At 37.0% G+C, this 56,109-nt stretch carries 65 protein-coding genes, 3 pseudogenes and 1 other annotated feature (1 of these 69 running past the window's edge); of the genes and pseudogenes, 48 read left to right on the forward strand and 20 right to left on the reverse strand.

From position 1 onward, the window contains the following. Positions 1 to 636: 636 nt before the first annotated feature. Positions 637 to 1,152, forward strand: a complete 516-nt coding sequence (locus V7124_RS10810) for a hypothetical protein (RefSeq protein WP_335488856.1) — start codon at positions 637 to 639, stop codon at positions 1,150 to 1,152. Between the two features lie 170 nt (positions 1,153 to 1,322). After that, positions 1,323 to 1,460, forward strand: a complete 138-nt coding sequence (locus V7124_RS10815; protein WP_335488859.1) for a hypothetical protein — start codon at positions 1,323 to 1,325, stop codon at positions 1,458 to 1,460. A gap of 185 nt (positions 1,461 to 1,645) precedes the next feature. On the opposite strand, the gene V7124_RS10820 is transcribed toward V7124_RS10815, so the two are convergent. Then, positions 1,646 to 2,512, reverse strand: a complete 867-nt coding sequence (locus V7124_RS10820; protein ID WP_335488862.1) for an RNA polymerase sigma-70 factor — start codon at positions 2,510 to 2,512, stop codon at positions 1,646 to 1,648. A gap of 15 nt (positions 2,513 to 2,527) precedes the next feature. Next, a complete protein-coding gene (locus V7124_RS10825) occupies positions 2,528 to 3,799 on the reverse strand; it encodes a phytoene desaturase family protein (RefSeq protein ID WP_335488865.1) in 1,272 nt (423 codons plus the stop codon). Positions 3,800 to 4,132: 333 nt separating this feature from the next. Here V7124_RS10825 and V7124_RS10830 point away from each other — a divergent pair, with 333 nt between their 5' ends. From V7124_RS10830 to V7124_RS10870, 9 genes and pseudogenes are all read left to right on the forward strand, one after another. Further along, a complete protein-coding gene (locus V7124_RS10830; protein WP_335488867.1) occupies positions 4,133 to 4,579 on the forward strand; it encodes a GyrI-like domain-containing protein in 447 nt (148 codons plus the stop codon). A gap of 219 nt (positions 4,580 to 4,798) precedes the next feature. Further along, entirely contained in the window at positions 4,799 to 5,152 is a 354-nt protein-coding gene (locus tag V7124_RS10835; protein WP_335488870.1) for a VOC family protein, read from the forward strand. 145 nt (positions 5,153 to 5,297) lie between these two features. Then, positions 5,298 to 5,831, forward strand: a complete 534-nt coding sequence (locus tag V7124_RS10840) for a sigma-70 family RNA polymerase sigma factor (protein ID WP_335410092.1) — start codon at positions 5,298 to 5,300, stop codon at positions 5,829 to 5,831. Position 5,832: 1 nt separating this feature from the next. Next, a complete protein-coding gene (locus V7124_RS10845) occupies positions 5,833 to 6,825 on the forward strand; it encodes a hypothetical protein (protein ID WP_335488873.1) in 993 nt (330 codons plus the stop codon). A gap of 49 nt (positions 6,826 to 6,874) precedes the next feature. Further along, a pseudogene (locus V7124_RS10850) lies at positions 6,875 to 7,006 on the forward strand (undecaprenyl-diphosphate phosphatase); the annotation flags it as partial. 387 nt (positions 7,007 to 7,393) lie between these two features. After that, a complete protein-coding gene (locus V7124_RS10855; RefSeq protein WP_335488876.1) occupies positions 7,394 to 7,807 on the forward strand; it encodes a VOC family protein in 414 nt (137 codons plus the stop codon). A 2-nt stretch (positions 7,808 to 7,809) separates the two neighbouring features. Next, positions 7,810 to 8,331: pseudogene (locus V7124_RS10860) on the forward strand (GyrI-like domain-containing protein); the annotation flags it as partial. 150 nt (positions 8,332 to 8,481) lie between these two features. Continuing rightward, positions 8,482 to 10,092 (forward strand): DcuS/MalK family sensor histidine kinase, encoded by a 1,611-nt coding sequence (dcuS, locus tag V7124_RS10865; RefSeq protein WP_335488879.1) that lies wholly within the window; start codon positions 8,482 to 8,484, stop codon positions 10,090 to 10,092. Beyond that, a complete protein-coding gene (locus tag V7124_RS10870; protein WP_335488882.1) occupies positions 10,085 to 10,798 on the forward strand; it encodes a response regulator in 714 nt (237 codons plus the stop codon). Before dcuS ends, V7124_RS10870 begins: the two co-directional genes overlap by 8 nt. A 41-nt stretch (positions 10,799 to 10,839) precedes the next feature. Here the strand turns inward: V7124_RS10870 and V7124_RS10875 are convergent, their stop codons facing one another. The 4 genes from V7124_RS10875 to V7124_RS10890 all read right to left on the reverse strand — a co-directional run bounded on the left by V7124_RS10875 (position 10,840) and on the right by V7124_RS10890 (position 13,905). Beyond that, positions 10,840 to 11,382, reverse strand: a complete 543-nt coding sequence (locus tag V7124_RS10875; RefSeq protein WP_335488886.1) for a chromate transporter — start codon at positions 11,380 to 11,382, stop codon at positions 10,840 to 10,842. A gap of 20 nt (positions 11,383 to 11,402) precedes the next feature. After that, positions 11,403 to 12,032, reverse strand: a complete 630-nt coding sequence (locus V7124_RS10880) for a chromate transporter (RefSeq protein ID WP_335412576.1) — start codon at positions 12,030 to 12,032, stop codon at positions 11,403 to 11,405. Between the two features lie 285 nt (positions 12,033 to 12,317). Then, the gene (locus V7124_RS10885) at positions 12,318 to 13,571 is read right to left on the reverse strand and encodes a dicarboxylate/amino acid:cation symporter (protein ID WP_335488888.1); all 1,254 of its coding nucleotides are present in this window, start codon (positions 13,569 to 13,571) and stop codon (positions 12,318 to 12,320) included. Positions 13,572 to 13,761: 190 nt separating this feature from the next. After that, on the reverse strand, positions 13,762 to 13,905 hold the full coding sequence (locus V7124_RS10890) for a hypothetical protein (protein ID WP_335488891.1): 144 nt from the start codon (positions 13,903 to 13,905) through the stop codon (positions 13,762 to 13,764). A 76-nt stretch (positions 13,906 to 13,981) separates the two neighbouring features. Here V7124_RS10890 and V7124_RS10895 point away from each other — a divergent pair, with 76 nt between their 5' ends. Next, on the forward strand, positions 13,982 to 14,389 hold the full coding sequence (locus V7124_RS10895; protein ID WP_335488894.1) for an NUDIX hydrolase: 408 nt from the start codon (positions 13,982 to 13,984) through the stop codon (positions 14,387 to 14,389). Positions 14,390 to 14,473: 84 nt separating this feature from the next. On the opposite strand, the gene V7124_RS10900 is transcribed toward V7124_RS10895, so the two are convergent. Then, positions 14,474 to 14,677, reverse strand: coding sequence for a zinc ribbon domain-containing protein (locus tag V7124_RS10900; RefSeq protein ID WP_335488897.1), 204 nt, complete (start codon positions 14,675 to 14,677; stop codon positions 14,474 to 14,476). Positions 14,678 to 14,808: 131 nt separating this feature from the next. On the opposite strand from V7124_RS10900, the gene V7124_RS10905 reads away from it, so the two are divergent. The 4 genes from V7124_RS10905 (at position 14,809) to V7124_RS10920 (ending at position 17,126) form a co-directional block, all read left to right on the forward strand. Beyond that, complete coding sequence (locus V7124_RS10905) at positions 14,809 to 15,003, forward strand: hypothetical protein (protein ID WP_335488901.1); 195 nt, start codon at positions 14,809 to 14,811, stop codon at positions 15,001 to 15,003. A 256-nt stretch (positions 15,004 to 15,259) separates the two neighbouring features. After that, on the forward strand, positions 15,260 to 15,874 hold the full coding sequence (locus tag V7124_RS10910) for a GNAT family N-acetyltransferase (RefSeq protein ID WP_335488903.1): 615 nt from the start codon (positions 15,260 to 15,262) through the stop codon (positions 15,872 to 15,874). A gap of 123 nt (positions 15,875 to 15,997) precedes the next feature. After that, positions 15,998 to 16,198: a hypothetical protein gene (locus V7124_RS10915; protein WP_335488906.1), complete on the forward strand. Its 201-nt coding sequence runs from the start codon at positions 15,998 to 16,000 to the stop codon at positions 16,196 to 16,198. A gap of 106 nt (positions 16,199 to 16,304) precedes the next feature. Continuing rightward, positions 16,305 to 17,126 carry an HAD family hydrolase gene (locus V7124_RS10920; RefSeq protein ID WP_335488909.1) on the forward strand — a complete coding sequence of 274 codons (822 nt, stop codon included), beginning with the start codon at positions 16,305 to 16,307 and terminating at the stop codon, positions 17,124 to 17,126. 291 nt (positions 17,127 to 17,417) lie between these two features. On the opposite strand, the gene V7124_RS10925 is transcribed toward V7124_RS10920, so the two are convergent. The 4 genes from V7124_RS10925 to V7124_RS10940 all read right to left on the reverse strand — a co-directional run bounded on the left by V7124_RS10925 (position 17,418) and on the right by V7124_RS10940 (position 21,497). Beyond that, a complete protein-coding gene (locus tag V7124_RS10925; RefSeq protein WP_335489141.1) occupies positions 17,418 to 19,289 on the reverse strand; it encodes a PTS fructose transporter subunit IIABC in 1,872 nt (623 codons plus the stop codon). A gap of 2 nt (positions 19,290 to 19,291) precedes the next feature. Next, positions 19,292 to 20,218, reverse strand: a complete 927-nt coding sequence (pfkB, locus tag V7124_RS10930) for a 1-phosphofructokinase (protein ID WP_335488912.1) — start codon at positions 20,216 to 20,218, stop codon at positions 19,292 to 19,294. Next, positions 20,215 to 20,964, reverse strand: a complete 750-nt coding sequence (locus V7124_RS10935) for a DeoR/GlpR family DNA-binding transcription regulator (RefSeq protein ID WP_335488917.1) — start codon at positions 20,962 to 20,964, stop codon at positions 20,215 to 20,217. The genes pfkB and V7124_RS10935 overlap by 4 nt, the downstream gene beginning before the upstream one ends. 167 nt (positions 20,965 to 21,131) lie before the next feature. Further along, the gene (locus V7124_RS10940) at positions 21,132 to 21,497 is read right to left on the reverse strand and encodes an SCP2 sterol-binding domain-containing protein (protein ID WP_335488919.1); all 366 of its coding nucleotides are present in this window, start codon (positions 21,495 to 21,497) and stop codon (positions 21,132 to 21,134) included. A gap of 231 nt (positions 21,498 to 21,728) precedes the next feature. On the opposite strand from V7124_RS10940, the gene V7124_RS10945 reads away from it, so the two are divergent. The 12 genes and pseudogenes from V7124_RS10945 (at position 21,729) to V7124_RS11000 (ending at position 30,462) form a co-directional block, all read left to right on the forward strand. Continuing rightward, the gene (locus V7124_RS10945) at positions 21,729 to 22,013 is read left to right on the forward strand and encodes a YggT family protein (protein WP_335412549.1); all 285 of its coding nucleotides are present in this window, start codon (positions 21,729 to 21,731) and stop codon (positions 22,011 to 22,013) included. 157 nt (positions 22,014 to 22,170) lie between these two features. Further along, complete coding sequence (locus V7124_RS10950; protein ID WP_335412547.1) at positions 22,171 to 23,040, forward strand: NAD-dependent epimerase/dehydratase family protein; 870 nt, start codon at positions 22,171 to 22,173, stop codon at positions 23,038 to 23,040. 12 nt (positions 23,041 to 23,052) lie between these two features. Beyond that, positions 23,053 to 23,490: a GNAT family N-acetyltransferase gene (locus V7124_RS10955; protein ID WP_335488923.1), complete on the forward strand. Its 438-nt coding sequence runs from the start codon at positions 23,053 to 23,055 to the stop codon at positions 23,488 to 23,490. Between the two features lie 41 nt (positions 23,491 to 23,531). Further along, positions 23,532 to 23,669, forward strand: a complete 138-nt coding sequence (locus V7124_RS10960; RefSeq protein ID WP_335412594.1) for a hypothetical protein — start codon at positions 23,532 to 23,534, stop codon at positions 23,667 to 23,669. 49 nt (positions 23,670 to 23,718) lie between these two features. Continuing rightward, positions 23,719 to 23,965: pseudogene (locus V7124_RS10965) on the forward strand (IS1595 family transposase); the annotation flags it as partial. Between the two features lie 100 nt (positions 23,966 to 24,065). After that, positions 24,066 to 24,437, forward strand: a complete 372-nt coding sequence (locus tag V7124_RS10970) for a VOC family protein (protein ID WP_335488926.1) — start codon at positions 24,066 to 24,068, stop codon at positions 24,435 to 24,437. 214 nt (positions 24,438 to 24,651) lie between these two features. Continuing rightward, the gene (locus tag V7124_RS10975) at positions 24,652 to 25,158 is read left to right on the forward strand and encodes a sigma-70 family RNA polymerase sigma factor (protein WP_335488929.1); all 507 of its coding nucleotides are present in this window, start codon (positions 24,652 to 24,654) and stop codon (positions 25,156 to 25,158) included. Further along, positions 25,155 to 26,120: a hypothetical protein gene (locus V7124_RS10980; protein ID WP_335488932.1), complete on the forward strand. Its 966-nt coding sequence runs from the start codon at positions 25,155 to 25,157 to the stop codon at positions 26,118 to 26,120. Before V7124_RS10975 ends, V7124_RS10980 begins: the two co-directional genes overlap by 4 nt. A 55-nt stretch (positions 26,121 to 26,175) precedes the next feature. Beyond that, positions 26,176 to 26,450, forward strand: a binding site (T-box leader). A 246-nt stretch (positions 26,451 to 26,696) separates the two neighbouring features. Further along, positions 26,697 to 28,331, forward strand: coding sequence for a methionine--tRNA ligase (gene metG, locus V7124_RS10985; RefSeq protein WP_335488934.1), 1,635 nt, complete (start codon positions 26,697 to 26,699; stop codon positions 28,329 to 28,331). Positions 28,332 to 28,406: 75 nt separating this feature from the next. Then, positions 28,407 to 28,913 (forward strand): GNAT family N-acetyltransferase, encoded by a 507-nt coding sequence (locus tag V7124_RS10990; RefSeq protein ID WP_335488936.1) that lies wholly within the window; start codon positions 28,407 to 28,409, stop codon positions 28,911 to 28,913. Positions 28,914 to 28,944: 31 nt separating this feature from the next. After that, entirely contained in the window at positions 28,945 to 29,952 is a 1,008-nt protein-coding gene (locus V7124_RS10995; protein WP_335488939.1) for a glutathione S-transferase family protein, read from the forward strand. Between the two features lie 3 nt (positions 29,953 to 29,955). Beyond that, positions 29,956 to 30,462, forward strand: coding sequence for a GNAT family N-acetyltransferase (locus V7124_RS11000; protein WP_335488943.1), 507 nt, complete (start codon positions 29,956 to 29,958; stop codon positions 30,460 to 30,462). 141 nt (positions 30,463 to 30,603) lie between these two features. On the opposite strand, the gene V7124_RS11005 is transcribed toward V7124_RS11000, so the two are convergent. After that, the gene (locus tag V7124_RS11005) at positions 30,604 to 30,978 is read right to left on the reverse strand and encodes a YbaN family protein (protein WP_335488946.1); all 375 of its coding nucleotides are present in this window, start codon (positions 30,976 to 30,978) and stop codon (positions 30,604 to 30,606) included. A 153-nt stretch (positions 30,979 to 31,131) separates the two neighbouring features. On the opposite strand from V7124_RS11005, the gene V7124_RS11010 reads away from it, so the two are divergent. Then, positions 31,132 to 31,584, forward strand: a complete 453-nt coding sequence (locus V7124_RS11010) for a DUF2269 family protein (protein ID WP_335412532.1) — start codon at positions 31,132 to 31,134, stop codon at positions 31,582 to 31,584. A 264-nt stretch (positions 31,585 to 31,848) separates the two neighbouring features. On the opposite strand, the gene V7124_RS11015 is transcribed toward V7124_RS11010, so the two are convergent. After that, the gene (locus V7124_RS11015; RefSeq protein WP_335412531.1) at positions 31,849 to 32,019 is read right to left on the reverse strand and encodes a hypothetical protein; all 171 of its coding nucleotides are present in this window, start codon (positions 32,017 to 32,019) and stop codon (positions 31,849 to 31,851) included. A 185-nt stretch (positions 32,020 to 32,204) separates the two neighbouring features. Here V7124_RS11015 and V7124_RS11020 point away from each other — a divergent pair, with 185 nt between their 5' ends. The 3 genes from V7124_RS11020 (at position 32,205) to V7124_RS11030 (ending at position 33,821) form a co-directional block, all read left to right on the forward strand. Continuing rightward, positions 32,205 to 32,750 (forward strand): HD domain-containing protein, encoded by a 546-nt coding sequence (locus V7124_RS11020; RefSeq protein WP_335488949.1) that lies wholly within the window; start codon positions 32,205 to 32,207, stop codon positions 32,748 to 32,750. A gap of 1 nt (position 32,751) precedes the next feature. Next, positions 32,752 to 33,429, forward strand: coding sequence for an AlkZ-related protein (locus V7124_RS11025; RefSeq protein ID WP_335488952.1), 678 nt, complete (start codon positions 32,752 to 32,754; stop codon positions 33,427 to 33,429). 101 nt (positions 33,430 to 33,530) lie between these two features. Beyond that, positions 33,531 to 33,821 carry a phospholipase gene (locus V7124_RS11030; RefSeq protein ID WP_335412526.1) on the forward strand — a complete coding sequence of 97 codons (291 nt, stop codon included), beginning with the start codon at positions 33,531 to 33,533 and terminating at the stop codon, positions 33,819 to 33,821. Between the two features lie 83 nt (positions 33,822 to 33,904). Here the strand turns inward: V7124_RS11030 and V7124_RS11035 are convergent, their stop codons facing one another. Further along, entirely contained in the window at positions 33,905 to 34,315 is a 411-nt protein-coding gene (locus tag V7124_RS11035) for a CBO0543 family protein (protein ID WP_335488955.1), read from the reverse strand. 289 nt (positions 34,316 to 34,604) lie between these two features. On the opposite strand from V7124_RS11035, the gene V7124_RS11040 reads away from it, so the two are divergent. Further along, positions 34,605 to 35,270: a glycosyltransferase gene (locus V7124_RS11040; RefSeq protein ID WP_335488958.1), complete on the forward strand. Its 666-nt coding sequence runs from the start codon at positions 34,605 to 34,607 to the stop codon at positions 35,268 to 35,270. Between the two features lie 39 nt (positions 35,271 to 35,309). Here the strand turns inward: V7124_RS11040 and V7124_RS11045 are convergent, their stop codons facing one another. Then, entirely contained in the window at positions 35,310 to 36,611 is a 1,302-nt protein-coding gene (locus V7124_RS11045; protein WP_335412523.1) for an NCS2 family permease, read from the reverse strand. Positions 36,612 to 36,898: 287 nt separating this feature from the next. On the opposite strand from V7124_RS11045, the gene V7124_RS11050 reads away from it, so the two are divergent. Further along, positions 36,899 to 37,126, forward strand: a complete 228-nt coding sequence (locus V7124_RS11050) for a hypothetical protein (protein WP_335412521.1) — start codon at positions 36,899 to 36,901, stop codon at positions 37,124 to 37,126. Positions 37,127 to 37,169: 43 nt separating this feature from the next. On the opposite strand, the gene V7124_RS11055 is transcribed toward V7124_RS11050, so the two are convergent. Beyond that, positions 37,170 to 37,682, reverse strand: a complete 513-nt coding sequence (locus V7124_RS11055) for a DoxX family protein (protein ID WP_335412519.1) — start codon at positions 37,680 to 37,682, stop codon at positions 37,170 to 37,172. A gap of 291 nt (positions 37,683 to 37,973) precedes the next feature. Between V7124_RS11055 and V7124_RS11060 the strand changes: the two genes are divergently transcribed. The 4 genes from V7124_RS11060 (at position 37,974) to V7124_RS11075 (ending at position 40,851) form a co-directional block, all read left to right on the forward strand. Next, on the forward strand, positions 37,974 to 38,681 hold the full coding sequence (locus V7124_RS11060; protein WP_335412517.1) for an MBL fold metallo-hydrolase: 708 nt from the start codon (positions 37,974 to 37,976) through the stop codon (positions 38,679 to 38,681). Positions 38,682 to 38,696: 15 nt separating this feature from the next. After that, positions 38,697 to 39,266, forward strand: a complete 570-nt coding sequence (locus V7124_RS11065) for a TetR/AcrR family transcriptional regulator (RefSeq protein WP_335488961.1) — start codon at positions 38,697 to 38,699, stop codon at positions 39,264 to 39,266. 64 nt (positions 39,267 to 39,330) lie between these two features. Beyond that, complete coding sequence (locus V7124_RS11070) at positions 39,331 to 39,942, forward strand: exonuclease domain-containing protein (protein WP_335412513.1); 612 nt, start codon at positions 39,331 to 39,333, stop codon at positions 39,940 to 39,942. Positions 39,943 to 40,092: 150 nt separating this feature from the next. Next, positions 40,093 to 40,851: a CPBP family intramembrane glutamic endopeptidase gene (locus V7124_RS11075; RefSeq protein ID WP_335488965.1), complete on the forward strand. Its 759-nt coding sequence runs from the start codon at positions 40,093 to 40,095 to the stop codon at positions 40,849 to 40,851. 58 nt (positions 40,852 to 40,909) lie between these two features. Here the strand turns inward: V7124_RS11075 and V7124_RS11080 are convergent, their stop codons facing one another. Then, positions 40,910 to 42,316 carry a PLP-dependent aminotransferase family protein gene (locus V7124_RS11080; protein WP_335488968.1) on the reverse strand — a complete coding sequence of 469 codons (1,407 nt, stop codon included), beginning with the start codon at positions 42,314 to 42,316 and terminating at the stop codon, positions 40,910 to 40,912. Positions 42,317 to 42,424: 108 nt separating this feature from the next. On the opposite strand from V7124_RS11080, the gene V7124_RS11085 reads away from it, so the two are divergent. Both V7124_RS11085 and V7124_RS11090 read left to right on the forward strand, forming a co-directional pair. Next, positions 42,425 to 42,877, forward strand: a complete 453-nt coding sequence (locus tag V7124_RS11085) for a GNAT family N-acetyltransferase (protein WP_335412508.1) — start codon at positions 42,425 to 42,427, stop codon at positions 42,875 to 42,877. A 32-nt stretch (positions 42,878 to 42,909) separates the two neighbouring features. After that, positions 42,910 to 43,467, forward strand: a complete 558-nt coding sequence (locus V7124_RS11090) for a cysteine hydrolase family protein (protein WP_335489144.1) — start codon at positions 42,910 to 42,912, stop codon at positions 43,465 to 43,467. Between the two features lie 382 nt (positions 43,468 to 43,849). Here the strand turns inward: V7124_RS11090 and V7124_RS11095 are convergent, their stop codons facing one another. Next, complete coding sequence (locus tag V7124_RS11095) at positions 43,850 to 44,362, reverse strand: DinB family protein (protein ID WP_335488970.1); 513 nt, start codon at positions 44,360 to 44,362, stop codon at positions 43,850 to 43,852. 371 nt (positions 44,363 to 44,733) lie between these two features. On the opposite strand from V7124_RS11095, the gene V7124_RS11100 reads away from it, so the two are divergent. Next, a complete protein-coding gene (locus tag V7124_RS11100) occupies positions 44,734 to 46,140 on the forward strand; it encodes an MFS transporter (protein WP_335412504.1) in 1,407 nt (468 codons plus the stop codon). An 88-nt stretch (positions 46,141 to 46,228) separates the two neighbouring features. Here the strand turns inward: V7124_RS11100 and V7124_RS11105 are convergent, their stop codons facing one another. Beyond that, positions 46,229 to 47,395 carry an ROK family transcriptional regulator gene (locus tag V7124_RS11105; RefSeq protein WP_335412502.1) on the reverse strand — a complete coding sequence of 389 codons (1,167 nt, stop codon included), beginning with the start codon at positions 47,393 to 47,395 and terminating at the stop codon, positions 46,229 to 46,231. A 252-nt stretch (positions 47,396 to 47,647) separates the two neighbouring features. Here V7124_RS11105 and uxaC point away from each other — a divergent pair, with 252 nt between their 5' ends. The 3 genes from uxaC (at position 47,648) to V7124_RS11120 (ending at position 51,235) form a co-directional block, all read left to right on the forward strand. Continuing rightward, positions 47,648 to 49,051: a glucuronate isomerase gene (gene uxaC, locus V7124_RS11110; protein WP_335412500.1), complete on the forward strand. Its 1,404-nt coding sequence runs from the start codon at positions 47,648 to 47,650 to the stop codon at positions 49,049 to 49,051. A 237-nt stretch (positions 49,052 to 49,288) separates the two neighbouring features. Beyond that, positions 49,289 to 50,701, forward strand: a complete 1,413-nt coding sequence (gene gndA, locus V7124_RS11115) for an NADP-dependent phosphogluconate dehydrogenase (RefSeq protein ID WP_335412499.1) — start codon at positions 49,289 to 49,291, stop codon at positions 50,699 to 50,701. Between the two features lie 411 nt (positions 50,702 to 51,112). Continuing rightward, positions 51,113 to 51,235, forward strand: a complete 123-nt coding sequence (locus tag V7124_RS11120; RefSeq protein WP_335488972.1) for a hypothetical protein — start codon at positions 51,113 to 51,115, stop codon at positions 51,233 to 51,235. On the opposite strand, the gene V7124_RS11125 is transcribed toward V7124_RS11120, so the two are convergent. Continuing rightward, entirely contained in the window at positions 51,232 to 52,416 is a 1,185-nt protein-coding gene (locus tag V7124_RS11125) for an ROK family transcriptional regulator (RefSeq protein ID WP_335412498.1), read from the reverse strand. The two genes, V7124_RS11120 and V7124_RS11125, sit on opposite strands and share 4 nt — an antisense overlap. Before the next feature lie 261 nt (positions 52,417 to 52,677). Here V7124_RS11125 and V7124_RS11130 point away from each other — a divergent pair, with 261 nt between their 5' ends. The 4 genes from V7124_RS11130 to V7124_RS11145 all read left to right on the forward strand — a co-directional run. Beyond that, entirely contained in the window at positions 52,678 to 53,946 is a 1,269-nt protein-coding gene (locus V7124_RS11130; RefSeq protein ID WP_335488975.1) for a lactate racemase domain-containing protein, read from the forward strand. Between the two features lie 18 nt (positions 53,947 to 53,964). Then, positions 53,965 to 54,735 (forward strand): SDR family oxidoreductase, encoded by a 771-nt coding sequence (locus tag V7124_RS11135; protein ID WP_335412493.1) that lies wholly within the window; start codon positions 53,965 to 53,967, stop codon positions 54,733 to 54,735. 79 nt (positions 54,736 to 54,814) lie between these two features. Continuing rightward, the gene (gene larE / locus V7124_RS11140; RefSeq protein WP_335412492.1) at positions 54,815 to 55,615 is read left to right on the forward strand and encodes an ATP-dependent sacrificial sulfur transferase LarE; all 801 of its coding nucleotides are present in this window, start codon (positions 54,815 to 54,817) and stop codon (positions 55,613 to 55,615) included. Between the two features lie 81 nt (positions 55,616 to 55,696). Further along, positions 55,697 to 56,109: the 5' portion of a gluconokinase gene (locus V7124_RS11145; protein WP_335488978.1), read on the forward strand. Its footprint extends 1,060 nt past the window's final position; only the first 413 of its 1,473 coding nucleotides appear in the window; its start codon is at positions 55,697 to 55,699; its stop codon lies beyond the right edge, outside the window.

Consider the following 56,109-nt stretch of genomic DNA (forward strand, 5'->3'; position numbering starts at 1 on the left):
ATATTATCATTCGTGGATATAAATTGCTTTCAAAATGAATTCCTTCCAACTATCGGGGGCTTTAATGTACAGAAGGGGGTGCTGTGGCAGTGCTTTTCTCGTGTCGTACTAACGGTTTGTTCAATAATTATTGATTATTTATAGTAAAAATATTATTATGTCTATATACATAGAATTTCTATATACATAAAATAACTAAGTATAAAAAAAGGTTAAATTAATTTAATCTGTAATTGAAATGGGGGAGAGTTATGAAAGGGTTAGCTTGGGCTTTGATGCTATTTTATTTACTCGTTACCGTATTTTGGATAGCAAATTCACCGTATTTATTTTCCATGCGGGGCATAGTTATATGGTTAATATCGATTGTTTTGGGGTTTATCGTTTATAAACAAATAAAAGAAAAAAACATTATAAGGAAACTTATGTTGTATTCGACTTCCTTTATGTTGTTTTTGCTTATAGTAACAGGTTTGATACATTGGACTATAACTTCTATGCCATAATGTCATCTTTAATTAACGGGTGCCAGAGTTAAACAAATGGTTGTTGGTAACTCCTTGTTCCTATGAGACTATTTAATTAAGGAAAATTATGGTTAACCAATTTACGAATAATCTTAAAAAGGGGTTCTATATGGGACGGAATTTAATTATTTTTATAACTGTAATTGGAACTATGCTTATAGTATTTGCTTTTTCATTAAACCATACCTTCCCTCGCTCATTTCATCACACATTTACAGAAACAACAGATTTAAGTAATGAAAACATTGAGGGACTGTTTTTAAATAATGAGTTTTATAGCGAAGAAATGTCACAAAAGTATGGGAAGAAAACAGAAAAAAGTAGAGATGTAACAGATTATGATTATTTTGAACTAAAGAAAGGCATTGAAGTAGCGGTAAATAAAACAGGTCAAATTACGAGATTTATTGTAACCGATGGTGATTTGGGAACTGCAAAGGGAATAAAAATTGGTAATGAAAAGAAGGATATTATAAAAGTTTATAGGGATAAATATTATTTTCGCTCGGAACAAGGAGCAGATATTATTGGTTATGTAGATAAGAAAAGAGAAACATCCTTAGAATTCTGGTTGTTTGAGGACAAAGTTAAATTTTATAAACTTGATAATACATCAATGAAGTAAAAGCTATTTATTTAGATTTCAATTTTCCCTTTTAGTTGTATTGAGTGTAATAATTTTACTTAAAGTAACGGGCAGCCTTGAATAACGATTTGAGATTAAAATGATTTGAAACCTTCTTAAATCAAAAACGTAATTTATTATAGAAGAAGATTTGAAAAGGGAGTAAACTAATGAGCTATTTTGAAAGAGTTAAAGAAATTCACCAACTTCAATGGGAGCTATTTATTGATTACTGGTATGTACATTTTGGTATTATTCTATTAGGTTTAGGGATAGTTTTAGTTTGGATATTAAAGAAAAAGACATAAGGGAATTTTTCAAGCTAATTCGGAATTTAATACTAGAAGGAATAAAGCGCCTTTATAAAAAGGGAGAAAAAATGATTATTTCGATAAAGAGCAAAAAAGCAGCTGGCTTAGATAGATGAGCCAGCTGTTTTTTGTGTCTGATTGATAGAAAGAGAACTGCGATTTTAGTGCTTGTATGGAGTATTCTATTGCAAATGTCGTAGTTTTTCGGGATTGGCAACCGAGTAGATCGTCTGAATTCGATTGCCGTTAAAGGCAAAGGAGTAAACATATTGTAGGGAATCATCGGTTGTTAATATCAGTCCTGGAAGCCCGTTGACTGTACCAAATGTGAGGGTGAACTTTCCTGCATACATTTTCAATAAGTTTTGAAGCAATTGAATTACTTTGGAAGCGCCGAAAATAGGCATTTGTGCGGCTTTTACTTTGCCGCCGCCATCCGAGTACATTGCGACATCTTCGCTGACCAGGTCCAATAATTGATTTACGTTTCCAGTTAAGAGGGATTGGACAAACTCTTTTACTTTAGATTCCGCCATTGTAATCGAAGGTTGTTTCTTAGGGGCATATACCATGCTTTTCTTCGCACGGTGAAAAATTTGCCGGCAGTTTGCATTGCTTTTTCCAAGAATTTCAGCTATTTCATCATAAGAGTATTGGAAGACTTCGCGAAGCAAAAAGACAGCTCGTTCTATCGCATTAAGTTGTTGTAATAATAGCAAGTATGCGGTTGAAATGGACTCTTGTAGCACAAAGGCTTGCGATGGATCGTTCGGTGAATTCTGTGCTTCAAGCAGTGGTTCTGGAAGCCAAGGTCCGACATATATCTCACGTTTTTTTGCGGATGATTGTATTAAATCCAGACAGCGATTGGTAACGATCTTACATAGATACGCTTTTTTGTTTTCAATATGTTCGAGGTTGGGGAGCTGATTGAAGGTTATAAACGCTTCTTGCACAATATCCTCTGAATCCATCACGCTGCCCAACATACGGTAGGCTAAGGAAAAAAGCAGTGGTTGATAGGTTTGATATAATCCTTCCATACTCATAATTTGATTTCCTCTCTAGTATTTATTAACTTGTGAAACGGCACGTTTAGCGCTAGCCACGGAGGCATCAACGAGTAGCTCCCCGTGTGAGACCCAGTCACCAGCAACATAGAGTCCCTCAATCTCAGGAACAGCAGGGCCTGGCTCCTCCATTCTTTTCATATGAGGAAAATCGTGGACAACCGTCATTTTCGGCAGGAACTGTCTAATAACCAATTCATTCCGCCAGCCCGGTTGAACCACATCTAACACTCGCTCCAACTCACCCTCATCCTTCTCAGCATCAGTTTGTGGACCCTGATATTTAAAAAGCGATATCACTTGTGTCCCATCATCACTCATGATAGCTGGTCTTGGTTTTCCCTCCCGTGTTTGGTGGGTAAAGAAAATTGGTTGATCCAATCCATAGATAAATTGGTGCTCATGTATGGGCAGCTGGCGCAATCCAACATCTAGACAAGCAACCGTAACAGGAATCGCTTGCTTGTTCCACGTGTCGAGTGCTGTTTGATCGGCATGTGGAACTAGTTTGTGAGAAATAGCAGGTGGTGTAGTTAGTATAACATTCGATGCTTCTATTCTAGCGCCACCCTCACATAAAATCGAGTGTACTTTTTTATCTTGATGTTCGACTGCAGCCACTTTACAACCGGTGACTAGCTCCACTCCTTGTTGGACAGCAAGTTCACGCAGCTGTTCTACGATTGTCCCCCAGCCTTTATCGAGATACAAGACTCCTTTTAGTGCACGCTGCATCTGCTTTAAGGCAGGACCGGCAGCGTGTAATTCAGGTGCAAGCACATAAGTGGATGTTCGGAGCAGTGCATAGAACACGTTGCGCAGCATGGGGTCATGCAATTGAGTTTCAATCCAATCACGGATACTGATCTGGTTCCAAACACTTGTGTCCATTTTTACAAATTTAATGAACCATTTTGCAAACTCGAGCTTTCCTCCCCAACTTAGGAGCGGCGTTTGAAGGAAGGAGGATGCATTCGTTGGGAAGGGCAAGAGTTGTTTTTTCCACATCCCGTAAGCATCAATAGACGGTGTGCTTCCCTCAAGACGTAATCCGAGTTCGCGGAATGCTTCAAACGCTTCCCCTTTATACAGTGCATGCGCACCCAAATTAAAATATACCCCCTGCTTTTTGTTGGTGATGGCTCTGCCTCCCAATTGTTTTTGTTGTTCTAATACAATGGTTCGTTTCCCTGCTTTGGCTGCATAGATCGCTGCTGTTAAACCTGCAATTCCCCCGCCTACAATAGCCACTTCATATTTTGTCATCGTCATCATCCTTTTCGATTAGTTACTAATATAACGGAGGAGTGAATGATTTTGTGACAAAAAGGAGGTGAAAGTTTTTTTGATGGAGTGGATTGCTAGGATAATACGAACTGATTCAAGAAGCATATTTACGCACCGCACCAAAGCGTTAGGTAAAAGAATGGAATGATGCATAAGAAGTGAGTTTTTAATAGCAACGGGGAAAAGAGACCTTGATTGGTAGTTGCTTAGATCAGTATGAAATCCACACTTCAATGCAGGAAGTAAGGATTTTTTGTTGAATAAATAAAATTAAAATATAAATGGAATTTTTATGTGACTGGAGAGGTTAAAATGCCGTTTATGATGGTTAAAAAAGAATTTAAGCTTGTTGGATTAAAAGGTAGTGGGGAGTTTGTTAACTATGGTCATGAAGTACCCTTGCTTGCAAAGAATCTATTAAGTCGCTCAAACGAAATCCTAGATCCAACAGAGACCGAAATTGCATTATTTGAGCCTAAAAAGGATGAGGAGCATAGGATAGGTCATTATTATGTAGGGCTAGTTGTGAGTGAGAAATTAAATGAAGTACCAACAGGAATGGAATATATTGAAACAAATAAAAGTTACATAACTACAAGTGGGAATATATCTAAATTGGAAGAACTTCATTCGAATTTATTGGATTGGGCAGAAGAACAAGGTTATCAAAGAGATCTCGATTCTTATATTATCGAGACATATCATCCAATGGGGGAAGGAGATGAAGAAGTACAGATTTATATACCAATTCAAGCTTAAAAGTACAAATCATAAACCTTCTTCAACAAACTTCAGGAGTTGGAGTAGGATATATATGGAATTAATTATTTCCTTCGTTTATATTTCCTGAGATTTGATATTTATGTAAAAAGAAAGGTGCTTGTTCAAGGACTTCATTTTTGCGTCTTTTTTACTAAAAGATAGGATTTTATATTAAATATGTGGAATATGTAACTAAGCTAATTTAAGGGGGTTTTTATGGATAATCCTATTTTAAAACAAATTGGAACAGTATTTATCCCAGTTAGCAACATAGAAAAAGCAAGAGATTGGTACTGTGATATTTTAGGGCTAGAAACAGAAGGGGAAATTCAGTTTGGTCATCTATACGTTATACCTATGGAAGGTACAGGGATTGTGTTAGATAGCAAGATTTATTCAGAGGATAGAATATTTAAAACTCCAGCATTCCACTTCAATACAAAAAACATTGAGGAAGCATTTCATTTTATGAAGATGAAGGGTGTTAATTTGACAACAGAAATTGAACATAATCATTATTTTAATTTCAAAGACCCTGATGGAAATATGTTAATGATTTGCGAATGTTAATAGTAAGTTAACTGGTGCTTATGTTCATGTTAATGCTACTCAGTAAGAGTAGCATTTTCTATTTTAACAATAAAAAATGAAACCAATAAAGAACTCAGTCGTCTTAGCATTAAGTGAGAAATGAGGTGGTATAAGCTTGAGTAGAGTGATGGGTAAGGAAAATGGAAATCCAGAAAATAAAGAGGCCTGGTTTGAAACGATTATGGATGAATATGGTGACAGGCTAACTAAGCTTTCCTATAACTATACAAAGGATTGGAGTCTGGCAGAAGATATCGTTCAGGATGTATTCATTACTTGTTATAAAGAATATGAAAATCTTGATAAGATTGTATCTTATAAAGCTTGGATATTTAGAATCACAATAAATAAGTGTAAAGATGTAGTAAAGAGTTCTGTTTTTAAAAGGGTTGTTACCAACTCGAACCTCCTTTTACTTACAAAATCTTCAGAACTATCACCGGAAATGTCCATAATCAAGAGTAGCGAAGAGGCATTTTTATCTACTTGTGTTTTACTACTACCCATTAAATATCGTGAGGTTATTACACTATATTATTATGAGGGGTTATCGATTGAAGAAATAAGTGAAATCTTGAAGATAAATAGAAATACCATAAAAACTAGACTGGATAGGGCAAGGATGAAATTAAAAGCATTGATGGAAAGGTGGAGGTAAAATGGAGAAAGAACTAAGCAATTTACGAAAAGCAATGAATTCTTCCACTCACAAAGGTGTACACTTTACAGAAATACAGAAAAAAAAGATTAGAGCCTCACTTCATCAGCAAGAAATAAATGGTAGTAGAAAACCAAATTTATCTATTTATTTCATCACCGCTCTGGCAGCATCCTTGTTTGTCATATTGTTTTATACAGATTTATTAGCCAATTTATCTTCGCATGAGGGTGTGAAGCAAGGAACCAAGCAGACTCTTGAAAGCGAGTGGAAGGTTAGAAATGAATACGCAAGGAAGGGTCAGGTCCTGTTCAGTGTTTCCCCAGATCCTAATCTTACTGCCGGTAAACCTTTTGGCTATATGTTTAGTTTTAAGGAACCTTTTGTTGCCTATAAGGGAAAAGAAATAGAAATATACGCGCATAAAGAGACAGGGGAGCGTATTAATGTATTACCTCCAAAAAAGATTACCGAACCTTCCCCTGGATACTCAAGTTTAGGTAGATTCACTACATCATTAATGGTACCCGAAAGCGGACTTTGGAAGTATGAAATATTTCTTGATAAGAAATTATACGGAGACGTCGTATTGTCTGTTGGAGATGTTCCTAACTTTGTAAAAACAATGGACTTCGAAATGATTGACTGGAACCGAAAAGCGGTGAATTTAGGTAACAATATCATAGGGAATGAAAATAAATCCGGTGTTATTGGTGCTGATAAGCCAAGCATAAACAGTAATCAAAAGTGGATGTGGCATCTTTGGGGGACTGAAAATCCCACTCAGCTAACGGTTGTAGGTTTTCACAGAGAAACCAAAACGGTCCACCAAATCCTAACAACAGGTTGGTCGATAGGTCTTGGAGGCGAGAATAATGGAGCAGATGCTCACACACCTTCAAGCGTAAACATTCCAACAGCAGGAGAATGGGCGATATTACTTTATGTTGATGAGAAACTTTTCGATGTATTAATCTATAACATTCATCATTAATTAAATAGGCAAAGAAGGATGTTAACAATCATGTTAACGTCCTTCTTTGGCATTTATTGCAACACTTTTAATGACATATTTTGCGATGAAGTGGTTTATGGGAATAATGAAAAATGGAAAGCTGGTTTATTTCACATACTATTGTTTCATCGTAGGAGCATTACTTCTAATTTTCTTCTAACGGATATTAACTTTTGAACTACCAGTGCGTTTCTTCCAGATCAGCTGCCATTTCAGGCGGCTTTTTCTTATTGCTAAAGCAACAGTTCAGTACAAGATTAAGTAATAATAAAGGGAAAATAAGACAACAGATAGAAGTAGATATATAGAAATTAGGAGGGTTTTTATGGAAGAATATCAAATGGTTATATACGCTCCTTTCAATGTCCATATGTAGAGGTTGCGACAGAATATATAATTGTAGGTGCGAATAAATTGGGTATTGATGTCAAAATAATTGATTTTAAAAACAGAGAAGAATATTTATAGATTGATAAATTATCATATATCAAACGAAAAAAGGAGATTTTCATGTTGATTTATAAAAGATTTCAAAGGAGACTAAATAATGGATGAAAAATTATTAAGGATAGGAACCACATATATACCAGTAACGAATGTTGACCTTTCTTCAGATTGGTATGTAAAAAAATTAGGGGCAGAATTAAGCTACAAGGATCAAGACAAAGCTATTCTAAACTTTGCCAATCAAAGCATTTTTCTTGTGAAGTCTAATGAAAATCAAAGTTCAAATTTCTTTGATATTTACGGCAATGAGCATTTTTCGCTAACATTCGAAGTAAATGGATTAAATGCATTAAAAGCTATACATAGAGACTTTAAGGAAAACAAAATTAGGGTTGGGGAGATTGAGGACAGAGGACATTCTGGGAGGAATTTTGTTTTTTATGATTTAGATGGTAATAAATTTGATGTTTGGAGTGAACTTAGTCCAGTCTTCAAAGAAAAGTTTCTTAATTAGGAAAAGGGGTTTCTCTAAGAATTTTCTTTATACTATCGATAAAAGGGGGGGGGGCAGAAATGGAGTATCGGATTGAGAATCTTGATTTTGATTTAAAGGTTATAGGGAAAGGAAAGATAGTCAAAACAAGTAAAGCCTATAAAACAATTCCTACGCTTTGGAGTGGGGCCAAAAAAGATGGATTTATGCAGCAATTGATTGATATGTCCTGGGAAGAACCAAAATGCACACTTGAAAGTCTTTTGGGCGTTTGTGGAAAAGAAGCAGCCATTATAGATGAAGAATTTACATACTTTATGGGTATCCGATATGATGGAGAGGTCCCAAGTGATATGGAAACGTTAACTATAACTCATAGTACATGGGCTGTTTTTCCAGGTATAGCGGATGCTTGGCAGCGCTTATACACAGAATGGTTTCCAACTTCTGGATACGAACTTGCTGATATGCCTTGTATCGAATGTTATTATCCACCAAAGCATAAACCTAGAAACGAACTCTGGATTCCAGTAATGCCTAAATAAAAACATATTAATAATATAAAAATCATTATTGAGCACCCTCATGGTGCTTTTTTTGCCCGAAAAATCAAAAAATATTTTTATCCTAGCAAGTAAAATTAAGATAAAATAAATAGTATAGGTTCAACGAAGCAAGCAGCGGAGGGTTCATTGTTGAAAACCAAACATTTCAAGTTTAAATTAAGTACGGTTATTATTTTTTATGTTTGTTTAGTAGTACTTGTATCTTTAATGATTACAGATTTGTTAATAAGTAATACCGTCAGTGAAAATATTAGAATACATCAGGAAGAGAAAGCTAGGATGATTTCAAGATCGATTGCAACCTCTACGATTATTATTGAAGCATTGAAGGACGAACAGAAGACAAAGGAGATCCAGGAGCATACCTTGGAAATTCAATCTGCCACCGACATGATGTTTATCGTCGTCATGGATATGAAAGGGATCCGGAAGTCGCACCCTAATCCAGAACAAATTGGAAAACACTTTGTTGGTGGGGATGAAAAGAAAGCGCTTAACGGGGAAGAGTATGTATCAAGTTCGCGAGGGACTTTAGGGGAATCATTAAGAGCCTTTACACCCATTTACAATGTGGTTGGTGAACAGATTGGTGCGGTAGCAGTCGGTATTTCGCTGGAAAGTGTAGAAGCTGCCTTGGGGAAAAGTCACCGAAGCATCCTTACTGTCACTGTGTTAGGTTTACTTGTTGGGATTATTGGTGCTGTATTACTAGCGAGATATATTAAGAGAATTCTATTTGGCCTTGAACCTTTTGCGATTGCTAAAATTTTTGAGGAGCGCAGCACCATGCTCCAGTCTACACATGAGGGAATTATTGCTGTTGATCATGAACAAACTATCACCTTGGTTAATCAATCAGCAAGGCAAATTTTTCAAAGGGCAGGGCTTTTCCAAGAACCTATTGGAATGAAAATTCATGATTATTTGTCTACAACCAGACTTGATCAAGTTTTGGAAACAGGCCATTCGGAATTAGATGAAGAACAGATTATTAATGGTGTCTCGATACTGGTAAATCGTGTCCCCCTTGTTGTTAATGGCGAGGTTGTTGGTGCGATTTCAACCTTCCGGGACAAGACCGATGTCAAACAAATGGCAGAGCAATTGACAGGTGTGAAAAACTATGCGGATGCGCTTCGTGCACAATCCCATGAGTTTATGAATCGCTTGCATGTCATACTTGGAATGGCCCAAATGAAGTACTACGATGAACTAACGGATTTTATTCGTACTTTAGTTGGCCATTATAATCAGGAGCTCGGAAACATCGCCCAGCATATTAAAGACCCTGCACTGGCAGGATTTCTTATGGGGAAATTAAGCTATGCCAGGGAAGAAAATGTGGAGTTTATTATAGAGGTCAATACTGTGATCCCTGAGCCGGCGAATCCTAAGAGTGCCCATGAGTTAATCACCATTCTTGGAAATTTAATCGATAACGCGATTGAAGCTATGGCTGACTCTATCGATAAAACACTTGAGGTTGTCCTTAACTTTTCGGATGAAGTATTGACAATGGATGTTTTGGACTCCGGGCCAGGAATTCCTGATGAGATTCAAAAAAGAGTTTTTGAAAAAGGCTATTCCACAAAAGGCGATAATCGTGGCTATGGACTTTATTTGGTTACAAAAAGTATTGAGAACTTAGGCGGAGAAATGATCGTTGATTCTAGATCACTGCTAGGAACAGAGATTCATATACGAATTCCTTACGGGGTAAAGGAGGCGAAACATGATTAAGGTTCTGATAGTAGAAGATGATCCAATGGTAGCAGAGTTTAATAAACGTTATTTGAAAGAAATGAAGGGATTTTGTTTATCTGGTATTGTCCATAACGTTAAGGATGCCAAGGAGTTTCTTGAGAGGGAACAGGTTAACCTCATGTTACTTGATGTCTATATGCCAGGTACCAATGGTCTGGAACTGCTTCATTATATTAGAGAACAAAAAGTGGACGTTGATGTTATTTTAATAACCGCTGCTGCAGACACAGAAAAAATCCAAACTGCCTTAAGGCTTGGCGCAGTTGATTTTTTGATTAAACCGTTTGAGTTTGATCGATTTAACCAAGCATTGCAGCAATATAAAGAAAAATACGCTATTTTTGAAAAGAACAAAGTCTATAAACAGGAAGATTTAGATGATAGGATCCTTCATTCTAATCAAAAAACGTCTGAGGCTGTAACCGATGATTTGCCAAAAGGTTTAACCTTTAGTACGTTACAGAACATTATCAATGTGATTAAATCCAAAGAAGGCAGCCTTTTTTCAACCGATGATATCGCAGAGAGTACCTACATATCGCGAGTATCAGTCCGAAAATACTTGAAATATCTAACCCAACTCGGAGTACTTGAGGAGTCATTGACATATGGAATTGGAAGACCCGTTTACTTTTACACATTGAAAAAGGATAAGCTTCATCTAGTGACTATTTATCTTTAAAAAAAGTGGCTTTTGCCACTTTTTTTAGTTGAATCGAATTTTTAAGAATAGAGGGCTATACCCACCAGTCCAGAAAGTGTAATAACATAAACAGGATTCCACCGGAGTTTGAGTAAAGCAAATAATGAAAGGCCAAAGATGATTACTAAGCTAATGGAACGGAACGATATATCTAATGTTATTAGATTATTGGCCAAAGCAAATTTAATCGCTGCGTAGATAATTAAACTCGTCACTAATGGCTTTAATCCATAAAACATTCTTTCCACTACAGGGTTATGGTGCAGTTTAATAAATAAGGCTGCAACGGTGATAACTAAGATAAGGGAGGGCAGCAAAATAGCAACCGCTGATAGGATAGCGCCACGGATGCCTGCAGCTGAATATCCGATTAGAATGGCACTATTGACGGCTACGGGTCCTGGGGAGATTCCAGCGAGTGCAATCATATTCGTCAATCGTTCAGCAGACATCCACCCGTATTCAGTTACTGCCTTTTCCATAATTGGAAGCATCGCATAGCCTCCTCCAAAGGAAACAAAGCCCATTAAAAAAAATGTTCGAAAAAGTTCCCACAATACCATTCTGATACACCACCTTGTTGTTAAATACCAGCACCCATAAAATAATCTGGATCCTTGGTAGGGTCTACTTCCGTAGCTTTCTTTACTTCTATGCTGTAGCCTAATTTTTTCTTAATGGATGTTACTACTAATCCAGTAATCGCCCCGAGCAGGATGGCAATAATCGGATGGATGAAAAATAGTACAGGTACTCCTATAACCATAATAATAAATGTAGTCTTGTCAAAAATGGCTGTTTTGGCAATTTTAAATCCCGCATAGACAATAATTGCTACAATTGTGGCTCTTATTGAAATAAATGCAGCTTCTAACTTTGGATTATCTTGAACATAAAAATAGGAGGTTCCTACACCAAGGACAATTAAAAAGGTGGGCAGTGAAACACCAATCAAAGCAGTAAGCGCTCCTCGGATCCCAGCAATTCTATGTCCAATAAATGTGGCTGAATTTATGGCAACAGCACCCGGTACAGTTTGAGATAAGGCGATTACATCGGAAATGTCTTCATGCGTTAACCATTTTCGCTTTTCTACTATTTCTTTTATGATTAAAGGGATCATCGCAAAACCCCCGCCAAACGTTACAGGACTAATCTTAAAAAACGACCAAAAAAGTTGAAACAATAAAACCCTTTGCGCTTTCGTTTTCATAAATATCCTTCTTTCCACAAGATCAAACAGAGAGAATCCATTCAACTTAATAATCCATCATCCTATATAAAGGTACCAAAAGAGAGCAGGTCGGTAAAGGCACAATAATTAGGTGAAATAATAAGGTGAAACAATTAGGTCAATAATTTGATGATAATAATTTGGTGACAATAATTTGGTGACAGGCACCACTCGTGGACACTGTCCACCTCAGGCGGACAGTTCATAGATGGAAAATGGAATAAATAAAAAAATGTGAGCCGGAGGGGCTCACATTTTTTTAGGCTATGCTGTGAATTGTTTTGTGTCTGGTACTTCCTGTACGGGTTTGAATTCGCCTTCGGTTTTGGAGATGATGACAGTTGCTACTCCGTTTCCGATGAGGTTTGTGATGGCACGTGCTTCTGACATGAAACGGTCAACCCCAAGAATAAGTGCCATTCCTTCCACCGGGATGGAAGGGAAAACCGCGAGTGTTGCAGCTAAAGTAACAAATCCGGAACCTGTTACACCTGCTGCTCCTTTTGAAGTTAACATCAACACCGCAAGCAGAGTGATTTGCTGCCAAATACTTAAGTCTACTCCATATGCTTGAGCGATAAAAAGTGCTGCCATCGAAAGATAAATCGAAGTTCCATCAAGATTAAAAGAATATCCAGTCGGAAGTACCAATCCTACAACAGGCTTAGAACAGCCGTACTTTTCAAGCTTTTCCATCATCTTTGGCAATGCTGCTTCAGAGGATGAAGTTCCGATTACGAGAAGGATTTCTTCTTTTATATAGGCAATGAATTTGAAAATACTAAAACCAAACAATTTAGCAATTCCGCCAAGAACTAAGATGATGAATAATGCCATTGTAAGATATACAGAGCCCATTAATTTTCCAAGATAAACAAGTGATCCAACTCCGAATTCTCCAATTGTGTATGCCATGGCACCAAATGCCGCAAATGGAGATACTTTCATAATAATGTTAACAATACCGAAGAAGACATCTGCAGTTTTTTCAAAAAATTCTAAAATTGGTTTTCCTTTATTACCTAAATGAGCCAATGAAATTCCGAATAAGACAGCTAAGAGAAGTACTGGTAATAGCTCTCCTTTTGCAAAAGCACCTATAAAGCTATCAGGAATAACCGATAAAACAAAATCCATAAATCCGTGACTAGTTTCAGCTGCTTTTTCTGTGTATTGAGAGATATCTCCTTTTCCAGCTTCTGCATCAATTCCCTTTCCAGCCTTTATAACGTTTGCAACGATAATCCCGATGGCTAATGCAATGGTGGAGACAATTTCAAAGTAAAGCAAAGCTTTGCCTCCGATTTTACCAACTTTCTTTAAATCTCCCATACCGGCGATTCCAATTACGATCGTTAGGAAAATAATTGGAGCAATCACCATTTTTACTAGTTTTATAAAAATATCTGCAATGACCTTTAGTTGTGAGCCAATCTCAGGAAAAACAAAACCTACTGAAATACCGAGAATAATCCCCAAAATAACCTGGGTAGTGAGATTCTTAAAATTTATTTTCATTATCCACGCCTCCTATTCATATTTTTGAAAACGATTTCAATTTATTGAATTATCCATATATTACAGTTTTGTGAATACTTAAAATAGTTTATATTACTTTAAAAATTGTTTTGTAATTAAAATAACTAGCCTGTTGATGAAATAATTGGAAAAAGTAAAAGCTGCCAAGTTGGCAGCCTGTCTGGAAAAATCATTGTTTACTGTTAGGATTTTGAATTGGAACATTCTTCGGCCTCTCTGGATAGGACGCCTTGCCTGAATCATCTGGACCAGTAAGTTGATTTCTTTGATTGAGTACTTTCCCGGTATATTCAATTGGATTATTTTTTGACATTTTTTCCACCTCCATGTAATAGTATGGTTGAAAAGTAAATGACCAATTCAACTGAGTATGAGTGGAGGAGGAAAAAATGCCGGTACCAAAACATATCGTTTCAGCGGCAGCGATAGTCTTAAATGAAAAGAATGAACTATTGCTGATTAAAGGCCCACGAAGAGGCTGGGAAATGCCTGGCGGGCAGGTGGAAGTAGGAGAATCCTTAAAGGATGCGGTTATCCGGGAAACAAAAGAAGAATCTGGGATTGATATTGAAGTTATAAAGTTTTGTGGGATCTTTCAGAACGTAGAGGAATCCATTTGTAATACATTATTTTTAGGGAAGCCAATTGGCGGGGAGTTAACAACGAGTCCAGAAAGTCTGGAAGTTGGATTCTTTCCGCTGGAAGTAGCTTTGGAAATGGTCACATGGAATAACTTTAGACAAAGAATTGAATATTGTTTAGACGAGCAACATCATCCTTTTTATTTTGGTTTTTAACATGTTTAAAATACATATAAAAAGCGGCTTAATGCCGCTTTTTTGGAACCATTTAGAGACTGCCTATCAAATTTTTAATTTTTATTATCCAAAAAATAAATCAAGGATATTGGAGGATTTGGATGTTTTTTTATTATAGAATTCGGAATATCCACATTTTTTACAAGAGATAACGATAAACGTGTTATGCTGAAGATCAAGAATTTTAGATATGCCAGTTCCGGTCATAGCAACTTCCTTTTGCCCAGTATCTCGGGACCCACATTTTATACAACCTTTTTCGCTCATTATTTATTCCTCCCTTTTAAAAAAACTTCCATATATTTACGGAAATAATACTCAAAAGGTTTCATAATAATCAACTAAGCTTGTCGTCACATCAGAAAAAAGGTAAAATTCAATAAAAGTAGAAATGAGGGATGATAGTGGCATTTGATATTTCAATGCTTGGGATGGGTTATTTTAGCCTAGAATCTGCAGCAGTTGATAAGAGTCCAAGTGAGATGGTTATCACTGACGATAAAGAGAAAAGCTTTTACATCGTATCACGCGAAATTTATGAGAATGGTCCCCAGCAAGAAGGATATAAAATCATCGTTAATGAAGGAGAGTAAGTAATTCTCCTATAAGCAAGATGCGTGGTGATCCTACCGGGTTCCGTATCACAAGCTTTTATTGTTAGCCCACGTAATGAATTTAAACAATCGGGTGCATTGATCCACGAAGGATTAATGCACCTTTTTGTTGAACTTTATTGAAGTTACGAGGAAGGTTATCTGCCACATTGAGATTGTCATGATTCGGTGTTTTTTACTAAAGCAATAGTCATTTTCATTTTTATGAGAAAATTAAAAATGGGGAGTGTCATATATGCAATCAAAGGATTATAAGTTTAAAATAGTCAAAGCTAATAAAACAGATTTAGATATAAGAAAAATGATGGCTGAAATTTTTGCAGAAAGCTTTACACAATGGCTTATCTTTTTTTCCAAAGATAAAAACGTTATTGCAAAAGCTTTTGCTCATATGTTTATTTTGGAACAATTTTATGTAGCTATAGCAAATGGCGAAGTTGCTGGAGTTACGGCATGTACAGATGGAAAAAATAGATCGGTAAGATTAAATAAAAAAGAGTTGAGAAAGCACTTAGGTTTCTTCAAGGGAAGCATGGCAGGAATCTTTTTAAAAAAGGAATTTGAAGCTCCTTATGAAAACTTCCCTCCAAATACAGGATCAGTTGAATTTGTTGGAACGGCACCGAAATTCCGTGGACAGGGTGTAGCATCTCAAATCATCCTGCATATCATTGAAAATACACCGTACAATGATTACATCATTGAAGAAGTTGCAGATACGAATACACCGGCAATGCAGTTGTATAGGAAACTTGGTTTTGAAGAATACAAAAGAAAGCCTATCCCAGAGAAGATAGCCAAGAAAATTGGAGTCAATAATTTTTTGTCTTTGAAGTATGTAAAAAGATAAGGGTTTTCTTTTGAAACATTGGGGAAGGTGAAGGATAATTGAACTAAATGAGAACCCTATTTTTCCTAGATTGTGAGTATTTCACTTAAACTAAAGGAAAATAAAAGGAGGATAGCATAGAGAATGAAGCGTCAAAGGACATTTTTTACTATTAATGATCTGGTTTTTGAAATTAAGAAACCGGAAATTACACTTAAGAAAATCCGAGTAGCACAAGTTAAAATTGAAAATGAGGAATACAAAGAACTGAGAAAAAAATTCGATGAAGATGTTTTTCATCTAGAAAAAAAACCAGAAGGATGGTTTATAACACAAAAAGAGTAAGCCCCATACGATTGAATAAATGATTAGCAGTAATTCCAGATTTAAACTTTTTTAAATCGCAAAATATCTGATATAGTAGTCTTTGAGAAAGGAATGAAGACTACAGATGAAATGTTATTCAATAGATTTAGACGGTACGCTATTAAATTCTGAACATGAAATTTCAGAGGCAAACCTACAAACCATTAATGAATTGCATGAACAGGGCCATACGGTTATTTTGAACACTGGCCGGGCTTATGCTGATGTTGTAAAAATAAATGCATTACAAAATTTAGAGATACCTATTTTTTGTGTCAATGGTTCCGTTTTATTTTCAAAATCGAAAGAACTTTTGTATGAAGCGACCATTCCGCTCTCCACCTATAAAGAAATCTTTCCAATCCTAAAAGAGCTAGGTGTAGGAATTCTTGTCTATACCAATTATGGAGGTTTTCCATCTACTTTGCCGCCATTACACAAAAAAAGCAAAGAAGAACTTAATACCCTCTTTGAAACGTTCAATTATGATCAGATTCTTGAAAAAGACCAGCTCAAAATTTATAAATTAATTGCTTTAACACACTATGACCAATTAGAAAAAATAGAAGAGGTTAAAAAGGCACTTAGTGGTAAGTTTGAGATTTCAATGGCTTCCTCATTTCCTAATAATGTTGAAATCACCTCAATTGAAGCGCATAAGGGAAAGGCATTATTGCGTTATCAGCAAATGATGAATCTAGATTTTGAAGAGATTATTGCATTTGGGGACGGCGGCAATGATCTAGCGATGTTCGAAGTAGCAACAACTTCTGTTGCCATGGCAAACGCACCACTTCATGTACAAGAAAAAGCAGACATCATTACAAAGTCAAATAATGAAGATGGATTTGCCCATGCAGTCCGTCATCTGCTTAATTTGAAAACAGAAAATATCGTATTGAAATAAGAGTAAAAGCCCAATTTCCATAGTGGAAATTGGGCTTTTATCAAAAGATAAGTATAAGTTTTTGAACTTAGTTTACTGTCCAGCTCCAACGCCCTAGCGGCTAGTGTCCTTCGCTCTCCGCCCTACGATAAGTCAACATCGAATCGCCTCTGGCTCTTCGTGTTTCCTTTATCTCAGTTGGAGCGCTCCACAAGGAACGCTCCGGCAGCATAGACTTCGCACGAAGAAAAAGCGTTAGCTTTTTCGAGGAGGCCATACTCCGCTGACCAGGGCGCTTGCGCTTTTCTGATTCTAATTGCTTACCGACTTTTTCAAGAATCCTAGTAAGAGAGCTGAAACAATTGCACCTATAACCACTGCTAATAAATACATCAACCAGTTACCATCAACAAGTGGCATGACGAATACTCCGCCGTGCGGAGCACGAAGTCCAATACTGAACAACATCGATAAAGCACCGGCTACGGCTGAACCTACCATAACGGATGGAATGACACGAAGGGGATCGGCTGCTGCAAATGGGATAGCTCCTTCGGTAATAAAGGAAAGCCCCATTATATAGTTCACTTTTCCTGCTTCACGATCTTGTGTACTGAATTTTTTCTTAAATAGAGTAGTCGCAAGTGCAATCCCCAGAGGAGGAACCATTCCGGCAGCCATGATGGCAGCCATTGGTTCATATACACCATTTGCTAATAACCCAGTACCAAATACATAAGCTGCTTTGTTAACGGGTCCACCCATATCAAAAGACATCATTAATCCTAAAATAATTCCAAGTAAAATCGCATTTCCTGTTCCTAGACCTGATAACCACTCGGAAATGGCTGTATTTAACGCACCAACAGGCTTATTGATAACAAACAGCATAATAAATCCGGTTAAAGCGATCCCTAATAAAGGGTATAATAGAATCGTTTTAATCCCTTCTAAGGAAGAAGGCATTCCAGCAAGTAACTTTTTCAAACCAACGACTAAATAACCTGCTAAGAAACCTGCTACAAGACCACCTAAGAAGCCAGCTCCACCGCTTGTAGCCAGCATCCCGCCGACCATCCCTGCCGCAAAACCTGGACGGTCCGCAATACTCATGGCAATAAATCCTGCTAAAATGGGAACCATTAAGGCAAAGGCATTTCCGCCGCCAATGGTCATTAGTGCTTCAGCTATTGGATGATAGGTTGGATCATCAGGATTTGCTGCATTGATTCCGAACATAAAGCTGATTGCGATTAAGATACCGCCGCCGACCACGAAAGGAAGCATGTTAGATACACCATTCATTAAATGCTTATAAATCGTTGCTCCAATCCCTCTTCCAGATTGTTCACTCTCCTGAGAGGTTTTCCCACTCCCGCTATAAATAGGTGCATCTTGTTTTAATGCTCGTTCGATTAGTTCCTTCGGTTTACGAATCCCTTCGGCTACAGCTGTTTCGATCACATGCTTGCCATTGAAGCGGTTCATTTCGACCTTTGTATCTGCAGCCACTATAACAGCTACTGCGTTCTCAATTTCCTCCGCAGTAAGGATGTTTTTAGCACCGCCGGAACCGTTTGTTTCAACCTTAATATCAACACCCATTTCTGCTGCTTTTGCCTTTAGCGAATCAGCCGACATATATGTGTGAGCGATACCGGTAGGGCAGGCTGTTACCGCAACAATAAATTGTTTCTTGCCAGCCATCGATTGATCTTCTTCTTTTTCTTCTTTGTCATGGGTATTAATAATCGCTACTACATCATCGGCTGTAGTTGCTTCTAAAAGTTGTTTCCGAACCTCTTCTTTTAAAAGTATCGTAGATAGTCGGGAAAGTGCTTCTAAATGTGTATTATTGGCACCTTCTGGAGCTGCGATCATAAAGAAGAGATGTGAAGGCTGACCATCAAGAGATTCGTAATTCACACCGGCTTTTGATCTTCCGAACGCAATAGCCGCATGTTTTACCGCGTTTGTTTTAGCATGGGGAATCGCAATACCTTCACCAATCCCAGTAGTGCTTTGTTCTTCTCTTTTAAAAATGGCCTGTTTAAATTCTGACCGATTGCTTAATTTACCTGCAGTGTCTAATACGGATACCAACTCTTCAATTGCATTTGCTTTTGTCACACTTGTTAATGAAAGGTTGATGGTTTCTTTTGTTAATAACTCTGTAATCCTCATCATCATTCTCCTCTTTGTTTTGTCTTTTCTACTATTACTTGAGGGAGCAAACCTTCCATTTTTTCGCGTGTGCATAATCCAATTGAAAAGGCAGTTGCACTTCCGGCTGCCACGCTAAAACGAAAAGCTTCTTCTATTGATTTTGTTTTTGCATAGGTTGCTAGAAATCCAGCAACCATTGAATCACCTGCACCTACTGAGCTTTTTACCTCTCCTTTAGGGACAGATGCTGTGAAGTCTTGGTCCTTGTTGATAAGGACAGCTCCCTTTTCTGCAAGAGATACAATTACATTTTGAGCGCCTTGTTTAATAAGCTCTCGTCCATAGAAAATTGCCTCATCGCTTGTGGTAATCACCGTATTGAATAAATCTCCAAGTTCATGATGATTCGGTTTTATCAGAAAGGGCTTTAATGGAAGAACTTTCTTCAGTAATTCCCCCTCTGCATCGACTACAAATTTTGTACCATTTTCATTACATAGTTTCACAAGCTCTTCATAGGTATTCTCTGGCATAGTGGAAGGGATGCTTCCAGCCAGAACGAGGATATCTTCATTTGTTAGTTCACGAATTTTTCTCTTCAGAGCTTCAAAGTTTTCTGCGGTAATCTTTGGTCCTTTTGCATTAATTTCTGTTTCTTTTTCGGACTTAAGCTTTACATTAATTCTTGTATCTTCAGCGACTCTCACAAAGTCTGTTTGTATCTCTAGTGATTTTAGGAACTCCTCAATATATTCACCGGTAAAACCACCAAGGAATCCGAGGGCACGACTGTCAACATCTAATCGTTTTAATACTTGAGAAACATTGATTCCTTTTCCACCAGGGAATTTTGTTTCATTTTTTGTACGGTTTAACGCACCAAGAGTTACTTGGTCTACTTCTACAATGTAATCAAGTGATGGATTTAAAGTAACTGTGTAAATCATGAGGTAACCACCTTTATTTTTGTCTTACTTTGATATTGCTCCTGGGTATCAGGGTCTAATTCATTGGTTATAATTATTGCTTGGTGAAGGTCAGCAATTTTTGCAAAAGCAATTTCCGAAAACTTGGATTCGTCTGCTACTACGAATGCTTCCCGTGATAAAGAAAGGGCTAGTTGCTTAATCAATGCTTCCTCAGGGTCTGGAGTTGTATAGCCAAATTGGGAATGTATCCCGTTCACACCCATAAAACACTTATCAAAACGATACTGTTCTAAACTGTTTAATGCCCCTCGTCCAATCAACGCTTTTGTTTTTGGCTTAGCATTGCCGCCAAGTAAAAATGTTTTTATATTCTTTTCAATTAATTCATTCACGTGGGTTAGTCCGTTTGTCACTACTACAATATTTTCTGGAAGAAATGCGATCATTTCGAAAATAGTAGATCCAGCATCTAGATAAATACAGTCACCTTCATCGACTAAACTGCTAGCAAACTGTGCAATTTGGCGTTTTGTTTGAAGGTTTTTGGAAGATTTCTCTGACATGCTTGGTTCCTGCAGCTTACCTTGTAGTTTAGCAGCACCACCATGGACTCTCTTGAGAAATTTTCCTTGTTCTAACTGGATAAGATCTCTTCGAATTGTTGATTCAGAGGAATTCGTTAAGTCCACAAGTTCCTGAAGTTTCACCGTATTCTTTACTTTCAATGCTTCTAATATCATTTGATGGCGTTCTGGCTCTAACATTAATATCGCCCTCCTAAAACGCTTTCATTTTATATTTTCATTCTACAACTACAAACGATAAAAATCAACCAAAAAAATTCAAAATCATTCTTTTTCGTTCAAAGAACTTCAAATAAAAAAGATGCCTAGAAGGCATCCTGATTCATAGCTAGTATTCCCAAATAGATTTAAAATGGTTCTCTTATATTGTAACGGCGTAGAATCGTTTCAATCCTCATAGCAGTACTTAAATTACCCAAAACTCTGACTCTGCCAGTGAGTAAAGCCATTGTGCCACTTTGTTTTCCTAAGACAAATTTCTTAAAACTATCATATGACAGCTGCATCGTGCAAGTCGGAGTTGTCTCTACCCCTTTTTTAATGGTTAATGAGCCATTTTTGAAAAAATGCTGATAGGTACCTTTTTCCTCACCAGAAACATCATACTGAACAACAGCATTAAATCCTTTAATAGGTCCAGGGTTTTGATTGAAAATTTCCTCGATTCTTTCCATTAGGGCTGCTAAAGAATACTCTTTAATTGCTTTCACCATCAGGTAATTCCTCCTAGAAATTAGTAAAACCAAGCATATTTCATCTATAATAATACTAATAAGTCCGAGGAAAGACGGTGAACGTTTTTCGAATCTTTTAGATTTTTCACGCTTTTTAGAAATAAAAAGATTTTAGTTAAAAATATAGATATATTTGAAACCTTATTGAGTATAATACGTATATGTAAATGTTAAGTATGAAAAAAATTATTATAGATAGGAAGAATAAATTTGGGCGCAATTATTTTAGTAATAGGTAAGTATATCTATGATATCTATTATTGGTTGATCTTGATTAATATTTTTGGTTCCTGGTTCCCGCAATTTCAAACATCTAAGATTGGATCGCTGGTTGGGAGACTCGTCAACCCTTACCTATCTATCTTTAGAAAATTTATTCCACCACTAGGTATGATTGATTTCTCACCAATCATTGCGATCATCGCCTATAGCTACATAGGCAGATTTGCGCTTGAGGGACTTCGTCAATTATTAATCATGTTAGGTGCAATTTAATACGATGTTTATATAGGGCTTTACTTACATTACCTTGTAAGTAAAGCCCTATTGTTGTTGTGGGAATTTTTGTACGATTAGGAAATGTTCTGAGTATCACTTCATTGGTAAATTAAGTTATTCTTAAAAGTAGGAGGATAAAAAGGGGGAGATGTTCGTGAAATCAGCATTAATTCTTGGGGGAACACAATTTGTTGGTAAGAGGCTGGTGCAATTATTGCTTAATGAAAAGGTTGAGGTGACCATCGCAACAAGAGGAATGACGGCCGATTCCTTTGGTAATCAAATTTCTAGATTAATCATTGATCGGGAAGATGCTGAATCTTTGGAACGAGCTTTTTATAACCAGAAATGGGATGTTGTTTTTGATCAAACATGTTATTCCTCTCAAGAGGCACTTGATACGCTAAAAGTACTCAATGGAAAAGTCCAGAAGTATGTCTTTACTTCCAGTCAAGCAGTCTATGATTTTGGCACGAATCATACAGAAGATGGCTTTAATCCTTTCAAGTTTCAGCCAGCATTAAAGCCAAGAAGCGAGTACATAGGGTATGTAGGATACCAGGAAGCAAAACGTGCAGCAGAGGCGATTCTTTTTCAGCATGCTGATATTCCAGTGGTTGCAGTTAGATTCCCAATCATTCTAGGTCAAGATGATTATACGAATCGTTTGAAATTCCACGTAGAGCATGTGATAGAAGAAAAAGCAATGTTCATTGCAAATCCTGACTATAGATATAGCTTTATTGATTCTGGAGAAGCTGCTGCTTTCTTATACAGCATGGCTAAATCTGACTTTCAAGGCGGCATTAATCCAGGCTCTGAAGCAGATTGCAGTTTAAGTGAACTATTTACGTTGATTGAAGAACTTGTACCCGGTAGAGCAATTTTAAGTAAAGAGGGAGATCCATCTCCCTATAATTTGCCTGGGTCGTGGTCGGTCAATACGAGTCTTGTTCAGTCTATGGGATTCCGATTTATCCCTTTAGATAAGCTTTTAAAAACATTAATCCTACATTATTCATAGGGAGTGTATAGAATGAGTATTCAAAAAGCAACGATAAATGAACTAGATTCCATAGCAGAACTATTTAATTCCTATCGAGTTTTTTATCATCAGGAATCGAATCTTGAAGGTCCGAGAGAATTTTTAAAAAAAAGATTAGTAAACGAGGAATCAGTCGTTTTTATTGCTAATGATGAGGGGCATGCAGTGGGCTTTGTGCAGTTGTACCCGACCTTTTCATCTGTAAGTATGAAAAAGTCCTGGGTCTTAAATGATTTATTTGTAAATGAGTCTGCTCGTAAAAAAGGGTTTGGGGAAAAGTTACTAAAAAAGGCGATTGAATTTGCCGAGGAAACAGGTGCCAAAGGATTATTTTTAGAAACAGGTCACGATAATGTGACTGCCCAGAGACTTTATGAAAAAATAGGCTTTAAAAAAGAAACGAATTATTTTTACTATTATTCATTGTGATTACATAAACTACCCATGAAGAAATTTAGGAGGTAGTCAAAGTGAATGATAATAATGAAACTTCAACGATCATTTCCAATGAGGCATTGCAGGGTAAACCGTATCTGGATATTGACCGAGTTATCACAGAAGGAAAAAATAACAATTCTGCTCAGAATAGGAATGATACTAAAGGGTAGGATACTACAGCAAAAGTTAAGAGGCCGATGGGTCTCTTTTTATTTATAAAATAAAATTCTAACTGCATTAAAGTAGATGGATTTTGAACTTTTTGAAGGCATAGTAGAAATGGATGAAACCTATTTTCTCTATTCCCGAGAAAGGAAAACGGAATATCCAAGGACGAAAACCAAGGTTACGCGGTGGGAGTTCAGAGTTTAGAGGAATAAGCAAGGACCAAGTATGCGTTCTTGTAGCTAGAGACCGCCAAAAGAGAACGTTTTCCAGAACAATTGGAAAAGGGCACATTATAAAAAAGAGTTGTTAAAGTGCAGGTTAATTCAATAATCTGAAGGAATAAGGGATATAGAAAGGGAACTATTTGATATACCAGATTAAATAAAGGAGAGTAGGCTATGAGTAAATCATTTATTGAACAAGTACATTATATTAGAATTCCTGTAAGAGATTTAGAACTGTCTGCACAATGGTATAGAGATGTATTAGGGCTCCAGTTACTAAACAATACTGAGGAATTTGGAATTTTAAAAGTAAATGAAGGACCTTTCTTACTTATCTTAGTTCCTACCGAAGATGAAACATTTGCACATTTTACAATTGATAATGAACAAGAATTTAGCATTGGCTTTACAAGTCCAGAATTATCTAAATTTCATCAACACTTAATTGATAATCAAGTAAATGTCGAGGATATAAAAGAAGATAATGGTCATGCCTTTTTCCACTTTTATGACCCAAATGGTAATAAACTTCAAGTACACTGGTAAGATTATAATAAATAACCTTATTTCATTATCTCATCTTTAACGGAATAAGAACGGGAACGTCCAAACAGACGTTCCCGTATTTTTTGCCTGAAAAACAACAATACTATTTAACATAGCCATTTATAAAGAAAATTTTTAAAAAAGTAAAGCCAAATAAAGATATTAGCAGTCTAATAGGTGAAAGGGAGAAGAGGTGGTTCTAATTATTCACTTAGTGAAAAAGGCTCAAAAAGGTAATGATAAGGCATTCTTAACCTTGTTCCAAGAATATGAAGAAGAAATTTATCGTATGGCATACATCTATGTGAAAAATCAAAATGATGCCTTAGATGTTGTTCAAGAAACAGCCTATCGATCCTTTAAATCTATTAAAAATCTTAAAGAGCCAAAATATTTTAAAACATGGTTGGTGAAGATTGCGATTAATTGTGCTCTAGATATACTGCGAAAACGACAAAAAGTAATTCCTTTAAGGCCAAGGCAGGAGGAATTGATCTCGGAAGAAGCAAAAGATGACATTGTTCTCGAAATCACGCTTAGAGACTTATTTGAATTGCTAACAGAGGAAGAAAAAAGCGTGATTATATTAAGATTTTATCAGGATCTAACGATCAATGAGGTCGCGGGAACGCTGGATATCCCATTAGGTACGGCCAAAACTATTTTGTATCGCAGTATCAAAAAACTCCGTCATGAACTGAAGGGAGAAGATGTTTTATGAGCAATAACATTAAAAGTGAAATGAACAAAATTGATGTACCAAAAGAACTTCATGAAAGAAGTAAGAGCGGAATCCATCAGGCGAAAAATGAAATGTCCGGTAATCATAGATATTGGATGAAGGGAATGGTGTTGGCGGCAGGTTTGCTTGTTATGCTAGGCGGATATGGAGTATATAAGAATACGTTGCAAACAGAACAAGCACTGCCTAATAACAAAAGTCCACAAGTGATAGAAGGAAAAGGAATCGTGATTCCGGCAATAGAACTACCTGATACAACTTCCAAAAATGAATCCTATGATATGATCGGCCTAATCGTCTATAACGGAAAAATATATACCCAAACGGCAACCAGTATTGAGGTAGAAGAAGCCAAATCCCTGCTGGGAGAGAAGCTAGGGAGGACAAAAGGTACCATTGATGAATGGAGTTCCCAAGATGAGTATTCAAAAGAGTTCGCTTCATCCATTGGTGAAATGGATGTATACACTGCAAAAGGGTATGACAAGGATTTTAGAATCATGGTGTATTCTGAACGTGGTGGAGACTTCTATGCTGAGTTTTACGAATGCCTCAATGGAATAACGATCGCCACCGGCCAGGATGTTTTCGGAAAACTTAAGATTGATGGTAATCTCCTAAATGCACAATATCGAAAGTTTAGTGACTGGGATTTTGATAAACAACATTATTATCCAATCAACGATCCAGCGATTTTGCAATCCTTCGTTGAAGCACTAAATCAAACGGTTCCCCATCCACGGGAAGGTGTTGAAGCAGCGTTAGGTGATTTTAGAAATGATGATGGCTCCAAGGAGTTGATTCTCAATCTACAAGATGGGTCAAAAATAAGCCTATTTTTAATAAAAGGTGGTTATATTCGGTATGGATTTACAGATGTGTATTTTAAAATGGAGAATGAGGCTTTTATGAAGATGTGGGATCAAATGAATGTTAAATAAAATTTTTAAATTGACTTTTGGGAATTAATTGAATATTATATTGTTAATTTATTAAATAAAGGCATTGAAGAGAAAAAGTAAAATGATCTTGTTTTTCCACAGAGAGCTTCGGGAGCTGAAAAGAAGCAAAAACACTCATTTGAACAATGGTCTCTGAGCTTCGTACTGAACATACCATTGGTATTAGTAGGCTGCGACGAGTTTTGACGCTCGTTATCAACGTCACAGTATAAGAGTAGTTTTATAAAACTCCGTACTTGCTGAGGCAGATGGTGTGAGCTATTTGCGAAATAAGGTGGTATCACGTGGAATTCAAACCTCGTCCTTAACTTTTACAGTTAAGGGCGGGGTTTTTTTATTTTTATTAAAGGCTCTTTTCTTAAACTTTGTTGCTTTTAGGTAAATAAATTATTATTTGTGCTGTGTATTAGCAGAAACAGCATAAATTCAATAAGAAAAGAGCATGCAAACTAAATTCAAAGGCGTAAAAATACTATTGCCACGTTAAAGTCGGCTTTAAGACTTTAACAACAATCGTTACGAAAACAGCCTTATTAAAAAATGGAGGTTTTACAAATGAGTATTTTTATTGGCGGTGCATGGGCTTATGCGAACGGTTCATTGCATTTGGGTCATATTTCGAGTCTACTGCCTGGAGATATATTGGCAAGATATTACCGGTTAAAACGGGAACAAGTACTATATGTTTCCGGAAGCGATTGTAATGGAACACCGATTACGATACGTGCAAAACAAGAGGGAGTATCACCGAAAGTTATTACAGATCGATTCCACCAAGAATTCGTTGATTGTTTTACAAAACTAGGATTTACCTATGATACTTATACTCGAACCGATACGGATCATCATCATAAAATTGTCCAAGAGATTTTTTTACAGCTGCTTGATAAAGGTCTTATCTATAAAAAAGAAATTGAACAAACCTATTGTGAAACATGTTCCCAGTTCTTACCTGAACGATATGTGGAAGGAATCTGTCCAGTATGCAAAGAACCGTCTCGAGGGGATCAGTGTGATCATTGTTCCACTATTTTAGAACCACTTGAATTACTGAATAGTAGATGCAAAATCTGTGGACATCCACCTACTACAAGATTCACGGAGCATTTTTACTTTTCACTAAGTTCCCTTCAAGATCAATTGGAAAACTATGTCCAACATGCAGAAAATAATAAGCTATGGAGGGACAATGCGATTTCTCTTAGTAAACGTTATTTAAAGGAAGGGTTACAGGATCGAGCTGTATCTCGAGATTTGCCTATTGGAGTAAGTGTTCCTGTTGCTGGATTTGAAGAAAAGAAGATTTATGTGTGGATTGAAGCTGTCTCAGGTTATTATACTGCCAGTAAGCTGTGGGCAAAGGAAACTGGTAAAGATGATTCATCATTCTGGAATTCAGCGGTAACATCCTATTACGTTCACGGGAAAGATAATATTCCGTTTCATTCCATTATTTGGCCAGGAATATTGGCAGGTCTTGGTAAAGAACCATTGCCGACCCATATCGTTTCTAACGAGTATCTGACATTAGAAAAAAAGAAATTGTCCACCAGTAAAAATTGGGCCGTATGGGTTCCTGATATTTTAGAAAGGTATGACCCAGATTCGATTCGTTATTTTTTAACAATAAACGCTCCAGAAAGTCGGGATGCTGATTTTTCTTGGAAAGAATTTATTTACAGTCATAATAGTGAATTGCTAGGGGCGTATGGTAATTTTGTAAATCGGACGTTGAAGTTCATTACGAAATCATTTGATGGTGTAATTCCAGAAAGGGCTATTTCACCTGCTATTCAAGATAAAGTCCAATCTTTATATGAGGAAACAGGCTGCTTAATTGAAGCTGCCTCTTTTAAACAAGCCTTGGAAAGAGTATTCGAACTGGTTCGATTCTCAAATAAATATTTTGATGAACAACAGCCTTGGAAACAGGTCAAGGAAGAATCAGAGTCATGTGGACAAACTCTTGCAGATTGCGTTTATTTGATTGCCAACTTAGCACATATCCTAACTCCGTTTCTTCCATTTTCAAGTGAAAAGGTTAAAAATCTGCTGAAAATATCAGAGACAAGCTGGAAGCCCTTTTTGGTTAAACCAACAGTATTATCAAATGTCGAGCCTTTATTTGAACGAATAGATCCAACAAGAATAGAAGAGGAGCTTGAAAGGTTAAACAAACAAACAGTATAAACCTTTAATTTTCTATCTCCTTTGAATTTTAGTAATATACTAGATATAACATTTAAATATAAAGGGTGGATGTTTATGGAGATTCGACTGCTAACACCTTCGGATGCTAAAAGCTATTGGGAACTGAGATTAGAAGCTTTAAAGCAAGCGCCTGAGGCATTTTTAACAAGTTATGAAGATGCGATAAAAAGAGAAGATCCTATCTCCCAGGTTGCACGGAATTTCACCGAAGAAGTGAATCATACCTTTGGGGCCTTTGAAGGTGACGAGCTAATTGGGGTTGTCACATTGTTGCAAGAAAAAGCTGAAAAAATTCAGCATCGTGCCAACATTTATGCCATGTACGTCACACCTAGGAAGCAGGGTTTAGGTGTGGGCAAAGCATTGCTCACAGAAGCGATTAATAAAGCAAAAACAATTGAAGCCATTGAGAAAATAAATTTATCTGTGGTTGCAACGAATGAGGCTGCAAAAAAGCTATATACAAGTCTTGGCTTTAAAGTATATGGACTTGAAGAAAAGGCTATGAAACTGAATGGCGCATATTTAGATGATGAACATAGGGTGCTGCATTTAAAATGAGACTGAATCAAATAGATAAGGGGGAAGTAAAATGACAGAAAATAAGCAAGGAACTATAACAGTTGAGATAAACGCTGATGGATCGTTTAACCGTCAAAAAAATAGATTTGACACACCTTTTGGAATCGGTGAAGGTGAATTACCTGTTGAAGCAGGAAGATATCGACTATTATGGTCTGCGGTCTGCCCATGGGCACATCGTTCCGTCATCGTTCGAAGAGTTCTGGGATTAGAAGAGGTAATCAGTTTAGGTACAGCAAGCCCCATGCGGCCCAAGCTTCCTCATGTAGATTGGGAATTTTCATTAGATGAGAATGGAGTAGACCCAGTTTTGGGTATTCGCTATATGAGTGAAATCTATAAGAATGCGGATCCCAATTACTCTGGTAGACCCACGGTCCCTGTCATGGTAGATGTGAAGGAAAAAAAGGCAGTCAATAATGACTATTTTAAACTAACAAACTATCTCGAGACTGTTTGGGCACCATTTCACAAGGAAAATGCACCAGATTTGTACCCGGTTTCCCTACGAGGAGAAATAGATGCCTTAAACAATGTCATTTTCCATGAAGTGAACAATGGGGTATATAAATGTGGTTTTGCCCAATCCCAAGAAGCTTACGAACTGGCATATGATATTCTGTTTGCAAGATTAGATGTAATTGAGGAACGGCTATCGAAACAGCGTTTCTTATTTGGGGACTATATTACCGACTCGGATGTGCGCTTGTACGCTACATTGATCCGTTTTGATGCGGCCTATTACGCTGCTTTCAAAACAAATCGGAATCGTATTGTTGATTTTCCAAATCTATGGGGGTATTTGCGAGATTTATATCAAACTCCAGGGTTTGGAGATACCACTGATTTTGATGCGATTAAACGCCATTATCATCTATCTAATCATATAGCAAGTAATGATCAAAAAGGTCATAATGGTATTTTACCAAAGGGACCGGACCTTTCTGGCCTTCTCTCTCAGCATAATCGTCAACAATTAAGTAATAAGGCAGAAAAATTTCTCATCAAAGGGGTGTAGTGTATGATCATTCGTGAAGCTGTGGAAGGTGAATTAGCTTTCATTCGTGAACAAAGAGTAAGCTCTTATGAAGAGCATGCAGCCAAAATTCCAGATGGTCATTGGCAGGCTTTAAAACAGGGGATTTCATCAAAGGCAGATACACAGGCAGGTGTTGAGTTGCTCGTAGCAGAATTCGATGGTGAGATTTTAGGAAGTGTTGCTTTGTTTCCTGCAAAAATGGACGCCTATGAGGGGCAAGTTGAGGACTTGGATTACCCTGAAATAAGGATGCTTGCGGTATCTCCTTTAGCACGAGGCAAAGGAGTAGCTTCTGCATTGATTTCAGAGTGTATCAACCGGGCAAAGGCGAAAGGGTATCATGCGATTGGACTTCATACAGGAGATTTTATGAAAAGTGCGATGAGTTTATATGAGCGATTGGGATTCGAGAGATTGCCACAATACGACTTTGAACCTGCTAACGATGGAATCATTGTAAAAGCCTATCAGCTCACTTTTACTAAGTAGGGGAACCGTTACGGTCAAAATTTGTAAAGCGAATCTAGAACATGTCCAAGGTAATGGGAATGTAGCGGGAGAAAACTACCTATCACTCCGATATTGCAGGCAAATATAAATAACAGAGGGCTGTTAGCTCTCTGTTATTTTTCAATATTTTACGGTTTTTATTTTATAGATAAAGTAATAATATTTATAAACCACAATCAAAGCTAGCATAGCTCGGACAAGTACACTATCAAGGATAAAGAATGGAATAGCGATCATCACATCAGCAAATATCAAAATCGAAAGTTTTTGTTTTAATGTCATTGCCCTCTCTTTTACGAAGGTCTCTAAATGACGCTTATAGAGTTTGGTTCCCTTAAACCAGCGCTCGAATTTTTCTGATCCTTTTACAAAACAATAAGAGGCTAATAGTAATAATGGAGTTGTCGGTAATACAGGTAAAATCAGACCCAAGACGCCCAACCCGAGGGAAATAAACCCGATTATAATATATAAAAATTTAATAATTTTTCTCATAAAGCTTTCTCCTTCACCTGCCATACGTCCTATGTTCCTCATAATTATATCATTAAAAAAAGAAAGTTTTTTGACAGATTAAGTACATTAAAACTGTTTCAACCACCATTATGTTAAAATTATGTAGGCTAGAGAATGGGGGTTGATTGAAAAATGACTTTCTATAAAATTATCGTAGTTTTACATATCTTCTCGGCGATTTTAGGCATGGGACCTGGTTTTATCTTAACGACTGTTGTAAAATCGGGAAAAACAATGACAGAACTAAGGCATTCCTATGCTATTAGACATAAATTACATATCTTTGTAATGGTTGGCGGTACGCTGCTGCTCGTTACGGGATTACTAATGGGCTTAATGAATCCAGCCCTATTTAGAATGGGCTGGTATGTAACCAGTCTGGTACTTTTTTTAGTAGCACTTGGGAGCGGTCCACTTCTATTATCACCAAGGTCCAAACCGGTAAAGGAATTGTTGGTCTCTCATAAGGGCGAGGATATTCCAGACGAGTATTTCCGATTATCAAAAGCTCTGTTCCGTTATGAACACTTAGCAAACGCCATTTTCATCATTATCATTGCGTTGATGATTTTAAAACCATTTTAATAGTAAAAGGTATGGCATTGGTTCGCCATACCTTTTTTAAATCAAATATTGGAACATAGATAAGCTAATACAGTTGGAAATCTTTTTTTAAACGATGTATAGTGGTGCTCGCCATTTTCAATCGTTTGATAACGGGTATCTGTAATTTTGCTGTCCAAGATTTCATAGACGGATTGAATCATTGTTGTAAACTAAAAACAGGCCGGTGAGAATTGCTTGTCTCACCAGCCTGTGGGAATATTACTTATTCCCTTGTCGAATCAATTAGATCCACGAGAATGGTCGTCTTCTGTCATCATCATGTCTGTCGTCTCTTCTTCTATTTTCGCCTTCAATTCTTACTCTTTCAGTGCGGATAATAACTTCTTCTGCATCAATAAAGACTCTTCTGACTCTTCTGCGATCTTCTTCCTCATGTCTTCTATCATTACTCATTCCATATCCCCCCCTTTCATGGCTTGTACAATAAAATATGCTTGTCCCAAAATAAGTGATTGGACGTTTATACAAAATTCTTGTTTAAAATAAATTCTAATGTCGAAAAGGGCTGGAAGGGAGGAGATTGGAACAATATGTTAAAATAAGGTTATCAAGACCATGGAGATTGGAGGATTTAAGAAATGGATCTAATTGAAAAAGCACTTCAAACAGCTAGTAAAAATCATGAAGGACAATATCGGAAAAACACTGATATTCCTTACATTACGCATCCTGTTGTTGTGGGGATGATGTTATTGAAAGCAGGATACAGTGATAAAATTGTTGCAGCAGGAATTCTACATGATACGGTTGAGGATACACCGCTGACACTTGAAGAACTAAAAAAGGAATTTGGTGCTGAAATAGCTGAAATAGTTGAAGGGAGTTCAGAACCTGATAAGTCACTTCCGTGGAAGGATAGGAAGGAGCATACGATTGAATTTTTAAAAACAGCTTCAGAAGAAATTCGTGCTGTTGTCTGTGCCGATAAATTACATAACATCCGTTCTATCATTAGCGATTATGAAAAAATTGGTGAGGAAGTTTGGACAAGATTTAATGCAGGGAAAGAACAGCAAAAGTGGTATTACACCAATGTAGTTGATAGTTTGGGAGCCCAATCTACCTTTGATTTACTAGCGGATTTAGAAACTGAAGTCGATAGAATTTTTAGGGAGCTGGCTTAGGGTGCTGGATTATAAAGTACGTACATATGAAGAAGCAATAGAGGTAATAAAAGAAATTGGATTTCTGCCCCTGACACAGCTCGTCCCTAATTATCCTTCACTAGACAGCATTACTTCGAAAGAACATTGGCATACGGGTTCCGAGTTAGACCCATGGCTATGGCGTGCGATATTTCCAGGGGATGGAATAGCCGCATATGGAAAGTTTGTTAAGAAGAAATCAGTTTTAATTTCTAGTGAACTGTTGCCATTGATTCATTCTACTTTAGGATCCCCTCGATCTGTTAACGAGCGGTACCATGACGGTTTAATGTCCAGAGAAGCAGTAGAGCTGTACACACTAATAAGTGAGAATGAAGGAATCGATACAAGAGTATTGAGAGTCCAAGCTGGGATGAAGGATAAAGATATGAAAAAGCTGTTTGATAACGGTCTATTGGAATTGCAGGGGTCCATGGATATTGTTGTATCAGGTACAAAGGCGAAAACAAACGAAGCAGGGGAGAAAAATGGCTGGAGCAGTACTTCCTTCGAAACAATGGACTATTGGGCAGAGAAAAATAAAATTGGTAAAGCAACGATCAAAGTTGATGAAGCTAAAATGAAACTAAAAGATCATTTCACTAGTTTTTGCAGCCCAGAGACGATGAAAGCAATTTATAAAATATTTAAGTTTTAGTCCCTAAAAGAGGTAATCAGAAATGATTTCTCTTTTTTTATGTACAAGCTGTTTCCGATTGTCTCACATCTTCATATTTTATATAAAGGAGATGAGAAAATATGAGATATCGAGAAAATCGTCCTTCTTTCTGCATTTTTCCAGGATACAAATGGTGTGGACCTGGGTGCAGCGGACCTGGAGCACCGATAAATGATGTGGATTCCTGTTGTTATAAACATGATTTATGTCTTAAACGCGGCAACTCGTCTTGTTACTGTGATAAGCGATTTATGGAATGCCTTTACTCCAAAATAAACCCGCGAACTCTAAAAGGCAGGCGCGCAAACATCATGTATAAATTCATGAAAGTCAAAACAGCGTTTACCTGTGGTCATCAAAAGCGCAGGTAATAATATCAACTAGAATTAACTACTTCTTTTTAAAAAGGCAGTTTTTTCAAGATTACAAATCCACTTATAAAATCCTAACAGGATTAAAAGGAGGATTGGATCGAGTATTGCCGCATGCCACAGCTTCCACCAGCCATAATGAAAATATCCCCATGGATCAGGCGCAAGGTTATAACCTCGTAAATTAAAATAGCAATAACAAAACTGACTAAATAAAAAAGTTGTTTTAACCATGCTTTTTTGTAAGGATACCAATTTAAAAAGATCATATTTACTGGTGGGACTAGGAAAACATGAGGGAGAATTCCTCTCCATTCTAGCTCTTTGCCGAAATACCAATAAGCATGATATTTGAACTCCACAAACAGATCAAAAAGTAGTTGAAAGGAAATCGTAAATAGCCAAATATGAAGGATTTGATTCCCAGTTAGTCGTTTGTTTGTGGAAAATGCTAGTAAGTTAAAGGTGCCAATTGCAATCAGAAGTCCTATCATAAACTTTCCCTTTTTAATTATTTAAACTGCCCAGAAAAAAAGGTACTATTCAAAGAACAAAAAAGGAGCTTGGTACACGGGGTACCAAGCTAAATTATGGGAAGTTTTTAAGAAATAAGGTTCCTAAAACCTAAGTCCCAAATAAGTTACCCTTATCATAAGATAAACATTTGTAGAAGTTATAGAGAAGTTATGTGGAAATTATGAAGATAAAAAATTTTTTTTCATTTGAGTGATAGTGAGTAAAAAAACTCATAATAAAATGCCAGATTCAATTTATTAGGAGGAGATGATTTTTTTGAACAATTATTTATCCAAAACCATGCTTTTGCTACTCTCTTTAGTCTTAATTTTCCCATCATTCACAAATGCGGAAGAGACCAAACAAGCCGAAGGACAAACAGCAGTGCAGCCAATAAGTCAAAAAACTGTCCAACTTAGAGTGAATTTGAGGGAACTTTGGACGGAACACGCTTTTTGGACAGAAAAATTTATAGTCAGTGCAATTGCAGGTCTAGAGGACCAAGAACCGGTACTAGCTAGATTATTGAAAAACCAGGACGAACTTGGGAATGCAATTAAGCCCTATTACGGTGAGGAAGCAGGCAACCAGCTTGCACAATTGTTAAGAGGGCATATTCTGATTGCCGGCAAAGTAGTGGCTGCAGCGAAAAGTGGGAATCAGGCTGACTTCAAAAAATACAACACGGATTGGTTTAAAAATGCAGATGATATTACGAACTTTTTATCTGCTGCAAACCCAAATTACAATAAAAAAGAATTAAATGACATGATGTATGTGCATTTAAAACTGATCACAGATGGTGTGGTTGCTAAACTTCAGAAGGATTGGAATGCAAATATTACAGCCCTAGACAAAAATCAAGACCATTTAATGCATATGGCAGATTTCCTTTCAAATGGAATTATCAAGCAGTTCCCGAATAAGTTCTAATGAAATGGAGCCCCAACTTAGTCGTTGGGACTCCATTTTTTAATGTGGTAAAAAGGCAAGCTGATAAAAAAACAATACTGCGAATATATAGAGAAGAGGGTGTACCTCACGCCATTTTCCTTTTACCATCTTTAAAATGGGATAGCTGATGAAACCAAGTGCAATTCCGGTTGAAATGCTGGAGGTTAACGGCATACTCAGAATCACAAGGAATGCAGGAAAGGCTTCGTCCAATTCGTCCCATTTTATTTTCGCAATGCTTCCCATCATCATACTGCCGACAATAATGAGGGCAGGAGCGGTTATGGCTGAAATCCCCGATACTGCACTGACAAGTGGTCCAAAGAATGCTGAAAGAAAAAACAAGGTCGCAACCGTAAGAGAAGTTAAACCTGTGCGTCCTCCTGCAGCGACTCCAGATGTAGATTCAATATAGGCTGTTGTTGGGCTTGTACCAAACATGGCCCCAATTGATGTTGCAACTGAGTCGGAGAGCAAGGCCTGTCTTGCACGTGGCAATTTTCCATTTTTCATTAAACCTGCCTGATTAGCTACACCGATCATGGTTCCGGTAGTGTCAAAGATTGTAACTAAAATGAATGAAAAGACAACTGCATAAAGACTGTGCCCAATGACAGCACTTAAAGCTGTAATCGGGTTTCCTATTAATAACCCTTCAGGTAGAGATGGAAGCGATATAAAGCCTTGATCAAATGAAAGTTGGTTAGTCAAAAAGGCAATAAGCCCAGTAATGATCATTCCCAAAAATAAAGCTCCGTTTATTCGAAGTGCCATTAATATGAGTGTGACCGCAAGCCCAACAATTGCTAATAGGGCGGAAGGAGATTGGAGATCACCTAATCCAACAAGATTAGAAGGATGAGCCACAATAATCCCAGTCATGCGCATCCCAATAAAAGCAATAAATAAGCCAATCCCTGCAGAAATCCCATATTTGAGGTTTTCGGGAATTGCATCAATTAATTTTTCTCTGAAAGGTGTTAAAGACAAGATGACAAAAATAATCCCAGCAATAAAAACGGCTGCAAAGGCTGTCTCATAATTAATATTTTGCTGACCGCCGACAACCGAATAGGCAAAGTAAGCATTAAGTCCCATACCGGGAGCGATAGCGATTGGATAGTTAGCAAATAGTGCCATCCAAAGTGTCCCAACAACGGCAGAAATAATTGTTGCCGTGAAAACTTGTTCAAAGGGTACACCGGCATCAGCGAGGATCACGGGGTTAACCACCACAATATAAACCATTGTAAAGAAGGTTGTAATTCCAGCGAGTAATTCTGTTTTAGTGTTGGTTTGATTTTCTTTTAGCTTAAACATAAGGGGTTCCTCCAAAACACGAACAATTTTTTTTAACCATATTATAATATTCGTTTTTTACGAGTTTTTCAAGGGCTTGGTTCATATTTGCATGGTAATAGTTTTGACAATTAAGACCAAACGGAAAGAAAGTTGCCTTCTTAATTCCTCTAAAAAATCTTTTTTAAAAATTCAAGGTTTTTTGTTGTTGTTCACAAAAAGTTTGGATTATAATAAGATTATAGTTCACAAAATTGTCAAATTTATATATAGGATAAACATTATGGATAATATGGAGGGGAACCAAAATGATTAGAATGGCTGTTGCTGGTGTTTTGGGTTTTGTTCTAATTTTTATAGAATCGATGATTGTTATGAAAATAAAAGGTTATCATGGAATTGAATTTGGAGGTTTAGCTCCTTTTATTAACGTATGGGCAATGAACTTCTTTGTTGTATTTGCTATACTTACGCAAGTTACAAATTGGTATCAAGATCGAGTCGGTTTTGAGAGTGGAGAAGATAATATTTATTAATAAAAAAACGCCTCAATCACAATGTGACTGAGGCATTTTTATGTTAAGCATGTTGTTTTGCTGGTTCTTTACCTTTGAGAACTGTTTTACGGATGAATGGAACCACCCAGCGGTCAAGACCAATGCGGCCTGCGTTCAAGCCTGCTGCTAAGATGATAAAGCCTAAGAAAAGGTCAGTTGGAATATGTGAAACTGTTCCTGCTAAGAAGAAAGAGAAGTTCATGATTAAACCAAAGAACGCTGCAGCTGTTGTTAAACATCCTAACATAAGTCCTAAACCAACTAATGTCTCGCCCCAAGGAACAATGAAGTTGAACATATCCACGTTTGGTATCGCAAAGCTTTCAAGGAAGTTCACATACCAGCTATAAACCACACTGCCATCTGGTCCTTTAACTGGGTTTTTCACGGCATTGCCTAAGAAACCAGTAGCATCAAAAGCACCACTTTGTATTTTTCCCAGTCCTGCTGTGAACCAAGCATATCCTAAATATAAACGTAAAATTGTTAAAATACCGGCTGCAATCTTATTTTCCCTTAAAAAGTTCATAAACATTTGAAGCATCTCCCCGTTAATAAGTTATTAATAATTTCTACACAGCTAATATAACAAATGTATCTCGAATTGAGGATAAAATATTTACTAATTCACATTATTGTAAAAAAGTTATGAACAAATTGCGAACAACAATTCTATATCGCATTCATCGAATGAATGCTTCCTGAGCATTTGTAACTAATCTCTACCATACTAATTTTCTAAAACATTTTGTGTTTTTTTACTTGTTAAAACTAATATCATTAGTTAAAATAAAACTAATGATATTAGTTAAAGGGGTTGATTATAGTGAGATTGATCAAAAACGGGTTTTTATATCAGGTTACCTTCATGGCAAGTTTGTTCCCGGTGAATTGTTATTTGGTGGAAGAAGAAGAAGGTTTAACTCTGATTGATGCTGCACTGCCATATAGTATGAAAGGGATATTCATGGCGGCAGAGAGGATTGGAAAACCAATTAACAAAATTGTTTTGACTCATGCGCATGAGGATCATGTTGGGGCCCTTGATAAGATAAAGGATGTTCTTCCTGAGGTCCCTGTGTATATTTCAGTGCGTGATAACAGAATAATGCAAGGAGACACATCACTTAACGAGCATGAACACAACACTCCTATTAAAGGTGGAGTACCGAAAAAGCTGAAAACGAGAGCGAATGTTTTATTGAAAGAGGGAGAACTTGTCGGATCTCTTGCAGCAATTGAAACTCCTGGGCACACACCTGGATCGATGTCGTTTTTTGATACTCGCACCCATGCTTTAGTTGCAGGGGATGCGTTTCAAACAAGAGGTGGAATTGCTGTGGCAGGAGACGTAAAGCCATGGTTTCCTTTCCCTGCTTTGGGCACATGGAGTAAACAAACTGCGGTTATAAGTGCGAAGAAATTAGTGAGCTATCAACCTAGTCTTCTGGCGGTTGGGCATGGGCAAATGTTGGATAAACCGCTGGGGGCAATGGAACAGGCCATTCGTAATTTTGAGCAGAAAATAAAATAGAGGAGTTTTTAAAAAATGTCACCAAGACCAAAAGTAGGACTTGAGATAAATGAGATTCTTGAAGCAGCTGGTGAGATTGCAGACGTCCATGGAATGAGAGAGGTAACACTGGCAAACCTTGCAAAAAAATTGAATATCCGCCCGCCCTCCTTATATAACCATTTTGAGGGATTAGGAGGATTAAGAAAGAAAATGGCGATATACGGGATTGATTTGCTTTATAAGGAAATGGCTTATGAAGCTGTCGGGGTTTCCGGTGAAGCGGCTGTATTAGCGATTAGTAAAGCTTACGTAGAATTTGCTCGGAAACATCCAGGTTTGTATGAGGCTACCTTACTGGCACCTGACATGGAAGATGAGGATGTACAGCAAGCAGGGGCAAAAATAGTAGAACTCTCTGTACGTGTTTTACAAGCATTTGATCTCCAAGGAGAGCGAGCATTGCATACGGTAAGAGGATTCCGCAGCATCTTGCATGGCTTTTCCTCATTAGAGCAAAGCGGAGGCTTCAAAATGACATTGGATTTGGATGAGAGTTTAGAGACGATTATCAAGGCATTTATTAAAGGGATGCGTGCCGATTAGTGAGCTTTCTATTAGCTGAAAATGATATAATAGTATTCATAATATTATCAAAGGAATGAGATTTATGCGGAAACTTGAGAAGTTAGGTTTAGTAGTGGACGTTGAAACAACAGGTTTAGGGCCGGCTACAGATGAAGTAATCGAACTAGCATTGAAATTGTTTTCTTACCGAACAGATACGGGAGAAATCCAAGAAATTCTTGAAGAAGATTCTTTTTTGAGAGAGCCCCTATCCAGTTCTGCTAGAAGGAACTATGACCGTGCCTACCAAATCCACGGTATTCCCTATGAATTAGTTGAAGGGAAGAGTTTCACTGATAGGAAGATCAAGACTTACTTTCATCGAGCGGATTCGGTCTTTGCCCATAATGCCTCCTTTGACAGAAGCTTTCTTTATCATATGTATCCAGAAGTTAATGACTTAATGTGGTATTGTACAATGCGTGGGGTAAAGTGGAAAAATCATGGGTTTCCTAACGGTAAACTACTAACACTTTTACAAGCTCATCAAATTACAAACCACCAAACACATAGAGCACTAGACGATATTACATACCTAATGGATCTTCTCAAAAAAACAAGTCCAAGTGGGAACCTCTATCTTCAAGAAGTACTTGAAAATGGTCCGATGAGAAAATACAAGCCAGCTGCTGAACGAACCAGCTGGGGAGTTTAAAAGACAAATTGTTTATCGGATAACAGGTTGGATATCGAGGACAAATAGTAATGAGGATATCACTAAGCAGTCCAATTCGGATATTGAATTGGACTGCTTCATTTTTTGGATATTGGCGATTGGATTGTAATGTGAAAAGGGGGTATTTTTATGTTAATTATTATGGCCGTTTTGTTTTTTGGAGGCATTGCTTCCATTTCCTATCAACAAGGAATCGTTACTGCGTTTGTATTTCTGGGATTTGTCATATTGTTATTCTTCAATAAAGAAAAGCGATTCATTCTATCGTTGCTGTTATCGTTTCTAATCGGTTTTCTGATTTTTATGGTTTCTAATAATTTCATTGGAACATTGACCATCTCAAAGGAAATGAAAATCCTTCTAAATCGTCTTTTTCTTATTTTTATCATTATAGGAATGGTTCTTAACTATCTCATTTTTAAAAAGAAAGTTTCTTGGTACAATGAAAAACCTGATTGGAAAAACCCTATCGTTTTACCGTTTCATAAAATTAATATATTTTGGTTTTGGATAATTGGAATAGTCGTTAATGGAACGGTATATTTGTTTTTTATTTTGCAAAAGGATGTAGAGTATCTCCAATCGTTATTCTTGTTTTGTTTACTTTTTTCACTTATTAATGCAGTTTTCGAGGAAATTATTTGGAGAGGGATCATGCTTTCAGCTCTTAAGGAATTCACTTCAACAGGGTATGCTATTTTCGTTACAAGTGTTGGTTTTGGACTTCTTCATCTCGCAATTGGTTTTTCAATTCCTCTCAGTTTGTTGATTTCAGTTGCAGGGGTAGTATACGCAATCATCACACTTAAAACAAAAAGCATCTATCCAAGTTTTGCTTTTCATATCGTAATTAATATTGGAATGGTATACAGCGGATTTATAATCTAATCGTGAAAATGAAGGGGTGCGTATACCCAATAACTAAAAGTAAATCTGTTGTTTATAATTATTCAAACCAAGCTTTATTCAAAAGAATAATTCCTTCCGTTATTTGATGTTCTGTTAATCCACCAAATCCTAGTTGGATCAGAGGTTTATTAATATGCCGTAAATCATTAAAATATATCGATGTTGGATAAACCTTTACTTTATTTCTTAGTGCAGTTTGTACAAGCTCTTTCTCAGTCATTTTGTTGTTTACTTGTAATAAAATATGCAAGCCTGAATGACTGCCAACTATATTAACTTTGTCATCCATTATATTTATAATACTTGAAATAAGCGTTGCATGTTTTTTTTGATAAATTTTTCTCATTTTCCGTATATGTCTTTCCCAATGTCCTTCTTCCATAAACAACTGCATAGTTATTTGATGAATTTTTGATACAGTTTGCTCATAGGAGGCAAAGTTTCGTTTGAAAACCGACAACAAATATTTTGGTAAAACCATATAACTCATTCGTAAAGCAGGTAATAAAGCTTTAGAAAAAGTACCTAAATAAATAACCCTTCCATTTGGGTCTAATCCTTGTAAAGAAGGAATTGGCTTTCCAATGTATCTAAACTCTCCGTCATAATCATCTTCAATTATGAAACCGTTACGATGCTCTGCCCACTGTATTAATTCCATTCGTTTCGAATAAGGCATTATCATTCCACAAGGAAATTGATGAGAAGGTGTAACATATACCACATTTGCATCACTAATTTTTAAGTGCTCCATATTAATTCCTGTTTCATCCAACAAGATGGGGTGTAAGTTAAAACCTAAGTTTTTAAAAACCATTCTCGCACCATCATATGAAGGCTCTTCAATGGCAATGGATTGATTATTTACACCGATTATTTGGCAGAAAGTTGTTAGCAATTGCTGGATCCCAGATCCAACAAGGATCTGGCTTAGAGAACAATTTACACCTCTGGATTGATAGAGATATTGTGCTATTTCTCTCCTAAGTTCTAGCTCACCTTGAGGGTCTCCGTACAAAAAATTACTTTTGTTCTCAGGAAATAACACCTGGTTCGAAAGTTTTCTCCAAGTTGTATAAGGAAAATGTTCTAAATCAATTCTTCCCTGTCGGAAATCATATTCAAATGTTTCTTTGTGCTCATTTAAAACTTCATCAAATAATTTTGCCTGTGCTTTTTTGATTGGAATTATGTCCGTGTTATTTTCCACCACATATAAGCCACTTCTTGCTCGACTATCTACATATCCTTCAGCAATTAATTGTTGATAAGCTAATTCTATCGTGTTTTTACTTACATTTAAATACGATGAAAGTTGCCGGATTGATGGTAAACGAGTTCCAGCATCTAGAATCCCTTTTTGAATTTCTTCTTTTATGTGTTGGTAAAGTTGCATATACAAGGGCTCTTTTGATTGTCCATCAAATTTTAGAGTAAAATCCATTAATTTCATCTCCCATAACTGACCCCTTTAATTTTTATCAAACTGTCACTTTTATACTGGTCAATTCATTTATATAATTTTACCATAATTCAAAAAGGGAGAAACGATATGAATAATATTGAAATCAGAAAATCTCAAGAAGCGGATATTTCAAAACTAAAAGTTCTAATGGAACAATACATTGTGGATTTTTATAATCAACCTGAACCTGAAGAAAACAAGTTAAAGGGATTGATAAATTATTTACTTGAAAATCCTTCAAGTGGACTTCAGTTTGTGGCTGAAGAAGATGGGGAAATAATTGGATTTGCCACTTTGTATTTTACTTTTAGTACCCTAAAGGTAAAAAGACAGGCAATTTTAAATGATTTATTTGTGGTTCCAAATGCAAGAGGAAAAAAAGTAGGAGAAAAGCTATTTCAAACCAGTTTAGATTACATACGGAAAAATGATTTTATATCTATGACTTGGGAAACAGCAAAAGATAATTTTGTAGCCCAATCCCTTTATAAAAAAATGGGTGGAGAACTATCTGAATGGTTGTTTTATGAAATTAGATAAATAGGAAAACCAACTTAGGGGGAAATCATATGGTGGAAAAGAAAAAAGCTTTAATTATAGTTGATGTTCAAAAAGCTTTCGATGATGAAAAATGGGGAGAGCGAAATAATCTAAATGCAGAAGAAAACATTAGTAGAATACTACAACTATGGAGGGGTAAAGGATGGTCAGTAATACACATTCAACACACTTCCGATAATCCTAGTTCTGTATTTTATCCGAAGAATGAGGGGTTTGCTATAAAAGAAATAGTTGAACCTATTGATGAAGAAGTAATTATAACGAAGAAAGTAAATAGTAGCTTTATTGGTACAAATTTAGAAGAGTTTTTAAAAGTAAATGGAATAACAACAGTTGTAATAACTGGTTTGACTACACCTCATTGTGTATCAACAACTACAAGAATGAGTGGTAATTTAGGTTTCGCTACATACCTGATTTCAGATGCAACAGCAGCTTTCGGTATGAAGGACCAAAATGATACATTTTATGATGCAGCAACTATACATAATATATCTCTAGCTACATTGCACGATGAATTTGCTACAATACTGACAACAGAGCAATTAATAAACGAATTTATAAAATAAGCTTATTAAACTAACAGGTCCAAGAGTTAAAGATTAGTGCTGTCGTTGCGGCAGCTTTTTGTTATTGTGCGAACTGGTGCGTTTGTAAAATAAGATAATATGAAAAGGCTTAGGGTTGAAAATAACTCTAAGCCTTTTTTGTCTGTGATATATACTGTGATTTGTGTTGTGAAATTTTTGTTATTTGCCAGCGATTAGGTCTGTGGTTTAACGTCTTGCACCTCGCAAGTAAACCCGTTCCACCTCGTAAGGGCTGAGCTTTTTTTGGTGGCGTACCTGCTAAACCTCTTTAGAATTTGTCCGCCTGGGGTGGACGGTGACCACGAGCGGTGAACACCTTTTAGGTGTCACCTTGGTGACAGGCACCAACATTAACTTCAACTCATAAATATCTATCCTCAACTATTTTGCAGTGGTGAATTTGGTGGCCTGCGACGATATAGGCGATGGCTCTTGTGGTGATTTCCAAACCATTTGCGTTTCCTTTGTTTGCCCATGCTGAGGCAGGGAGATTCCGGATTAGGGAGATGGTGGCGTTTCGTACTGCCTTAAAGTCTTCAAGGATAGCTTCCATCGATAGGTTGTTTGTTTGTGCACCCTGAACATAATCATTCTCGTTAAATCCTGCCAAAGGGGTTTGATCGCCACGGCCAACCCGCAGTAGCCGATAGCACATGATTCTTTCTGTATCGGTAATATGTCCAAGAAGCTCTTTTACACTCCATTTTCCCGGAGCATAACGATAGTAAGCTTTCTCCTCGGAAATACCTTCAAAAAGATTTACAACCTCCTGAAGGTTCTCCTGTAAAATCTGTAACAAATCTCCTTGTGGCACTAGGTTGATATAAGGAAGATAATATTCTGGGTATTCATTTTCTACAGGCCGCTTAAGCATTCATTCTCTCTCCTCTCAAAAATAAGTTGGAAACATTTTCTTTTCTAAATTTATCCTATCACATTAATTAAGCTGTTAAAATGATTAACCAGTAGAAGCGGATTGTTTAAAGATGGAAGATTCATAAAATGGTAAAAAAAAATTTAATAACGCTTACAAAATAGTGTTGACGAAAAATGTCGAGGGTGATATTCTATCAATACCAGTTAATTTGTTAGTTCATTAAACTAATTAATTGGTGAATAAATCCAATCTTGAGATAAAAAAATGTTTATAAAGTAACTAGCTTCACAAAATAGCTTCAAAATTTTTGTAATTATTTAAAGGGCTTACATTTACTAACTTAGAACGATTTTATGGGAGGGTTAACAATGGTACAAGCATTACAAAAGAAAGTAGAGTCCCCACAGACAGGGGGAAAAGAAGTTCGTCCATTTGGGATGAAAGATAAGTTGGGTTATATGTTTGGTGATTTTGGAAACGATTTCTTCTTTATTCTAGTAGCAGCGTTCCTGATGGTATTCTATACAGATATTTTCGGTATCAACCCAGCTCAAGTAGGTCTATTATTTATGATTGCACGTCTTTGGGATGCTTTTGCTGATGTAACGTGGGGCCGTTTTATCGATACTAGAAAGGCTACACCTCAAGGAAAGTTTAGACCATGGATATTTAGGATGTCTTTCCCACTCGTTATCTCTGGTATCTTGATGTTCGTGACAATACCTGGCATGTCTGATGGATTTTACCTTGCTTATGCATATATAACCTATATTATCTGGGGAACATTATACTCTACTGTTAATATTCCTTATGGCTCAATGGCTTCTGTTATCACAGCTGATCCAGTTCACCGTACTGCATTATCAAGCTGGAGAACATTAGGTATGAACCTAGCAGGCTTAATTATAAACGTAGTTGGACCAATGATTTTGTTTGTTAACAATAGACCTGATGCGAATCGCTTCCTAATCGCGGCATTACTTTTTGGCGGCCTAGCAATCGTTTGTTACATGGCTTGCTATAAATTATCTGTTGAACGTATTACTATGGATGAAACAAATAAACAAAAAGTGAACATAGGCACAACAATGAAGGGTCTTGTTAAAAACAAACCGTTAATGGTGTTCCTTGTAGCTGCTTTAACATTCATGGTTGTCTTTATGTTAATTGGTACTGTAAACGTATACCTATTTAAGGATTATTTCGGAAATGCGAAAGCGTTAAGTATGGTTGGTCTTCTTCAATCAGTAGCGGTTTTTGTGGCAATGCCATTTATCCAGCCATTAGTTAAGAAATTCGGTAAAAAAGAAGTGGCATCAGGCGGCTTATTATTAGCGACTGTTGTATACACTGCTCTATATTTCCTTCCAAATTTATCAGCAATGCAATTTATCAGTATTTTAACAGTTGCTATGATTGGTTATGGGATTTTCAACCTTGTTGTTTGGGCATTTGTTACAGATGTTATTGATTACCATGAGTATTTAACTGGTCTACGTGAAGATGGTACCGTTTACTCCATCTATTCAATGGCTCGTAAAATCGGTCAAGCAGTTGCTGGTGGTGTTGGTGGTGCTGTTATCGCAGCAGTAGGTTACACTGCGGGTGCTGAAGCACAAACTGCGGAAACTTTACAAGGAATTCATACACTTGGTACGCTAGTACCTGCACTTACACTTGGTGCAGTATTCTTAATCCTTGTATTCTTTTATCCATTAAACAAAAAGCGTACAGAACAACTTGCTATTGATTTAGCAGAAAAAAGAAAAGCCTAATATAGTAAAAAGGTTGTTAAGCTCCGGCTTAACAACCTTTTTTATGCGAAATAACAAGTTTCGTGATAATAAGAAGTCGATTTCAATATTATTGATTCTCTAAAGATAAATTTAACATCGAAACATTTAAGAAATGTTTAATAGCAAGTGCACAAGCACCTAGGATGGATGACTTTTTTCCAAGAGAAGAGAGTGATAGTTCCCGATAATGACTAATCGAGGAGTTAAGGTTCCCTTTAATTTTATCAAGCGCTCCTGGATACATATGGAGCAGCTTACTATCCAGAACAAGCACATCAGGGTTGTACATATTAATCATATTGTTTAACCCAATGGCTAAATAGTAGATAAATTGTTCCATTAGTTGATGGACCTCTTCATCGCCTTCATCCAACCACGATTGGATATGTTCATATGTAAGGTTTTTAATTTGCCTTTTTTCAGACAAATAAAGAAAAATACTAGATTCAGAAGAGTATTTTTCCCAACAGCCTTTGTTTCCACAACTACATGGCTTCCCCTCAGGAACAACAATCATATGTCCAATCTCTCCAGCATAACCACTATGCCCACGGAAAAAATCATTTTTCATCATCATACCCAAACCGATACCAGAATAAAGGGTGGCACATAATAAATTATCTGTCTCATGATAGGAAAATACTCTCTCTGCAAAGGAGCTTAAATTTGCATTATTTTCTATATATATATCTAAATCAATTTCACTTTCAAGATCATTTTTCAAATTAATATCCGTCCAGCCTAAACGTGGAACAAAGTGGACCACTTCATCCTTGGAAACAAGGCCGTGGATAGCAATTACCACTCCGACAATTCCATATTTGGTATCCGTGTATTCTGCTTGGAATTTTTGGATTTGTGCTATTAATATTGGGAGAATCTCCGAATATTCTGTGGTGTTGATTTCAATCGTGCAGCTCGTTATTGGACATCCAAAAAGATTTGAAAGTGTAAATGATATATGACCATAATCGAGGTCAATTCCTAATGCATATCCCGCATTTTTATTTAAAGAAAGCATAATTGGTTTTCTGCCAACTGTATAGTGCTCCAGCTGTGTCTCAACAATCAACTCTTCTTCCAAGAGGACGGCTGCTTGTGCGGATACTGTTGCTCTTGTCAATTCAGTTACTTTTGATATGTCTGCTCTGGAAATCATCCCAGCCTTGACAATTTCTCTTAATATGATGGCACGATTAATACTTTTTATATATGACGCGTCACCGGTAATCATAGATAATCCCCCATTCAGAAACAATGCTCTATGTATAATTCCATTTTCATTATATCAGGTTATAAAAGCATGTTCGTATTTGTTTTATTTTTTTCATAAACTGATAATTGACGTAACATATTAAACATGATAAATTTAGTATGTTATTTAATTTGTTTAGTAAACAAATTAAAAGTATGCAGCTATTCCTTTTGTGTGTTTTGATAATTGAAAGGGTTTACAGAAACATTATATCATTTAGGAGGGTATAGAATGAAAACATTTTTAGATGATCAATTTTTATTAAATTCAGACACAGCAGTTCATCTTTACAATCATGCCATTAAAGGACTACCCATTTTTGATTTCCATTGTCACCTCAATCCACAAGAGGTTTGGGAGAACAAGTCGTATAAGAGTATTACAGAAATCTGGCTAGGCGGGGACCATTACAAATGGCGTACGATGAGAATGCATGGTATCGGTGAGCGCTTCATTACTGGAGATGCATCTGATTGGGAAAAATTCTCTGCTTGGGCAGAAACAGTTCCCCATCTAATTGGAAATCCGCTTTACCATTGGACACATCTAGAACTAAAAATGTATTTTGGGATTGATAAAATCCTTAGCCCTGAAACTGCCCGTGAAATCTTTGATGAATGTAATGAGAAGCTGCAAAAACCTGAATACAGATCAAGGGCATTTATTGAAAAATCAAACGTCAAGTTTATTGGAACGACAGATGATCCTATTTCTACTTTAGAGTTCCATCAATTACTGAAAAACGACGAATCATTCCAAACCATCATTGCGCCAACCTTCCGTCCGGATGGAGCGTTATTCATTGAACGTCCTGGATATCGGGACTGGACTGAAAAACTTGAACAAGTTTCTGGAGTTAAGACAGATTCTTTTGATGGATACTTAGCAGCTCTTAAGCAGCGAGTAGATTTCTTCCATGAAAATGGCGGACGTGCTTCGGATCATGATATTCCAAAAATTGAGTACGTTGAAACCTCAAAAGAAGAAATAGCAGCGTTATACGCGAAACGTTTAAGTGGAGAAGAACTTACCAATGAGGAAGTATCTGCATATAAATGGTTCTTATTAACTGAGCTTGGAAAGATGTATGCAGAAAAACAATGGGTCATGCAGCTTCATATGGGAGCTCTTCGCAGCACAAATACCAAAATGAAAAACTTGCTTGGTCCGGACACTGGCTTTGACTCAGTTGGTGAATCCAATTTTGCCGAAGGGATAGCACGGTTCCTAGATGGTTTAGATCAACAAGATGCATTGCCAAGAACGGTTTTGTTTAACCTAAATCAAAAAGATAATGTTGTGCTAGCTGGAATGATGGCAAACTTCTATGAAGAAGGAGTGCCTGGAAAAGTCCAATTAGGTTCCGGCTGGTGGTTCCTTGACCATATTGATGGCATGGAGCGACAAATGAAGGATTTTGCGAATGTAGGAGTATTAAGCCACTTTATTGGTATGCTGACTGATTCAAGAAGCTTCTTATCTTATGCACGTCATGATTATTTCCGTCGTATCCTTTGCAACCTTATCGGGGATTGGGTTGAAAAGGGTCTAGCACCTAATGATATGGCATTTATGGAACAGATGGTAAGAAATATTGGTTATTATAATGCAGAAAACTACTTTTTACAGAGATAAAAGTTATAAAAAGGGGGAGCTTTCAAAGGCTCCAATCCTTTTTACATAAAGAAATACATGGTTGAATTTTTTAAAAAAGAGCAAGATAACATAGAAGTAACTTAAAAAGTAGAGGTACGTAACAGGTTAAATGTTAGACTTCGATTGAATTTTGTGGTTATGTTAAAGGGCTGGTTCAAATATGACATTAACTACAAGGGCTAACGTTCTTGTTAAAATAATAAAGGAGAGAATATGATGACGAAACAACAAATTGGTGTAGTTGGTTTAGCAGTAATGGGAAAAAACTTAGCGTTAAATATCGAGAGCAGAGGTTATTCTGTTGCAGTTTTCAATCGTTCATATGAAAAAACCGAGGAATTTTTAAAGAACGAAGCAGAGGGTAAAAACTTTGTTGGAGCTAAAACTGTAGAAGAATTCGTTAATTCTTTAGAGAAGCCTCGCAAAATTTTATTAATGGTTAAAGCTGGTGGTGCAACAGATGCAACTATCGACTCCTTAAAACCATACCTTGAAGAAGGCGATATCCTTATCGACGGCGGAAATACTTTCTTCCAAGATACAATTAGACGTAACAAAGAATTAGAAACTGCAGGATTCCACTTCATTGGTACAGGCGTTTCAGGTGGAGAGGAAGGCGCATTAAAAGGTCCTTCAATCATGCCAGGCGGTAAAGAAGAAGCTTATAATCTTGTTAAACCAATCTTAGAAGCGATTTCTGCAAAAGTGGAGGGCGATGCTTGCTGTACATACATTGGTCCAAACGGTGCAGGTCACTATGTAAAAATGGTTCATAACGGAATTGAATACGGTGATATGCAATTAATTTGTGAAGCTTATTTTATTCTAAAGAACGTTCTTGGTTTGAATGCGCAGGAACTTCATGAGGTTTTTGCTGAATGGAATAAAGGCGAACTAGACAGCTATTTAATTGAAATTACAGCTGATATCTTTACAAAAGTGGATGAAGAAACAGGTAAACCAATGGTTGACCTAATCCTCGATACTGCTGGACAAAAGGGAACAGGAAAATGGACAAGCCAAAATGCACTAGACTTAGGTGTTCCACTTCCAATTATCACAGAATCCGTATTTGCCCGTTTTATTTCTGCATTGAAGGATGAGCGCGTTAAGGCTAGCAAGATTCTTAATGGACCTGAAGTTAAGGCATTTGATGGCAACAAAGAAGAACTAATTGAAGCTGTTCGTAAAGCTTTATATATGAGCAAACTTGTTTCTTATGCACAAGGCTTTGCACAAATGCGTGCAGCGTCAGAGGAATACGATTGGAATCTTCGTTACGGAGACATTGCGATGATTTTCCGCGGCGGCTGTATCATTCGTGCTCAATTCCTACAAAAAATTAAGGATGCTTATGATCGTGATCCAGAACTAAAAAATCTTTTATTAGACCCTTACTTTAAGGAAATTGTTGAAGGTTATCAGCAGCCATTACGTCAAGTTCTTGCGGTTGCGATTGAGCGCGGGATTCCTGTACCATCGTTTGCAAGTGCAATTGCATACTATGACAGCTACCGGACTGAAACCCTTCCAGCTAACCTTTTACAGGCGCAACGTGACTACTTTGGAGCTCACACGTACCAAAGAATTGATAAAGAAGGTATTTTCCATACAAACTGGATGGAATAAAATAATGGGGACCCTGGCATTCATTTGCTGGGGTTTTCTTTTTGAACGTAGAGGCTAGAGTGGTAAAAATAAAGTTGTATTGTTGTTCTAAGAGATGTTATAACACTATTTTTCCTAAAGTGCCGAATTGATTCGGACAAGAATGCCTGTGGAAACACTAAAACTGTCCGAATGCCGAATTGATTCCGAATACCCCACTAATATGATACGAGATAAAAAAAGAACATAAAAAAACCAATTCACTTTTTATCTTTGTGAATTGGTTCTTATTGGTTCAGCTAGATCGAATGGGATGTACTCTCCATTTTTTTCAATACTTTTAATGATTTTTTCTAGAAGCTTTTTCATTATTATTCCTCCTATTAGTTGATACCTTTATTATCCAGTATAGGAGGATTTTTTACAAAGTGGGTGAAAACGGAAACAACTTGGATGAAAACGAAAACAACTTGGATGAAAGCGGTTGTCACTGCCTTTTTCTTAGTATTTCACCGTTTTTCTCGGTTTTTTGCTGATTTTCACATTAAAACTTAATTTACCGCATTACTTTGTGAGGCGGGAACCGATAATCGTAGTTCAGAAATATTTAGAAAGTTTTTGATCGCAACTGCACAAGCCCCCATGCTGCACGCCTTCTTCCCAAAATCAGAAATGAGAAGTTCGCTATAATGGCCGACTGTAGAGGATATATGTGCTTTTATATCTTTCAGTGCATTCGGGTATAATTGAAGTAATTCACTATTCAATACTAATATTTCAGGATTGTAGAGGTTAATAATGTTATTCAGTCCAATAGAAAGGTGTTTAATATAGTGTGCCATGTGCATACAAGTCGTTGGATCGGCCTCGATCAACCACTTTGATATATCGTTGTACGTAAGTACTGCGTTATTTTTTACCGCTGATAAATGGGTGACAAAACTATATTCTGAAGCATATTGCTCCCAGCACCCTAAATTACCACAGCTGCATGGTTTGCCATCAGGGACGACAATCATATGTCCAATTTCTCCTGCATAACCATGGTATCCCTTTAGCAGATTGCCTTTTACCATAATCCCTAGACCAATACCAGAATACAAGCTAACAGAAAGCAGGTTCTCACTTTGATGGTGTTTATAGACACGTTCAGCAAACGAACATAAATTTGCATTATTTTCTACGTAGATACTAACACCGGTAACATTTTGTAAGTCCTCTTTTAAATTTTTATTATGCCACTTATGGTAGGGAACAAAATAGATCATTTCATCGTTATTTACAATTCCATGAATGCCCACAACAGCTCCAATAAGCCCGTAATGAGTGTTAGATGAAAGTTCTTGATATTTTCCTATTTCTCTACTTAATATTTCTGTGATAGCGGTGTAGTCGGAAGTTTGAATTTCGATACTATCGACGCTAACTGGATGTCCATTTAGATCAGATAAGGTAAAGGTTATCGTATACTTGTCGAGGTCAATTCCTAATGCAAAACCTGCCTGATGGTTAAGAGAGAGCATGATGGGCCTTCTCCCAAGATTTTTATGCTCTTGCTTTGATTCAATAATTAATTCTTCCGCTAATAATTCAGCTGCCTGTACAGAAATAGTTGCTTTATTTAATCCTGTAATTTTGGCTAAATCAGCACGAGAAATCATGCCATGTTCAATAATCTTACTAATGATCAATGATCTATTTATCTTTTTTATAAAGGAAGCATCTCCTGTAAGCATAGCGAACCTCCAAGATATTTTTTAAAAAATTGGTTTGAAACGGTTAATAATGTTTGACGGAAATCTTATCATAATGATATTATACAGTTAATTAGTTTGTTTGGTAAACAAATTAAAATAGTTTCCAATAAGTTTCATTACATAAGGAATTTTGAAAGGGATTACAAGGGAATAATATTTGAAGAACTAGACTTGTTTCCATACATGGAATAAACTACCTTGTGTAATACTTAAAAGTATAAAAAGAAGTGAGGTAATGTAATGGGCATTCTTCAAGACTTATTAAAAGATATTCCAGTACCAAAGATGGCAAAGGTGAAGGTAAAGTTCGATAATACGAAGATTGAAGATTTAGAACCAGCTTTGTTAGCAAAGTTACAGCAAGAACATATTAAATCAACAGTCAAACCTGGAATGGAAATTGCCGTTGCAGTGGGAAGCCGGGGCCTTGACCGTCTTGTTGAATTAACCGCTGTAACAGTTAAGTTCTTAAAGGATCTTGGAGCTAAACCGTTCATTGTACCGAGTATGGGAAGTCATGGCGGCGCAACTGCGGAAGGGCAACGAGAAGTTCTGGCTCATCTTGGGGTGACAGAAGAAAGTGCCGGCTGTGAGATCCGCTCGTCGATGGAAGTGGTAAAACTCGGGGAATTACCAAACGGTCTGCCTGTTTATGTCGATAAGTATGCTTCAGAAGCAGATGGTATTGTTGTGATTAATCGTGTGAAGCCACATACTGCATTCCGCGGGCCAGTAGAAAGCGGCATTATGAAAATGATTAGTATTGGATTAGGTAAGCAACGTGGAGCAGAGGCCTGTCATCAGCTGGGCTTTAAATATATGGCAGAGAATGTTCCTGCAATGGCTAAAATGATTATGGAGAAAAAACCATTGCTATTTGGAGTGGCAACAATCGAGAATGCATTTGATAAAATCGCAGGTGTCGATGTTCTTTCACCAGCGGAGATTATTGAAAAAGAAGCTGATTTGCAGACAAAAGCGAAAGAACTTTTACCAAAGTTATATTTTGAGCAACTAGAAGTGCTAGTCATTGATCAGATTGGTAAAAATATCTCAGGCGATGGAATGGATCCAAATATCACTGGGCGCTATCCTACTCCATATGCACATGGCGGTCCTGATGTTAACAAGATGGTTGTTCTGGGTCTAACGCCACAAACAGAGGGGAATGCCAATGGCGTTGGAACGGCTGATTTTACAACCAAGCGGTTAGTGGACAGGATGGACCTGGAAGTAACTTATGCTAATGGCTTAACTTCAACGGTCGTAGCCCCAACAAAAATCGCTACCACATTACCGAATGATCGTGAAGCCATCCAAGCGGCGGTTAAAACAAGTAATATTTTAGACTTCAATAAAGTAAAATTGGTCCGGATTAAAAATACGTTAGAGTTAAGTGAAATTGAAGTATCAGAGGCCTTAGTTGAATATGTGAAGCAACATCCGCATATGGAACTAATTTCTGACCTTTACGATTTGCCATTTGATGAGAACGGAAACTTATATTAAAACTAGGGAGAGTTGAACATGACAAATTTATTCGATTTAGCAGGAAAAACAGCAGTTGCAGTTGGAGGAAACGGAGTATTAGGATCAGCGATGGCAAAAGGCTTGGCTGCACACGGTGCCAAGGTAGCAATTGTGGGTCGTAATTTAGAAACAGCTGAAGCAGTCGTCAAGGAAATTAAAGACAATGGCGGAGAAGCAAAGGCGTTTCAAGCAGATGTTAGTTCAAAGGATTCTTTGATTCAAGCTGCTAATGAAATTGAACAATGGTCTGGCGGCTGGGATATTCTTTTAAATGCTCCAGGTACCAACAGTGCCACACCATTTTTTGACCTAGGCATGGATGAATACGATAAAATCATGGATATTAACCTAAAGGGCATCATTTTAACTTGTCAGATTTTTGCAAAGAAAATGATTGAACAGGATCGAAAAGGCAGTATCATTAATATTTCGTCTGTATCATCCACTACACCACTTTCAAGAGTATTTACTTACTCCGTATCAAAAGCAGGGCTTAACAGTGTAACACAATTTTTAGCGCGGGAATTTGCTCCTAACGGAATTCGTGTAAATGCAATTATCCCTGGATTCTTCCCTGCAGAACAAAATCGTAAAATTTTAGATAAAGAACGTATTGAATCCATTATGAGACATACGCCAATGAACCGCTTTGGGGAAGCGGAGGAGCTTCAAGGAGCTACTGTTTGGCTCGCTTCTGATAAAGCTTCTAGCTTTGTAACTGGCTCCCTTATTCGCGTAGATGGCGGATTTGGCAGCATGACAATTTAATTCTTGGACATATGAAAGTTGTCCATATAATATGTTAAATAGTAAATATAGATAGAAATGTTGTAAGGGAGATGAGACAATGCTTACAGACAAATATAATCAATTACAGTCTATTCTCCGTGAAATGGAATCAGTCGTTGTAGCATTCTCTGGTGGCGTTGATAGTACGTTTTTATTAAAGGCTGCCGTTGACACATTAGGTGCTGAACGAGTCATTGCAGTCACAGCGGATTCGGAAACCTATCCATCTAGTGAGCTTGAAGAAGCAAGGGTACTTGCTGAAAAAATTGGCGTTAAGCACCAAGTAATCGAAACATCCGAATTAGCGATTCCTGGTTATGCCGAGAATAACAAAAACCGTTGTTACTTTTGTAAAAGCAGTTTATTCGATCATTTAATCCCGGTATTGGAAGAAAAGGGATTCCAAAATGTCGTTTATGGTGTCATTGCTGATGATATGAATGAACATCGGCCAGGGATGCAAGCGGCGAAGGAAAAGGGAATTCGCGGTCCTCTGTTAGAGGCGAATTTATTTAAGCAGGAAATTAGAGAGCTTTCCCAGCAGTTTGATTTGCCAACATGGGATAAACCCTCATTTGCCTGTTTATCTTCCAGGATTGCCTATGGTGAGTACATCACGAAAGAAAAGTTAACCAAGGTTGAAAGAGCTGAAAGCTTTTTAAAAAGTCTTCATATTCGTCAAGTACGTGTTCGTACTCATGATGAAATTGCTAGGATTGAGGTTGAACCTAACGATATGAAGATCGTTTTAGAAAATCATGATTCGATTGTTCGTGAGCTTCAAGAATATGGATACAAATATATTACCTTAGATTTACTTGGGTACCAGAGCGGCAGTATGAATAAGGTATTAACGTAACAAATTAAAAAAGGGGGCTTTGGAAATTTCCAAAGCCTTTTCTATAGATAACAACATTGATCGTTGAAAAGGAAGATGAGTATGTCAAGAGAGTTTGTAATGGGACTAGATATCGGGACTACTAGTGTGAAAGCGTGCGTTTTTGACATAAATGGAAAATTAATTTCTGATGTTGAGAAAATGAATAGCTTCCACTATCCCGAACAAGGCTGGTCTGAACAAGATCCAATTGAAATAGAACGTTCTGCCGTTGAGGCAATTAAGGAAGCTGTTAAAAAGGCTTCTATTGGTAAGGATGAGTTAATCACGCTAGGGTTTTCAGCTGCTATGCATTCACTTATATGTGTGAATGAGGAAGGCAGTCCGATTTCCCCTGCACTCATATGGGCGGATGGAAGAAGCTATGCCCAGGCAGAGGCTGTGAAAAAAACAATCGGCAGCAGCATTTATTCTAAAACAGGAACACCTATACATCCGATGACTCCATTTAGTAA

This window comes from Neobacillus niacini (assembly GCF_036961885.1).
Classification (GTDB): Bacteria; Bacillota; Bacilli; order Bacillales; family Cytobacillaceae; genus Neobacillus; species Neobacillus niacini_H.

What these genes read in the sequence shown, in the direction of transcription:
- V7124_RS10810 (WP_335488856.1), top strand. Translation starts at nt 637, where the DNA reads ATGGGACGGAATTTAATTATTTTTATAACTGTAATTGGAACTATGCTT.
- V7124_RS10815 (WP_335488859.1), top strand. Translation starts at nt 1,323, where the DNA reads ATGAGCTATTTTGAAAGAGTTAAAGAAATTCACCAACTTCAATGGGAG.
- V7124_RS10820 (WP_335488862.1), bottom strand. Translation starts at nt 2,512, where the DNA reads ATGAGTATGGAAGGATTATATCAAACCTATCAACCACTGCTTTTTTCC.
- V7124_RS10825 (WP_335488865.1), bottom strand. Translation starts at nt 3,799, where the DNA reads ATGACAAAATATGAAGTGGCTATTGTAGGCGGGGGAATTGCAGGTTTA.
- V7124_RS10830 (WP_335488867.1), top strand. Translation starts at nt 4,133, where the DNA reads ATGCCGTTTATGATGGTTAAAAAAGAATTTAAGCTTGTTGGATTAAAA.
- V7124_RS10835 (WP_335488870.1), top strand. Translation starts at nt 4,799, where the DNA reads ATGGATAATCCTATTTTAAAACAAATTGGAACAGTATTTATCCCAGTT.
- V7124_RS10845 (WP_335488873.1), top strand. Translation starts at nt 5,833, where the DNA reads ATGGAGAAAGAACTAAGCAATTTACGAAAAGCAATGAATTCTTCCACT.
- V7124_RS10855 (WP_335488876.1), top strand. Translation starts at nt 7,394, where the DNA reads ATGGATGAAAAATTATTAAGGATAGGAACCACATATATACCAGTAACG.
- V7124_RS10870 (WP_335488882.1), top strand. Translation starts at nt 10,085, where the DNA reads ATGATTAAGGTTCTGATAGTAGAAGATGATCCAATGGTAGCAGAGTTT.
- V7124_RS10875 (WP_335488886.1), bottom strand. Translation starts at nt 11,382, where the DNA reads ATGGTATTGTGGGAACTTTTTCGAACATTTTTTTTAATGGGCTTTGTT.
- V7124_RS10880 (WP_335412576.1), bottom strand. Translation starts at nt 12,032, where the DNA reads ATGAAAACGAAAGCGCAAAGGGTTTTATTGTTTCAACTTTTTTGGTCG.
- V7124_RS10885 (WP_335488888.1), bottom strand. Translation starts at nt 13,571, where the DNA reads ATGAAAATAAATTTTAAGAATCTCACTACCCAGGTTATTTTGGGGATT.
- V7124_RS10890 (WP_335488891.1), bottom strand. Translation starts at nt 13,905, where the DNA reads ATGTCAAAAAATAATCCAATTGAATATACCGGGAAAGTACTCAATCAA.
- V7124_RS10895 (WP_335488894.1), top strand. Translation starts at nt 13,982, where the DNA reads ATGCCGGTACCAAAACATATCGTTTCAGCGGCAGCGATAGTCTTAAAT.
- V7124_RS10900 (WP_335488897.1), bottom strand. Translation starts at nt 14,677, where the DNA reads ATGAGCGAAAAAGGTTGTATAAAATGTGGGTCCCGAGATACTGGGCAA.
- V7124_RS10905 (WP_335488901.1), top strand. Translation starts at nt 14,809, where the DNA reads ATGATAGTGGCATTTGATATTTCAATGCTTGGGATGGGTTATTTTAGC.
- V7124_RS10910 (WP_335488903.1), top strand. Translation starts at nt 15,260, where the DNA reads ATGCAATCAAAGGATTATAAGTTTAAAATAGTCAAAGCTAATAAAACA.
- V7124_RS10915 (WP_335488906.1), top strand. Translation starts at nt 15,998, where the DNA reads ATGAAGCGTCAAAGGACATTTTTTACTATTAATGATCTGGTTTTTGAA.
- V7124_RS10920 (WP_335488909.1), top strand. Translation starts at nt 16,305, where the DNA reads ATGAAATGTTATTCAATAGATTTAGACGGTACGCTATTAAATTCTGAA.
- V7124_RS10925 (WP_335489141.1), bottom strand. Translation starts at nt 19,289, where the DNA reads ATGAGGATTACAGAGTTATTAACAAAAGAAACCATCAACCTTTCATTA.
- pfkB (WP_335488912.1), bottom strand. Translation starts at nt 20,218, where the DNA reads ATGATTTACACAGTTACTTTAAATCCATCACTTGATTACATTGTAGAA.
- V7124_RS10935 (WP_335488917.1), bottom strand. Translation starts at nt 20,964, where the DNA reads ATGTTAGAGCCAGAACGCCATCAAATGATATTAGAAGCATTGAAAGTA.
- V7124_RS10940 (WP_335488919.1), bottom strand. Translation starts at nt 21,497, where the DNA reads ATGGTGAAAGCAATTAAAGAGTATTCTTTAGCAGCCCTAATGGAAAGA.
- V7124_RS10955 (WP_335488923.1), top strand. Translation starts at nt 23,053, where the DNA reads ATGAGTATTCAAAAAGCAACGATAAATGAACTAGATTCCATAGCAGAA.
- V7124_RS10970 (WP_335488926.1), top strand. Translation starts at nt 24,066, where the DNA reads ATGAGTAAATCATTTATTGAACAAGTACATTATATTAGAATTCCTGTA.
- V7124_RS10980 (WP_335488932.1), top strand. Translation starts at nt 25,155, where the DNA reads ATGAGCAATAACATTAAAAGTGAAATGAACAAAATTGATGTACCAAAA.
- metG (WP_335488934.1), top strand. Translation starts at nt 26,697, where the DNA reads ATGAGTATTTTTATTGGCGGTGCATGGGCTTATGCGAACGGTTCATTG.
- V7124_RS10990 (WP_335488936.1), top strand. Translation starts at nt 28,407, where the DNA reads ATGGAGATTCGACTGCTAACACCTTCGGATGCTAAAAGCTATTGGGAA.
- V7124_RS10995 (WP_335488939.1), top strand. Translation starts at nt 28,945, where the DNA reads ATGACAGAAAATAAGCAAGGAACTATAACAGTTGAGATAAACGCTGAT.
- V7124_RS11000 (WP_335488943.1), top strand. Translation starts at nt 29,956, where the DNA reads ATGATCATTCGTGAAGCTGTGGAAGGTGAATTAGCTTTCATTCGTGAA.
- V7124_RS11005 (WP_335488946.1), bottom strand. Translation starts at nt 30,978, where the DNA reads ATGAGAAAAATTATTAAATTTTTATATATTATAATCGGGTTTATTTCC.
- V7124_RS11010 (WP_335412532.1), top strand. Translation starts at nt 31,132, where the DNA reads ATGACTTTCTATAAAATTATCGTAGTTTTACATATCTTCTCGGCGATT.
- V7124_RS11015 (WP_335412531.1), bottom strand. Translation starts at nt 32,019, where the DNA reads ATGAGTAATGATAGAAGACATGAGGAAGAAGATCGCAGAAGAGTCAGA.
- V7124_RS11020 (WP_335488949.1), top strand. Translation starts at nt 32,205, where the DNA reads ATGGATCTAATTGAAAAAGCACTTCAAACAGCTAGTAAAAATCATGAA.
- V7124_RS11030 (WP_335412526.1), top strand. Translation starts at nt 33,531, where the DNA reads ATGAGATATCGAGAAAATCGTCCTTCTTTCTGCATTTTTCCAGGATAC.
- V7124_RS11035 (WP_335488955.1), bottom strand. Translation starts at nt 34,315, where the DNA reads ATGATAGGACTTCTGATTGCAATTGGCACCTTTAACTTACTAGCATTT.
- V7124_RS11040 (WP_335488958.1), top strand. Translation starts at nt 34,605, where the DNA reads ATGATTTTTTTGAACAATTATTTATCCAAAACCATGCTTTTGCTACTC.
- V7124_RS11045 (WP_335412523.1), bottom strand. Translation starts at nt 36,611, where the DNA reads ATGTTTAAGCTAAAAGAAAATCAAACCAACACTAAAACAGAATTACTC.
- V7124_RS11050 (WP_335412521.1), top strand. Translation starts at nt 36,899, where the DNA reads ATGATTAGAATGGCTGTTGCTGGTGTTTTGGGTTTTGTTCTAATTTTT.
- V7124_RS11055 (WP_335412519.1), bottom strand. Translation starts at nt 37,682, where the DNA reads ATGTTTATGAACTTTTTAAGGGAAAATAAGATTGCAGCCGGTATTTTA.
- V7124_RS11065 (WP_335488961.1), top strand. Translation starts at nt 38,697, where the DNA reads ATGTCACCAAGACCAAAAGTAGGACTTGAGATAAATGAGATTCTTGAA.
- V7124_RS11070 (WP_335412513.1), top strand. Translation starts at nt 39,331, where the DNA reads ATGCGGAAACTTGAGAAGTTAGGTTTAGTAGTGGACGTTGAAACAACA.
- V7124_RS11075 (WP_335488965.1), top strand. Translation starts at nt 40,093, where the DNA reads ATGTTAATTATTATGGCCGTTTTGTTTTTTGGAGGCATTGCTTCCATT.
- V7124_RS11080 (WP_335488968.1), bottom strand. Translation starts at nt 42,316, where the DNA reads ATGGATTTTACTCTAAAATTTGATGGACAATCAAAAGAGCCCTTGTAT.
- V7124_RS11085 (WP_335412508.1), top strand. Translation starts at nt 42,425, where the DNA reads ATGAATAATATTGAAATCAGAAAATCTCAAGAAGCGGATATTTCAAAA.
- V7124_RS11095 (WP_335488970.1), bottom strand. Translation starts at nt 44,362, where the DNA reads ATGCTTAAGCGGCCTGTAGAAAATGAATACCCAGAATATTATCTTCCT.
- V7124_RS11100 (WP_335412504.1), top strand. Translation starts at nt 44,734, where the DNA reads ATGGTACAAGCATTACAAAAGAAAGTAGAGTCCCCACAGACAGGGGGA.
- V7124_RS11105 (WP_335412502.1), bottom strand. Translation starts at nt 47,395, where the DNA reads ATGATTACCGGTGACGCGTCATATATAAAAAGTATTAATCGTGCCATC.
- uxaC (WP_335412500.1), top strand. Translation starts at nt 47,648, where the DNA reads ATGAAAACATTTTTAGATGATCAATTTTTATTAAATTCAGACACAGCA.
- gndA (WP_335412499.1), top strand. Translation starts at nt 49,289, where the DNA reads ATGACGAAACAACAAATTGGTGTAGTTGGTTTAGCAGTAATGGGAAAA.
- V7124_RS11125 (WP_335412498.1), bottom strand. Translation starts at nt 52,416, where the DNA reads ATGCTTACAGGAGATGCTTCCTTTATAAAAAAGATAAATAGATCATTG.
- V7124_RS11130 (WP_335488975.1), top strand. Translation starts at nt 52,678, where the DNA reads ATGGGCATTCTTCAAGACTTATTAAAAGATATTCCAGTACCAAAGATG.
- V7124_RS11135 (WP_335412493.1), top strand. Translation starts at nt 53,965, where the DNA reads ATGACAAATTTATTCGATTTAGCAGGAAAAACAGCAGTTGCAGTTGGA.
- larE (WP_335412492.1), top strand. Translation starts at nt 54,815, where the DNA reads ATGCTTACAGACAAATATAATCAATTACAGTCTATTCTCCGTGAAATG.